The sequence below is a fragment of the Limnoglobus sp. genome (assembly GCF_059499385.1).
The window spans coordinates 115,343-161,234 of sequence record NZ_JCABYM010000157.1; the positions used below are offsets into that span (position 1 = coordinate 115,343).

General features: G+C 67.0%; 34 protein-coding genes and 1 tRNA gene (1 of these 35 only partly in view). 23 read left to right on the forward strand and 12 right to left on the reverse strand.

Annotated elements, in window-relative coordinates; all coding sequences use genetic code 11:
- The 3 genes from AC5JJ2_RS27570 to AC5JJ2_RS27580 form a co-directional block, all read left to right on the forward strand.
- Window positions 1-179: the final stretch of a hypothetical protein gene (locus AC5JJ2_RS27570; protein WP_495861276.1), read on the forward strand. It extends 478 nt beyond the left edge of the window; 179 of the gene's 657 nt are visible here — the last part of the coding sequence; its start codon lies beyond the left edge, outside the window; the stop codon is at window positions 177-179.
- 50 nt (window positions 180-229) lie between these two features.
- Window positions 230-1,510: a dihydroorotase gene (locus AC5JJ2_RS27575; protein ID WP_495861277.1), complete on the forward strand. Its 1,281-nt coding sequence runs from the start codon at window positions 230-232 to the stop codon at window positions 1,508-1,510.
- Between the two features lie 283 nt (window positions 1,511-1,793).
- On the forward strand, window positions 1,794-4,088 hold the full coding sequence (locus AC5JJ2_RS27580) for a peptidylprolyl isomerase (protein ID WP_495861278.1): 2,295 nt from the start codon (window positions 1,794-1,796) through the stop codon (window positions 4,086-4,088).
- A 59-nt stretch (window positions 4,089-4,147) separates the two neighbouring features.
- Here the strand turns inward: AC5JJ2_RS27580 and AC5JJ2_RS27585 are convergent.
- Window positions 4,148-4,230, reverse strand: a tRNA-Leu gene (locus AC5JJ2_RS27585).
- A gap of 113 nt (window positions 4,231-4,343) precedes the next feature.
- Between AC5JJ2_RS27585 and AC5JJ2_RS27590 the strand changes: the two genes are divergently transcribed.
- The 8 genes from AC5JJ2_RS27590 to AC5JJ2_RS27625 all read left to right on the forward strand — a co-directional run bounded on the left by AC5JJ2_RS27590 (window position 4,344) and on the right by AC5JJ2_RS27625 (window position 12,956).
- Window positions 4,344-6,461 carry an alpha/beta hydrolase gene (locus AC5JJ2_RS27590; protein ID WP_495861279.1) on the forward strand — a complete coding sequence of 706 codons (2,118 nt, stop codon included), beginning with the start codon at window positions 4,344-4,346 and terminating at the stop codon, window positions 6,459-6,461.
- Window positions 6,462-6,700: 239 nt separating this feature from the next.
- Complete coding sequence (locus AC5JJ2_RS27595) at window positions 6,701-8,122, forward strand: DUF1501 domain-containing protein (RefSeq protein ID WP_495861280.1); 1,422 nt, start codon at window positions 6,701-6,703, stop codon at window positions 8,120-8,122.
- A 162-nt stretch (window positions 8,123-8,284) separates the two neighbouring features.
- The gene (locus AC5JJ2_RS27600; RefSeq protein ID WP_495861281.1) at window positions 8,285-9,313 is read left to right on the forward strand and encodes a malate dehydrogenase; all 1,029 of its coding nucleotides are present in this window, start codon (window positions 8,285-8,287) and stop codon (window positions 9,311-9,313) included.
- Between the two features lie 33 nt (window positions 9,314-9,346).
- Window positions 9,347-9,721: a DUF2237 family protein gene (locus tag AC5JJ2_RS27605; RefSeq protein WP_495861282.1), complete on the forward strand. Its 375-nt coding sequence runs from the start codon at window positions 9,347-9,349 to the stop codon at window positions 9,719-9,721.
- A 21-nt stretch (window positions 9,722-9,742) separates the two neighbouring features.
- The gene (ypfJ, locus tag AC5JJ2_RS27610; RefSeq protein WP_495861283.1) at window positions 9,743-10,618 is read left to right on the forward strand and encodes a KPN_02809 family neutral zinc metallopeptidase; all 876 of its coding nucleotides are present in this window, start codon (window positions 9,743-9,745) and stop codon (window positions 10,616-10,618) included.
- 151 nt (window positions 10,619-10,769) lie between these two features.
- Window positions 10,770-12,008: a serpin family protein gene (locus AC5JJ2_RS27615; RefSeq protein ID WP_495861284.1), complete on the forward strand. Its 1,239-nt coding sequence runs from the start codon at window positions 10,770-10,772 to the stop codon at window positions 12,006-12,008.
- 9 nt (window positions 12,009-12,017) lie between these two features.
- Window positions 12,018-12,215, forward strand: coding sequence for a hypothetical protein (locus AC5JJ2_RS27620; RefSeq protein WP_495861285.1), 198 nt, complete (start codon window positions 12,018-12,020; stop codon window positions 12,213-12,215).
- Window positions 12,216-12,287: 72 nt separating this feature from the next.
- On the forward strand, window positions 12,288-12,956 hold the full coding sequence (locus AC5JJ2_RS27625) for a hypothetical protein (protein WP_495861286.1): 669 nt from the start codon (window positions 12,288-12,290) through the stop codon (window positions 12,954-12,956).
- A 53-nt stretch (window positions 12,957-13,009) separates the two neighbouring features.
- On the opposite strand, the gene AC5JJ2_RS27630 is transcribed toward AC5JJ2_RS27625, so the two are convergent.
- On the reverse strand, window positions 13,010-13,252 hold the full coding sequence (locus AC5JJ2_RS27630; protein ID WP_495861287.1) for a hypothetical protein: 243 nt from the start codon (window positions 13,250-13,252) through the stop codon (window positions 13,010-13,012).
- A 74-nt stretch (window positions 13,253-13,326) separates the two neighbouring features.
- The gene (locus AC5JJ2_RS27635) at window positions 13,327-14,406 is read right to left on the reverse strand and encodes a sulfate/molybdate ABC transporter ATP-binding protein (RefSeq protein ID WP_495861288.1); all 1,080 of its coding nucleotides are present in this window, start codon (window positions 14,404-14,406) and stop codon (window positions 13,327-13,329) included.
- A gap of 120 nt (window positions 14,407-14,526) precedes the next feature.
- Between AC5JJ2_RS27635 and AC5JJ2_RS27640 the strand changes: the two genes are divergently transcribed.
- A complete protein-coding gene (locus AC5JJ2_RS27640; RefSeq protein ID WP_495861289.1) occupies window positions 14,527-15,918 on the forward strand; it encodes an ATP-binding cassette domain-containing protein in 1,392 nt (463 codons plus the stop codon).
- On the opposite strand, the gene AC5JJ2_RS27645 is transcribed toward AC5JJ2_RS27640, so the two are convergent.
- Window positions 15,863-16,480: an RsmD family RNA methyltransferase gene (locus AC5JJ2_RS27645; protein ID WP_495861290.1), complete on the reverse strand. Its 618-nt coding sequence runs from the start codon at window positions 16,478-16,480 to the stop codon at window positions 15,863-15,865. The two genes, AC5JJ2_RS27640 and AC5JJ2_RS27645, sit on opposite strands and share 56 nt — an antisense overlap.
- A gap of 277 nt (window positions 16,481-16,757) precedes the next feature.
- On the opposite strand from AC5JJ2_RS27645, the gene AC5JJ2_RS27650 reads away from it, so the two are divergent.
- From AC5JJ2_RS27650 to AC5JJ2_RS27665, 4 genes are all read left to right on the forward strand, one after another.
- Window positions 16,758-18,086, forward strand: coding sequence for a c-type cytochrome (locus tag AC5JJ2_RS27650; RefSeq protein WP_495861291.1), 1,329 nt, complete (start codon window positions 16,758-16,760; stop codon window positions 18,084-18,086).
- Between the two features lie 29 nt (window positions 18,087-18,115).
- Window positions 18,116-19,186 (forward strand): formylglycine-generating enzyme family protein, encoded by a 1,071-nt coding sequence (locus AC5JJ2_RS27655; protein ID WP_495861292.1) that lies wholly within the window; start codon window positions 18,116-18,118, stop codon window positions 19,184-19,186.
- A 75-nt stretch (window positions 19,187-19,261) separates the two neighbouring features.
- A complete protein-coding gene (locus AC5JJ2_RS27660; RefSeq protein WP_495861293.1) occupies window positions 19,262-22,537 on the forward strand; it encodes a glycosyltransferase in 3,276 nt (1,091 codons plus the stop codon).
- A gap of 11 nt (window positions 22,538-22,548) precedes the next feature.
- Entirely contained in the window at window positions 22,549-24,549 is a 2,001-nt protein-coding gene (locus AC5JJ2_RS27665) for a glycosyltransferase family 4 protein (protein WP_495861294.1), read from the forward strand.
- On the opposite strand, the gene AC5JJ2_RS27670 is transcribed toward AC5JJ2_RS27665, so the two are convergent.
- The 3 genes from AC5JJ2_RS27670 to AC5JJ2_RS27680 all read right to left on the reverse strand — a co-directional run bounded on the left by AC5JJ2_RS27670 (window position 24,535) and on the right by AC5JJ2_RS27680 (window position 27,981).
- The gene (locus AC5JJ2_RS27670; RefSeq protein WP_495861295.1) at window positions 24,535-26,319 is read right to left on the reverse strand and encodes a sensor histidine kinase; all 1,785 of its coding nucleotides are present in this window, start codon (window positions 26,317-26,319) and stop codon (window positions 24,535-24,537) included. The two genes, AC5JJ2_RS27665 and AC5JJ2_RS27670, sit on opposite strands and share 15 nt — an antisense overlap.
- Before the next feature lie 130 nt (window positions 26,320-26,449).
- A complete protein-coding gene (locus AC5JJ2_RS27675) occupies window positions 26,450-27,175 on the reverse strand; it encodes a response regulator transcription factor (protein ID WP_495861296.1) in 726 nt (241 codons plus the stop codon).
- Window positions 27,176-27,222: 47 nt separating this feature from the next.
- Window positions 27,223-27,981 carry an RluA family pseudouridine synthase gene (locus tag AC5JJ2_RS27680; RefSeq protein ID WP_495861297.1) on the reverse strand — a complete coding sequence of 253 codons (759 nt, stop codon included), beginning with the start codon at window positions 27,979-27,981 and terminating at the stop codon, window positions 27,223-27,225.
- 112 nt (window positions 27,982-28,093) lie between these two features.
- On the opposite strand from AC5JJ2_RS27680, the gene AC5JJ2_RS27685 reads away from it, so the two are divergent.
- Window positions 28,094-29,104: a WD40 repeat domain-containing protein gene (locus AC5JJ2_RS27685; RefSeq protein WP_495861298.1), complete on the forward strand. Its 1,011-nt coding sequence runs from the start codon at window positions 28,094-28,096 to the stop codon at window positions 29,102-29,104.
- A 104-nt stretch (window positions 29,105-29,208) separates the two neighbouring features.
- Here the strand turns inward: AC5JJ2_RS27685 and AC5JJ2_RS27690 are convergent, their stop codons facing one another.
- Window positions 29,209-30,480 (reverse strand): Gfo/Idh/MocA family protein, encoded by a 1,272-nt coding sequence (locus AC5JJ2_RS27690; protein WP_495861299.1) that lies wholly within the window; start codon window positions 30,478-30,480, stop codon window positions 29,209-29,211.
- A 622-nt stretch (window positions 30,481-31,102) separates the two neighbouring features.
- On the opposite strand from AC5JJ2_RS27690, the gene AC5JJ2_RS27695 reads away from it, so the two are divergent.
- The 5 genes from AC5JJ2_RS27695 to AC5JJ2_RS27715 all read left to right on the forward strand — a co-directional run bounded on the left by AC5JJ2_RS27695 (window position 31,103) and on the right by AC5JJ2_RS27715 (window position 39,896).
- Window positions 31,103-31,942 carry a sugar phosphate isomerase/epimerase family protein gene (locus AC5JJ2_RS27695; protein ID WP_495861300.1) on the forward strand — a complete coding sequence of 280 codons (840 nt, stop codon included), beginning with the start codon at window positions 31,103-31,105 and terminating at the stop codon, window positions 31,940-31,942.
- A 143-nt stretch (window positions 31,943-32,085) separates the two neighbouring features.
- The gene (locus AC5JJ2_RS27700) at window positions 32,086-33,087 is read left to right on the forward strand and encodes a glycosyltransferase family 2 protein (protein WP_495861301.1); all 1,002 of its coding nucleotides are present in this window, start codon (window positions 32,086-32,088) and stop codon (window positions 33,085-33,087) included.
- A gap of 304 nt (window positions 33,088-33,391) precedes the next feature.
- Window positions 33,392-35,962, forward strand: a complete 2,571-nt coding sequence (locus AC5JJ2_RS27705) for an ATP-dependent Clp protease ATP-binding subunit (RefSeq protein WP_495861302.1) — start codon at window positions 33,392-33,394, stop codon at window positions 35,960-35,962.
- A 211-nt stretch (window positions 35,963-36,173) separates the two neighbouring features.
- Window positions 36,174-38,342: a DUF1553 domain-containing protein gene (locus AC5JJ2_RS27710; RefSeq protein ID WP_495861303.1), complete on the forward strand. Its 2,169-nt coding sequence runs from the start codon at window positions 36,174-36,176 to the stop codon at window positions 38,340-38,342.
- A 141-nt stretch (window positions 38,343-38,483) separates the two neighbouring features.
- Window positions 38,484-39,896 carry a DUF1501 domain-containing protein gene (locus AC5JJ2_RS27715; protein ID WP_495861304.1) on the forward strand — a complete coding sequence of 471 codons (1,413 nt, stop codon included), beginning with the start codon at window positions 38,484-38,486 and terminating at the stop codon, window positions 39,894-39,896.
- A 20-nt stretch (window positions 39,897-39,916) separates the two neighbouring features.
- On the opposite strand, the gene AC5JJ2_RS27720 is transcribed toward AC5JJ2_RS27715, so the two are convergent.
- From AC5JJ2_RS27720 to AC5JJ2_RS27730, 3 genes are all read right to left on the reverse strand, one after another.
- Window positions 39,917-40,183 carry a hypothetical protein gene (locus AC5JJ2_RS27720; protein ID WP_495861305.1) on the reverse strand — a complete coding sequence of 89 codons (267 nt, stop codon included), beginning with the start codon at window positions 40,181-40,183 and terminating at the stop codon, window positions 39,917-39,919.
- A 144-nt stretch (window positions 40,184-40,327) separates the two neighbouring features.
- Window positions 40,328-42,181, reverse strand: a complete 1,854-nt coding sequence (locus tag AC5JJ2_RS27725) for a hypothetical protein (RefSeq protein WP_495861306.1) — start codon at window positions 42,179-42,181, stop codon at window positions 40,328-40,330.
- Window positions 42,182-42,602: 421 nt separating this feature from the next.
- Entirely contained in the window at window positions 42,603-43,697 is a 1,095-nt protein-coding gene (locus tag AC5JJ2_RS27730; protein ID WP_495861307.1) for a dienelactone hydrolase family protein, read from the reverse strand.
- A gap of 93 nt (window positions 43,698-43,790) precedes the next feature.
- Here AC5JJ2_RS27730 and AC5JJ2_RS27735 point away from each other — a divergent pair, with 93 nt between their 5' ends.
- The gene (locus AC5JJ2_RS27735; protein WP_495861308.1) at window positions 43,791-45,029 is read left to right on the forward strand and encodes a PQQ-binding-like beta-propeller repeat protein; all 1,239 of its coding nucleotides are present in this window, start codon (window positions 43,791-43,793) and stop codon (window positions 45,027-45,029) included.
- On the opposite strand, the gene AC5JJ2_RS27740 is transcribed toward AC5JJ2_RS27735, so the two are convergent.
- Window positions 45,030-45,722 (reverse strand): thioredoxin family protein, encoded by a 693-nt coding sequence (locus AC5JJ2_RS27740; RefSeq protein ID WP_495861309.1) that lies wholly within the window; start codon window positions 45,720-45,722, stop codon window positions 45,030-45,032.
- Window positions 45,723-45,892 lie beyond the last annotated feature (170 nt).

Below are 45,892 nucleotides of genomic sequence, written 5' to 3' on the forward strand. Positions count from 1 at the left end.
TTCGCAAGATTCGGGCGATGCTGATCCAGGAGAAGCACCTCCGCGAGTTCCCGTACCCGGACGCGCTGCCGCAACTCGAAAACCCCTGGCACGCCGACCGCATCAAGACGCTCCGGCAGGCGGCCGCCCTGTACGCCAAGGAGCCGGACAACTTCCTCACCATCGAAGTGTGCGTTTAGCGTGCGACCCGACGGGTCGCACGCTAAACGTCAATTCCTACAACATCGCCATGCCTACGCTCCACCTCCGCAACGGGCGGGTCATCGACCCGTCGCAGTCCCTCGACCGCGTCACCGACCTCTGGATCGACGACATCCACGTCGGCGGCCTCGGTTCGCCGCCGAAGCCCGCGGACAAGGTCCTCGACTGCTCCGGGATGATCGTGTCGCCCGGCCTCATCGACATGCACGTCCACCTCCGCGAGCCGGGCCGCGAGGAAGACGAGACCATCGAGACCGGCACGCGGGCGGCCATCGCCGGCGGCGTCACGTCGGTCGCGTGCATGCCGAACACGGAGCCGCCGCTCGACACCCGCGACGCGGCCGAGTTCGTCATCCTCCAGGCGAAGCGGGCCGGGAACTGCAACGTCTTCCCCATCGGGGCCGTCACAAAGGGCCGGGAGGGGAAGGAACTCGCGGAGATCGGCAAGCTCGTGGACGGCGGGGCCGTCGCGTTCACCGACGACGGGTCGCCGGTGTTCAACGCCGAGATCATGCGGCGGGCGCTCGAGTACACGAAGATGTGGGACAAGGCGATCCTCGTCCATGCCGAGATTCTCGAACTCACGCAGGGCGGCGTGATGAGCGAGGGCGAGGTGTCGCTGCGGCTCGGCCTGCGGGGGATGCCGGCCGTCGCCGAGGACATCATGATCGCCCGCGACGTGATGCTCGCGGAGCTGACCGGCGGCAAGGTCCACATCCTGCACGTCTCGACGGCCGGTGGCGTCGATCTCATCCGCCAGGGGATCAAGAAGGGCATCCGGTGCAGCGGCGAGGCGTGCCCGCACCACTTCATCCTGACCGACAAGGAACTCGAGCGGTTCGACAGTAACTACAAGATGTCCCCGCCGCTGCGGACGCAACGTGACGTGGACGCGATCCTGGATGGGCTGCGGGACGGCACGCTCTCGGTGCTGGCGACCGACCACGCCCCGCACGCGCCGGAGAAGAAGGCGAAGGAACTCGACCAGACGCCGAACGGCATCATCGGGCTGGAGACGTTCCTGCCGCTGTGCGCGACGTTCCTCGTCCACGCCGGCGTGCTGACGTGGCCGCAGATGATCGAGAAGATGACCGTCAACCCGGCGAAGGTCCTCGGCATCGACCGCGGCACGCTGCAGGTGGGCAAGAAGGCGGACGTGACGGTCATCGACCCGAACGTCGAGTGGACGATCGACGAGAAGGAGTTCAAGTCGAAGAGCCGCAACAGCCCGTTCCACGGGTGGAAGGTGAAGGGCCGTGCGGTCGCCACCGTCGTCCGCGGGGCGGTGAAGATGAGCCGCCTCGGGTGACCCTAAACGGGCACGGTCGCCTCGCGAACCGGGTCGTTGATTCTGTGAGAATCGCGGTTGATTCGCGAATCTGTTCCGAACATCGGGTTTGTTCCCGTTGTAACGACAATTCGTGCCTATCTGTGTGTAGGATTCACGCGAGTCGGTTCTTGTCGGGGGCGGGAGTGGTCGGCTACCCTGACGGGAACCGGCCATTTTCGCCGATGCCGCACAACCGGTCCGGCCGAACAATCGTCGTACTCGTAGCAGAAACTCCGTTACGTACAGCACCGAGGTCCCCGCGATGCCGTTCCGAGCCATCTCCCGATGGTTGGCCCCGAAGACCAACCGCCCCGCGAAGAAGTCGCCCGCGGCCCGCCTGTCGGCCGAGCAGTTGGAAACCCGCGAAGTCCCGGCGGTGTCGCTGGCGTCCATCGGCAACCAGGACTTCTCGAACAACAAGCCGCTGTTCATTCCGGTCACGAACACCGCGACGGTCAACGGCACGACGAACTTCACCGCCGCGAGCAGCAACTCGAACGTCTCGGTCAGCGTGCTGCCGGCCGGCCAGACGCTGCAACTAAACGTGAGTGGGACGGACAAGACCGGGGCGGCGTTCACAGGCACGCTGACGTTCCGGCTGTTCAACGAGGCCGCGCCGCTCGCGGTGCAGCGGACGGTCGATCTGGTCAACTCCGGGTTCTACAACAACCGAACTTTCTTCCGCGTCCTGGACGACTTCGTCATTCAGGGTGGGTCGTCGAACAACACGGCGTCGGACCCCGGCACGCAACCGGACCTGGTGGACGAGTACAACGCCGACTTCACGTTCAACAGCCCCGGCATCCTGGCCTACGCGAACGCCAAGGACGACGCGAACGGGACGCAGTTCTTCATCACCGACATCGACGTGCCGCTGACCTCCCCGACCGGCGGGCGGCCGCAGAACCTGAACTTCAACCACACGATCTTCGGGGTCCTGACGAGCGGGTTCGACACGTTCACGCGGATCATCGAGGACAACGTCGGGACCAACCCGACGACCGGCGAGATCTCGCTCCCGGACAGCCCGACGACCATCACGAGCGCGACCATCATCCAGGACAAGGCGAACGGCGTCCTCCGCGTCCAGGCGGCGAACGGGTTCACGGGGTCGGCGAACATCACGGTGAACGGCGTGGACGGGGACAACTCGTCGAAGTCCACGAGCTTCGCCGTTAACGCGGTAACCGACCCGACAGACGACCGCCCGTTCCTGAACCCGGTCTCGACGGTGACCGTCACGTCCGGCAGCTCGAAGACGGTCGCGCTCCCGGTCGTGAACCTGGACGGCGACAACGCGAGCCTGACGTACCGCGTCGGCGTCCCCGGCAACCTGTTCGGGACGCCGGCGAACGTGACCACGAGCGTCAACCCCGCCACCGGCGAGCTGACCGTCACGGCCGCCAGCGGGTTCACCGGGTCGGTGCAGCTGCTCGTCGGCGTCCGTGACAACACGAACCGCGCGTCGTCGCTGAACGACCCGCAGAACTTCGACACCACGACCGTGACGGTCAACGTCACGGCCCCCGGCCCGGCGACCGTGGTGCTGTCGTCGTCCCGGACGAGCGCGACCGCGAACCGCACAGTGCTGCTCACGGCGAACGTGTCCGGCGACAACACGGCCAACGGGACGGTCCGGTTCCTCGACGGAACGACCGTCCTCGGCTCGACGCGGGTACTCGACGGCCGGGCGCTGCTCTCGACGACGTTCGCCTCGACCGGCACGCGGAGCCTCAAGGCCGAGTTCACGCCGGCGGCCGGCGGGACGACGACGGCGACCTCGAACACGGTCAGCGTGGCCGTGGCGGCCGGGACCGCCCCGGCCCTGTTCACCGCCGACCGGATTCTGCCGGGGAACCTGCCGATCGTGATCGCAAAGAACGCGGACGGCACGCAGCGGTTCACCGCCCAGCCGTTCGAGGTCAGCTTCACCGGCGGCGTCCGGACGGCCGTGGCCGACGTGACCGGCGACGGGCAGGCGGACCTCATCACGACCGCCGGGTTCGGCGGCGGGCCGGTCATCAAGGTGTTCGACGGCGTGGACGGCAAGGAACTCCGCAGCATCATGATCTTCGAGAGCACGTTCCGCGGCGGTCTGTACCTGGACGCGAAGGACGCCAGCGGACGCGGGTACGCGCAAATCCTCGTCGGCGCGGGGCAGAGCGGCGGGCCGCGGGTCAGCCTGTACGACTTCGTGCAGGACAAGACGGTGCTGAACTACTTCGCCTACGACTCGACGCTCCGCGGCGGCGTGGCCGTGTCCCTGGCCGACCTCCGCGGCGGCGAGCAGTTCCAAATCCTGACCGCGTCCGGCCCGCGGGGCGGGCCGGTCATCAGCGTGTTCAACCCCCGCCGGGACGACGGGTTCCCCGTCCCGACGACGATCGGGTCGTTCTTCGCCGGGGCACAGACGGACCGGGCCGGCCGGCGGGTCGGGGCCGGGGCGATTGGGGCGGACGGCGTCCGGCAGATTCAGGTGTTCGCGTTCGACGAGCAATCGACGGCCGCGCCGAGCGAGTTCGACCCGGTGGACGTGGGCATCTTCCCCGCGGGCTGACGGGCGGCGGACGAAACGAGAAGGCCGGGGCGAAACGCCCCGGCCTTTTGTCGTTCAGGTGGGCGAGGTGGGACTCGAACCCACACGACCTTGCGGTCAGGGGATTTTAAGTCCCCGGCGTCTGCCGTTCCGCCACTCGCCCGCGCGTAGATCGTATCATCTCAGCCGCCCGACCGCCCGGCAAGGGGAGCCGACGGTTGACTCCGGCCCGCCGGCCGCGTACCCTCGTGTCACATCCCACCCCAGGACCACCTCATGCTGACCCGCCGCCAGATGCTCGCCACGTCCGCCGCCGCCCCGTTCTACCTTTGCCCGCCGGCGTCGGCCGACGACCCGACGAAGCTGTTCTCTGCCACCGACAAGCCGACCGACTACCGGCTCGGCAAGCTCAAGACGCTCGACGACTACTTCCCGTTCAAGGTCCCGAAGACGCTCGCCGAGTGGGAGGCCCGGCGGACGCAGCTCCGCGAGCAACTGCTCGTCGCGAACGGGCTGTGGCCGCTCCCGGAGAAGACGCCGCTAAACCCCGTCGTCCACGGCAAAGTCGAGCGGGACGGGTACACCGTCGAGAAGGTCCACTTCGAGAGCCAGCCGGGGCACTCAGTTTCCGGCAACCTGTACCGGCCCGCGGGCACGGGTCAGACACCTCGGCCGGCAGTGTTGTTCGCGCACGGGCACTGGGCCGGCGGCCGGTTCGAGGTCGCGAAGGACGCCGAGGCGGAAACGTCGGTCAAGACGAAGGCCGAGGCGTCGAAGGAGCGGGCGAAGTTCTTCATGCAGGCGATCCCGATCACGCTCGCGAGGCTCGGGTTCGTCGTGTTCCAGTACGACATGATCGGGTACGCGGACAGCAAGGCGCTCGACCACCGCCGCGGGCTGGACGACGCGGAAGCGGAGTTGCGGAGCCAGAGCATCATGGGGCTGCAAACGTGGAACAGCGTCCGCGCCCTCGACTTCGTTTCAGGGCTGCCTGGCGTGGACCCGAAGCGGATCGGCATGACCGGCGCGTCCGGCGGCGGCACGCAGACGTTCGTCCTCGCGGGCATCGACGACCGGCTCGCGGCCGCGTTCCCGGCCGTGATGGTGTCCGCCCAGATGCAGGGCGGGTGCGTTTGCGAGAACTGTTCGCTCCTCCGCGTGAACACCGGGAACGTCGAGATCGCCGCGCTGTTCGCGCCGAAGCCGCTGGCGATGTCGTGCGCGAAGGACTGGACGCAGAACTTCCTGAAGGACGGCTACGGCCTGCCGGAGTTGAAGAAACTGTACGGCCTGTACGGTAAGCAGGAAAACGTCGAGGCGAAGGCGTGGCTAGAGTACGGGCACAACTACAACCAGCCGGCCCGCGAGTTCATGTACGCGTGGTTCCGCAAGCACCTGTTGGGGCAGGACGGGCCGGTCGAGGAGCCGCCGTTCGCGCCGCTGCCGGTGAAGGAGCTGAGCGTCTACGACGACCAGCACCCGCGGCCGAAGGGCGAGAAGGATGTCGTCGCCTTACGGAAGGTGATGACGGCGCGGGACGAGGCGTGGCTGAAGTCGATCCGCGCCGTGACGGACGCGGCCTCGCTCGGCAAGTTCCGCGACGCGGTCGGCCCGGCGTTGCGGGCGATGGTGAACAGCGAGCTGCCGAAGGAGGTCGCCGTCCGCAAGGGGCCGCTTCAGTCCAAGCACGACGGTTTCGTCATGCACCGGGCGGTCCTCGGCCGGCAGACGGAACAGGACGCGATGCCGTGCGTGGGCGTGTTCGGCCCGAAGTATTCCGGGGAGAAGGCGGTCATCTGGGTGAGTCCGAAGGGCAAGGCGTCGGTGATGGCCGACGGCAATCTCGACCCGGCGCTGAAGACCCTGGTAGACGCCGGGTACGCGGTCGTGGCCGGCGACGTGCTCGGCGTCGGCGAGCAGGCCGGCGGCGACTCACGGGCCGTGAACGCGACGTTCGCCGGGTACACGTACGGCTACAACCGCTCCTTGCTGGCGAACCGCGTCCACGACGTGTTGACGCTGATCGCGTTCGGGAAGTCCATGCTGAAGGCGAAGACGCTGCATCTCGTGGGTTGGGGCGAGGCCGGGCCGTGGGCGGTCCTGGCGAAGGCGATGGCGGGCGACGCGGTGACGAAGCTGGCTGCGGACGGCAATCAGTTCTCTTTCGACAAAGTCACGACGACCGGCGACGCGATGCTGCTGCCGGGGGCGCGGAAGTTCGGCGGGATGGCGTCGTTCATTGGGCTGTGCGCGCCGGGCGAAGTGTTGGTTCACAACGCCCCGGCCGATGCGTTCGTGAAAGCCGCGTACACGGCCGCGGGCGCGGCGGGCAAGCTGACGCACGCAACGGAGGCGCTGAAGGACGAGAGGGTCGTCGAGTGGTTGTTGAAGTAGAGCGGGCTGACTTCCGAAGTCCGGCTTCGACTTCGGAAGTCGAGTGGGGCCGAGGCGTTCGTCGTGTCCGCACGAGCCGCCGCGCGGGATCGACTTCCGAAGTCGAAGCCGGACTTCGGAAGTCGGGCTCTGTGTTCGCCGGCGTCGGGGCCGACATTAAACTTGAAACCTACACCGTCATCGCACATACTCACACCACCTACCTTCCTCCTCGCTTCATCCCACCGCGAGGCTCGTCCATGACGCCGCGCCATCCCACGTTCACCCGCCGCACCGCGATTCAGGCGGGAACCGTCGGTCTGCTCGGCCTCGGCCTCGAACACCTGCCACAGCTGCGTGCCGCCGAGTTCAAGGCGAAGTCGGTCATCTACGTCTTCCTCTCCGGCGGCCTCGCCCAGCACGACAGCTTCGATCTCAAACCAGACGCGGCGGCCGACATCCGCGGCGAGTTCAAGCCGACGGCCACGAAGACGCCGGGCGTCCGGATTTGCGAACACCTGCCGCAGCTGGCCGCGCGGTCCGACAGGTGGGCGCTGGTCCGGTCGCTGACGCACCCGTCGAACGATCACTCGCTCGGCCACCACATCATGCTGACCGGCCAGTCGAAGGCCCCGGTCGGGTTCGACGCGACGAAGCCGAAGCCGACCGACTACCCGTCGCTGGCGGCGGTCGTCGGGGCGGTCACCCGGCCGCGGAACAACCTGCCGCCGGCCGTCGTGCTGCCGGACAAGATCGTCCACAACAGCGGCCGCACGCTGCCGGGGCAGTTCGCCGGCGTCATGGGCCGCCACCGCGATCCGTGGTTCCTCGAAGCGTCGGCGTTCGAGCCGAAGGCGTACGGCGCGTTCCCGCAGTACGAGTTCGACCACCAGCAGCGGCCGTTCGCGGCGAAGCGCCAGTCGTTCCTACTACCGAACCTGAGCCTGCCGGAAGGCGTGGACGGAACGCGGTTCGACGCCCGGCTGGACATCCTTAAGCACATCGACGCGCAGCGGCGGCAACTCGACTCGGAATCGTCCGTGGAAAGCGCCATCACCCGCGCCCGCGGGGACGCCGTGTCGCTACTCACGGACCGCCGCGTCCGCGCCGCGTTCGACTTGAAGCGGGCCGCGCCGAAGGACATCGAGCGGTACGGGGCGAACGCCTTCGGCTGGAGCCTGCTCATGGCCGCGCGGCTCGTCGAGGCGGGCGTGAACCTCGTGCAAGTGAACCTCGGCAACAATGAGACGTGGGACACCCACGGCAACGCCTTCCCGCACCTGAAGGACAGGCTCTTCCCGCCGACCGACCGAGCGCTATCCGCGTTGCTGGATGACTTGTCCGCAAGGGGCTTGTTGGATTCAACGCTGATCGTGATGGCCGGGGAGTTCGGCCGCACGCCGAAGATCACGACGCTCCCGCAGCACTACAAGCTGCCCGGCCGCGACCACTGGGGCGCGGTGCAATCACTGTGGTTGGCGGGCGGCGGCGTGAAGGGTGGTCGCGTCGTCGGCTCGTCCGACGCGAAGGGGGCGTACCCGGCGACCGACCCGCAGACGCCGGAGAACATGGCGGCCACGATCTACCAGGCGCTCGGCATCCCGAAAACCGCGGCGTGGCACGACACCGAGAACCGCCCGCACTTTCTTTACCACGCCGACCCGATCCGCGGGTTGAGCTGAGAATCGCTCCCTATATAGCCGCCGGCTTGCCGGCGGGGTTTTGAAGTCCCAAAACCCCGCCGGCAAGCCGGCGGCTATATAGTTGGGCCTTGAGTCACCGCGTCCGGCTCATAGCTTGACGGCAGCGATTTCTCGCCGACTCACCCCACGGGAAAAATCACCATGTCCAAGACGATCAAGGTCGCCGTTACCGGCGCGGGCGGGCAGGTGTCCTACGCCATGCTCGCCCGGCTCGCGTCCGGCGAGGTGTTCGGGGCCGACACGAAGGTCGTGCTGCATCTGCTCGAAATTCCCAAAAAGGACGGCTGGACGCCGCCGAACCCGACCGCCCGGCAGCCGCTGGAGATCGCGGAAGGCAACGCGATGGAGTTGCTCGACTGCGGCTTCCCGACGCTGCTCGACGTGGTCGTGACGGACGACGCGAACAAGGCGTTCGCCGGCGTGAACTGGGCGCTGCTCGTCGGCGCGGCCCCGCGCGGGCCGGGGATGGAGCGCAAGGACCTGCTCGGCCTCAACGGCAAGATTTTCGTCGGCCAGGGGAAGGCGCTCGCGAAGAACGCCGCGGCCGACGTGCGCATCCTGATCGTCGGCAACCCGTGCAACACGAACTGCCTCGTCGCGTACTCGAACGGCCGGGAGATTCCCGCCGACCGGTGGCACGCCATGACCCGGCTCGACCACAACCGGGCCGTGTCCGCGCTCGCGGTAAAGGCCGGCGTCAAGAACGAGGACGTGACGAACGTGACGATCTGGGGCAACCACTCGAACACCCAGTACCCGGACTTCACGAACGCGAAGATCAAGGGGAAGCCGGCCACCGAGGTCATCACCGACCGCGCGTGGCTGGAAGGAACATATGTGCCGCAGTGCCAGAACCGTGGGGCGGCGATCATCAAAGCCCGCGGCCTGTCGAGCGCCATGTCCGCGGCGAACGGGGCGATCGACCACGTCAAGAGCTTCGTCACCGGCACGCCGAAGAACGACTGGACGAGCGCCGCCGTCGTTTCCAACGGCGAGTACGGCGTGCCTAAGGGCCTCGTGTTCGGCTACCCGGTCACGACCGACGGCAAGGGCGGGTACAAGGTCGTCGAGGGGGTGAAGCTCGACGGCTTCGGCCAAGCCGCGTTCCAGAAGACGCTCAACGAGTTGCTCGAAGAGAAAGACGCCGTGAAGGACTTGCTGCCGACCTAAAATACCTTCGCCTGCAATCATCGGGGGATCATCATGCCTGCGGCGAAGAACGTCCTCGGCGGACAACTCCAACCGTGTTCCATGAAGCCGCTCACCGGGTTCTACCGGAACGGCTGCTGCGACACCGGCTACGACGACATCGGCCTGCACCTCGTCTGCACGCAGGTGACGGCCGAGTTCCTCGCGCACCAGAAGGCCATCGGCAACGACCTGAGCACGCCGAACCCGCACTACGGGTTCCCCGGCCTGCGGCCCGGCGACCGGTGGTGCGTCTGCGTCACTCGCTGGAAAGAATCGCTGGAATCCGGCGTGGCGGCACCGGTCGTGCTGGAAGCGACTCACATCTCCGCGCTGGAGTACGTCGATCTCGAAGACCTGCAGAAGAACGCGGTGACGCAGGCCGTCTAAACTCTCTCACGGAGTCGCAACATGGACTGGCAGGGGCAACGGGAAAGCTCGAACGTCGAAGACCGCCGCGCCGCAGGGCCGGCAGTCGCGGCCGGTGGCGGCGTCCTCACGCTCGTCGCTGTGGCGATCGCGTACTTCCTCGGCGTCGATCCGCGGGCGGTGAAGCCCGTCATCGACAAGATCGGCGGCCGGCTCGGCGACCAGCAACAAAAGGACCGCCCGCCCCCGACCGAGGACGAGCACTATCGCTTCTCGCGGAAGGTTCTCGGTTCGACGGAAGAAGTGTGGGACCGGCTGTTCCGGCAGAACTTCCGCGAGGAGTACGAGCAGCCGCGGATGGTGCTGTTCGCGAAGTCCGTGGACAGCGGCGGGTGCGGCGTCGCGCCGTCCGAGGTCGGGCCGTTCTACTGTCCGGCGAGCAAGAAGGTGTTCCTCGACCCGACGTTCTTCGACGAATTGGAACAAAAGCTCGGTGGCGACAAGGGCGACGCGTCCCGCGCCTACGTCGTCGCCCACGAGGTAGGTCACCACATCCAGAACTTGATCGGGTACAACGCGATGCTGGAGAAGTACCGCGCCCGGGAGGGGGAAAACGGCGGCATCCGGCTCGAGCTGCAAGCCGACTACTTGGCGGGCGTGTGGGCGCATCATGCGGCGAAAGAGAACCCCCGGCTGTTCAACCGCGCCGACATGGACTCCATTATCAAGACGGCCCAATCCATCGGCGACGACCGGATTCAGAAGAAGATGCGCGGCAAGGCATGGCCGGAGTCGTTCAACCACGGCCGCGCCGACCAGCGGCAGAAATACTTCATGAAGGGCTTCGAGACCGGCGACGCGAGCAAGCAAGCGCTCGACCACTTCTTCAACTCGAACATCGCCCCGCTCGACCTTTGATTCCCGCAGCACGCGCGAAAGCCCCGGCACGAACGTGCCGGGGCTTTTCGTTTCCACTGCAACGCCTTTGTAACGCCCCGCGCACGGTCGCTTCCCGGCGTCGTCGTTACGGGTGTACGATGTCCCAAGTGCCCGTCAGGAATCCCACGTCATGATGATCGACCGTCGCAAGTTCCTTTCCGCCGCCGGTCTGCTGACCGCCGGCGCGATGCTGCCGCGAGTGCAAGCCATGAAGCCGGCCGAAAACCTCGGCGTCGCCACCGGCGTCAACCCGTTCGCGTTCGACCTGTACAAGCAGCTTCGGTCGCACAAGGGAAACGTCTTCGTCTCGCCGTTCAGCATCAGTTGCGCACTGTCGATGACGGCGGCCGGTGCGAAGGGCGAAACACTCGCTCAAATGGCGAAGGTGCTGCACCTGCAGGACAACGGCGGAAAGGTCGGTCAGGAGAAGTTCCGCGACCTGATCGGGCAAACCCACGCCCCGCAGCGGCGGGTGCGGCCGTTCCAACTCGACGTGGCGAACGCCATCTGGGCGCAGAAGGGCTACCCGTGGCGGGACGAGTTCAAGGTGGCGGTCCAGAGCGCGTTCCAGTCGGACGTTAACGAGGCCGACTTCAAGACGCAAGCCGAAGAAACGCGGCTGGCCATCAACAAGTGGGTCGAGGAGCGGACCCGGGACAAGATCAAGGACCTGTTCGCGAAGGGCGTCATCAACAGCCTCACGCGAATGGTCCTGGCGAACGCGGTCTACTACAAGGGGACGTGGGAGACGCCGTTCCAGAAGGCGGCCACGACGGACGCCCCGTTCCTCCTCGCCGACGGCACGAAGCAGGCCGTGCCGATGATGGTCCAGAAGTCGCCCGCCGCCCTGCACGAGACGGACGAGTTCCAACTCCTCCACCTGCCGTACAGTGGGAAACAAACGTCGATGCTCGTACTGCTGCCCCGGAAGGCGGACGGGCTGGCCGACCTGGAATCGAAGCTCACCCACGACTCGTGGGCGAAGGCCGTCGGCAGCGTCCGCGGGGTCGGCGACGTGCAGATTCACCTGCCGAAGTTCAAGGTCGAGACGCAGTACGGCCTCAACGACACGCTCGCGAAGATGGGCATGGCCGATGCGTTCGACCTCGACAAGGCCGACTTCTCCGGGATGGTGACGGAGATGCCCGAAGGCAAGCTCGCGATCACCGCCGTCGTTCACAAGGCGTACTGCGACGTGAACGAGGAGGGGACCGAGGCGGCCGCCGCCACCGGCGTCGTCGTCGGCGTCCGGTCCGCGCCGGCCAAGCCGAAGGTCTTCAAGGCCGATCACCCGTTCCTGTTCGCCATCCGCCACGACCCGACCAACACGATCCTGTTCCTCGGCCGGGTCAGCAACCCGAAAGGGTAGGGGGTTCTCATGCGTCGCACGCTGTTGGCCGTCGTCGCGGCCGCGGTCCTCGCCGGGCCGTCGGCCGCGGACGAGGAGGCTTGCTACGGGACGAAGATCAACTTCAAGGACACGCCGAAGCTGGCCGCCGCGGCCGCGAAGGACCGGGAGAAGCTCGTCTTCATCCTGCACGTGTCCGGGCACTTTGAAGACCCGCGGTTCACCTGAAACAACGCCGAGGCGCTCCGTGCGAACGCCCTCAACAACCCCGAGGTCGGGAAGTACATCAACGCGAACTTCGTGTCCGCGTTCCAGAAGGTCGCGACGTTCCAGATCGTGAACGGACAGAAGCAGGGCGGCAACGTGGCCGCGTATTTCTGCGCCCAGGACGGCCGGGTGCTGCACGTCGTCGCCGGGCCGGTGGACGCGAAGACGATGCTGCGGGAGTCGAAGTGGGTGGTCGAAACCGTCCGCGCCGCGCTCAAGGAGGGCAAAGGCGACGGGGTGAAGTTCAAGCAACTCTTTCGCACGGCCCACGCGGAGAAGCTGAAGGCCGACACCGGGCTGGCGGTCGAGCCGGTGACGTTCGACCCGCCGGAGGTGATGGCCGACGGAGACGCGCTGACGTACCGCGACCCGTCCGGCCAGCCGCTGGCTCCGAAGCTGCCGCCGCCGCCGATCGACGGCCCGGACGTGCGGCTTCAGGAGAAGGAATTCAACGCCCGCCAGGACGCGGCGAACGCCGGGTTCGGCGCGCGGGCGGCCCTCGCGAAGGGGGGTAAGCGGGTCGTGGTGAACAACCAGGCCGTCGTCCACCAACTGCTCGCCGCCCACGCGATGACGAAGATCGAGAAGGTCTACGGCACGATCTTCGAGAACGTGCTCGGCGAGAAGGTCTCGACGAAGCCGGTGGTGGTCACGTCGCCGTTCTCGTGGGTGGACCGCGAAGGGAATCGACTGACGAAGTAACGCGAACGGCCCGCGGCGATGCCGCGGGCCGTTTCATTCGAGTCGATTCGTCGTTACGAGACGACCTTCTTCACGTCCTCGGCCGTGATCTGCGACGCCGGCTTGTTCAGCTTCACGCTCAGCCAGCTCATCACCGACGGGATGTAGGGCAGGCTGCCCTTCTTCACCAGTTCCGCCATCCGCTTGTCGCGGCTGGCCCGTTCCTTCCGCTTCAGCGCGCCGTTGACGGCCCGCGAAATCGCCGCGTTGTCGCGGGCGCGGTCCATGCGGCTCGCGGTGGACATACGATCTGCCATACCGACCTCGAAGGTAGAGTCTCGATCAAAATGGAAGTATAGGAACGCCGAGCCGGACGGCAAACACCGACGATCTAAATCGCGTAGTCCACGTCCGGCGTCGGCGCGCCGAAGAACTTGGCCGACTTCGGCGTCACGTAGACCTGGTCGCCGACCCGCAGGCTCAGCATCTTGTGTCGGTCCGGCGTCACGTCGATGTTGAGCATCAGCCCGAAGTCCGCGACCACGACCCGTACCTTCACCACCGACCCGGCCGGGTTGATGTGGACGACCTTCGATTGCAACGACTTCCCCGCCTCGGCCGCCTTCGACAGGTCCAACTCATGCGGGCGGACGAACACCGTCGCGTGCCCGGACGCCCCGTTCCCGACGCGGCCGTTGCCGATCGGCATTTCGAGGTGGCCGAGCAACACCCGGCCGCCCTCCATCCGGGCCGTGATGACGTTCACGTTGCCGAGGAAGTCCATCACGAACTCGTTCGCCGGGTGCTCGAACACCTCGGCCGGCGTCCCGATCTGCTCGACCCGGCCCTTGCTCATGATGACGACCTTGTCCGCGACCTCGAACGCCTCCGTCTGGTCGTGCGTGACGAAGATGCTCGTGACGTGGTACTCGTCGTGAAACTTCCGCAGCCACGCCCGGAGTTCCTCCCGCACCTTCGCGTCGAGCGCGCCGAACGGCTCGTCGAGGAGGATGACCTTCGGGTCCGGGGCGAGGGCGCGGACGAGCGCGATCCGCTGCTTCTGCCCGCCGGAGAGTTGCGACGGGTACCGCGGCCCCATCTCTTCGAGCCGCACCAGTTGCAGCAGCTCGTTCACGCGGTTGCGAATCCGCTCCTCCGGCCAGTGGCGGACGCGGAGGCTGAACGCGACGTTCTCGAACACCGTCATGTGCTTGAACAGGGCGTAGTGCTGGAACACGAACCCGACGTTCCGGTCGCGGGCCGACTGATCGGTGATGTCGTCGTCGTGGAACTGGACGACGCCGGCGTCGGCCGTCTCCAGCCCGGCAATGATCCGGAGCAGCGTCGTCTTGCCGGACCCGGACGGCCCGAGCAGCGCCACCAGCGACCCGGCCGGGGCTTCGACCGTCACGTCGTCGAGAACCTTCGTGGTATCGAAGCTCTTCGAGATGTTCTTCGCCAGGATGCTCATGTCGGCTCGTCGCACGCCCGTGCGGGGGAGGAAGCTATTGTTTTAGATATAAAGGGGCCGGTCGGGTTACCGCCGTTCTAACTTCCTGGGCCGCCTGTTGTGAATACCAGCTCCGGGCCGTTGATCGTTCTGGAAAACGCGACCATCGCCCGCGCCGGCGGGGAACCGATCCTCCGGGAGCTAAGTTGGACCGTCCGCGACGGCGAGACGTGGGCCGTCATCGGGCCGACGGCCGCGGGCAAGACGACGCTCGCCGAGACGCTGACAGGCCGCAATCGTGTAGTAGCGGGAAGCATCGAGTGGCCGATCGTGCAACTGGCCGGGGCGAAGTACCCGCACGAGGTCGTTCATCTCGTTTCTTTCCGGGAAGAGTCACGGCTGTTCAACTACGCCGGCAGCTACTACCAGCAGCGGTTCGAGTTCGCGGACGCGGAGCACCCGCTGTCGCTGGGCGACTACCTCCGCTCGCGGGTGACGGTGTCGGACGACGCGGTCCGGCGGATGGCCGAGCGGTTCGGCATCGCGGAGCAACTGTCACTAGCGATGATGAAACTGTCGAACGGCCAGACGCGGCGGGCGCGGATCGCGCGGGAGTTGTTACTACACCCACCGCTCCTGATCCTCGACGATCCGTTCGTAGGCATCGACGCGGAGGGCCGTGAGTCGCTGGTCAACTTGCTCGGCGAGTTCGTCTCAGCGGGCCAGCGTATGATCCTCGTCGTTCGCCCGGAGCAGGTTCCGGCGTGGGTGACACACCGATTGGAACTCGGCGAATCAACGACCGATGCGGAACCACGGCTGATAGCCGAACCGAGCGAGCAACCGCCGGGGCCGCCGATCGTAGAGTTAAACAACGTGACCGTCCGGCACGGCGGGAAGCCGATCCTGCAAGACGTGTCATGGACGGTCCGCGGCGGGGAGCGGTGGGCGCTCGTCGGGCCGAACGGCGCGGGCAAGACGACCTTGTTGGCGCTCGCGTGCGGCGACCACCCGCAGGCGTTCAGCAACGACGTGAAGTTGTTCGGCAAGCCGAGGGGCAGCGGCGAAACGATCTGGGACGTGAAGCGGCGGGTCGGGTTCGTGTCGCCGGAGTTCCACCTGTACTTCAGCGAACCGCTCTCCGCATTCGAGGCCGCGGCGACGGGGTTCCACGACGCACTGCTCTACCGCGAGGCGAGCGCCGCGGAGGCGGAACACGTGAAGGAGCTGTTCGAGACGTTCGGTGCGACGGCGATCCTTCTCCGCCAGTTCCGCCAGCTCTCGACGGGGCAGCAACGGCTCGTGTTGCTCATCCGTGCGCTCGTCAAGCGGCCGCCGCTGTTGATCCTCGACGAACCGTTTCAGGGATTGGACGCGCGAACGGCGAACCGCATCCGCGCCTGGCTCGACGAACACCTGACGCCGGAGCAGACGCTGATCTTCGTGACGCACCTGACGGACGAGATTCCGCGGACGGTCACGCGGACGCTTCAGCTGAAGGCGGGGCGGCGGGCGGGGCCTCCTTCACCTTGAACAGCAGCATGTTGCGGCCGTAGGTCCGCACGTCCCAGGTTTCCGGCTCGGGCAGCTCATCCGGCGGGAAGCCGTCCTCGGCCTGGATTGTCAGCACCGACTCGACGGGGGCCTTGTCCAACAGCGTCCGCACGAGTTGCAGGAAGGCGGGCAACTTCGCCGGGTCGAGGTCGGGGAAGGGGGGGCTGAGGAACAGGTTGACCGGCCCGGACTTCGCGGGCGGAACCCACCGCTCGGCCCACCGGTATCCGTCGGCCCGCAGCACCTGGACGCGGTCGGCCACGCCGAACCGGTCGGCGTACTTCTGAATCTCCGCCGCCTGCTTCGCGTTCCCCTCGATCAGCCGGGCCTCGGACGCGCCGCGGCTGACGGCCTCCAGCCCGATCACCCCGGTCCCCGCGAAGATGTCGTAGAACGGCCGGCCGGGGACGGCGTTGCCGAGGATGCTGAACAGCGCCTCGCGGACCATCTGCGGCGTCGGCCGCATCCCCTCGTGGACGATGGCGGTCACCTTCCGGCCGCGGAGCGTGCCGGCCACGATTCGGATTTCTGTCTTTTCCACGACGACCCCAGTGTCAAGAACCACCCACGACGACACGGAACCGTCGCCTGGGGTTCACTGTCACTATCGGACGGCCGACCGATCCTTACAAGGGATGCGCCCGACTTCCGAAGTCCGGCTTCGACTTCGGAAGTCGAACGTCGCGGCGGCCGTCGCGCGTGAGATCGGCCCCATATCCGCTCGACTTCCGAAGGCGAAGCCGGACTTCGGAAGTCGGGGTGTTGCCCTGCCCCTCTCCGTGCGGCTTATACTGGTATGGGTCCATGAGGAACGGCCGATGCACCGGACGGCGCTGATTGTCATGTTCGTCGGAATCGCGGCCCTGGTCGGCGGGACCGCGCCACCGCCGTCCGCGGAGCGCGGCAAGAAGTCGCTCGAAGGGACGGCGTTCATCCCGGCGTTCTGGCCGCGGGCGGCCTACGATCTCGCGTGGAAGGAGTGGGGCGTCGCCGAGAAGCCGAAGGACTACGCCGCCGCCTTCAACGACCGGTACGGGCTGCACCCGGCCCCGTACCCGAACGACGGGCTGCCGATGGGCCTCCGCGTCGCCCCGTATTTGCCGCTCGTGAAGGGCATCGGCCTCGACTGTATGATGTGCCACGGCGGAAGCATCATGGGCAAGAGCTACGTCGGCCTCGGCAACAGCTCGCTCGACATCCACGCGCTGTTCGAGGACCTGTACGTCGCCGGGAACATCCCGGCGAAGCTGCCGTTCACGTTCTGCCAGACCCGCGGGACGAACGAGGCCGGAGCGTTCAGCGTCTACCTGCTCGGCTACCGCAACGACGACCTGAGCCTGCGGGAGACGTTCCGCGACCTCGGCCTGAAGGACGACAGTTGCGAGGACGTGCCGGCGTGGTGGCTGCTCAAGAAGAAGAAGACGATGTACCACGTCGGGGCGACGGACGCCACGTCCGTGCGGTCGATCATGCAGTTCATGATGCACCCCCTCACGCTGGCGAAGGACTTCGAGAAGGCCGAGGGGCCGTTCCGCGACGTGCAGCAGTACATCAAGAGTATCGAGCCGCCGAAGTACCCGTTCGCGATCGACGACAAACTCGCGGAGCGTGGGCGGGAAGTGTTCGCCGAGAACTGCGCGAAGTGCCACGGAACCTACGGCGAGAAATGGACGTACCCGAACAAGGTCGTTTCTCTCGCGGAGGTCGGCACGGACCGCACGCGGTTCGACAACATCGGCACGAAGTTCGGCGAAGCCTACGCGGCCAGCTGGTTCGCGAAGGAAACGCCGCCGAAGCCGATCCGCGCGACCGAGGGTTACCAGGCCCCGCCGCTCGACGGCGTCTGGGCGACGGCCCCGTACTTCCACAACGGCAGCGTGCCGACGCTCGACGGCGTGCTGAACTCGAAGGCGCGGCCGAAGGTGTTCACCCGCTCGTTCCGTACCGGCGAGGACGACTACGACAAGGTCCGCGTCGGGTGGAAGGTCCGCGAGATCAAGCCGCCCGACCCGGCGGCCCCGGCGTTCGAGCGGCGGAAGGTTTACGACACGACGCAACCCGGCCGCGGCAACGGCGGCCACACCTACGGCGACGATTTGTCCGAAACCGACCGCCGGGCCGTCATCGAATACCTAAAAAAACTCTAGGTTCACAGCACTCCTTAGGTCCCGCACCGATGGCCGCCTCTCCCCCCGTCGCACCGGCGAACCGGTCTAGCCTCGTCCTGTTCTTGGCCCTCGGCATCCTCGCGGCCGCGGCGGTCGCCATCGCGGCCGTCGTCCTCAAGGACGACCGCCCGCCCCGGCCGGACGGCATGGTCTGGATTCCGGGCGGCGAGTTCGTGATGGGCTGCGCCGAGAGCCAGGACCAGGACGCGCCGCCCCACAAGGTTTCCGTGGGCGGCTTCTGGATGGACGAGACGGAAGTAACGAACGACGAGTTCACGAAGTTCGTCGCGGCGACGAACTATGTGACCGTCGCCGAGCGGAAGCCGTACCCGAACGAACTTCCCGCGAACGTGCCCGCGGCGAACAACGTCCCGTTCTCGGCCGTCTTCCGCTGCGCCGATTGCGACGCCAAGTCGTGCGACGAGGAAAACTCCCGGCTGGCGATGGCGAACAAACCGCAGCTCCCGCCGCCGTGGTGGGAGATGAGCGTGGGGGCGAGCTGGCGACACCCCGACGGGGCCAAGAGTACCATCGAGGGAAAGGGGAACTACCCGGCCGTTCACCTGTCGTGGGAGGACGCCGCCTCCTACGCGAAGTGGGCGGGGAAGCGGCTGCCGTCGGAGGCCGAGTGGGAGTTCGCCGCCCGCGGCGGGCTGAACGAGGCCACCTACGCCTGGGGCAACGACCCGCAGGGCAAGGACGGCAAGTACCACGCGAACACGTACCAGGGGCGGTTCCCGGCGACCGTCGAAGGTAAGGACGGATTCGCCGGCCTCGCCCCGGTCCGCTCCTTCTCGCCGAACGGGTACGGCCTCTTCGACATGAGCGGCAACGCCTGGGAGTGGGTCCAAGACTGGTACGCCGCGGACTACTACCAGATTAGCCCGAAGAAGAACCCGACCGGCCCGGCCGAGGGGTCGGCAGGGCCGGACGGCAAGCCGCAAAAGGTCCGCCGCGGCGGGTCGTTCCTGTGCGCCGACGAGTACTGCCGCCGCTACCTGCCGGGGACGCGGGACAAGGGAGCTACGGACGACTGCGCCTCCCACACCGGGTTCCGGTGCGTCAAGGACGCGAAGTAAGAGGGGTTGCGATCCCTGGGCCGGCGCGGTATATCGGGGCCATATCTCTACTTGCATCATCCCCAGGAAGTCGGCATGGACGCCGTGGACGCTTCCGATTTCACGCTCCACGTCGAGTGGATCGTCGAGCCGTACACCGGGCTGCCGCTGCTCGTCGTCGGCGGGCACGCGCCGTCCGCCGAGTGGAAGATTGATGTCCGATACGATGCCGAAACCGCCGTCACGATCGCGCCCAAGCTCCAACAGCAGCGGTTCCAGTTCGCTTCCCAACTCTTGATCGAGCCGACCGCGCGGGTGCGGGTCGTGGCCGTCGGGCCGAGTGAGATACCGCTGTTCGACGAGGCACTGGTCTACATCAACCGGCGGCCGTCGCACCCGCCGCGGGCCGAACGGGGACTCGTCTCGAAGCTCTTGCGCATGGCCCTCCGCGGCCCGCTGAGCCTGCTCACGGGCAAGGTGTTGACGAAGGCGTGGTGGTCGTTCCAAGCGAACCGCGTCGGCGAATTCCTGCGGAAGGTCCGGCAGAAGCTCCGCTACCGCGCGTTGAGCCGCCGCTACCACCCGCGGCCGATGCACGACTCGTTCGTCGAGCGGAGCGCCCTCACGCCACCGCTCCGGACGCAACTCGAACAGGACGGCCGACAGTTCGCTTACCGGCCGAAGGTCAGCATCCTGATGCCGGTCTACAACGTCCGGCCGGATTGGTTCCGCGCGGCCGTGGCGAGCGTGCAGGGCCAGATTTACGACAACTGGGAACTCTGCATCGCCGACGACGCGAGCACGAAGCCGGAACTGATCGCGGAGTTCGACCGGCTCCGCGACAAGCGGATCAAGCTGACGCGGCTGGCCCAGAACGGCCACATCTGCACGGCCACGAACACGGCCGCCGCCACCGCGACCGGGGAGTTCGTCGCCCTGTTGGACCACGACGACCTGCTCGCGCCGGACACGCTGCTGGAAGTCGTGCGGGCGCTCCAGACGACGCCGGACGCGGACCTGATCTACAGCGACGAGGACAAGATCGACGCGGCCGGCCGCCGGTACGACCCGCAGTTCAAGCCGGATTGGTCGCCGGAGTTAATCCTCAGTTACAACTACGTCAACCATTTTACGGTCATCCGGCGGAAGGCGTTCGAGGCGGCCGGCCGGTTCCGGGTCGGGTACGAGGGGTCGCAGGACCACGACCTGCTGCTTCGCGTCACCGAGCGGACCGACCGCGTCGTCCACGTCCCGAAGATTCTGTACCACTGGCGGGCGCACGCGGAATCGACGGCCCAGCGGGCGACGCAGAAGTCGATCGTCCACACGTCCGGCCGCCGGGCGGTCGAGGAGGCGCTGCAACGCCGCGGGATCGCCGCCGGGCTGTACGTGCCGGCGTTCGCGGAGCGACTCGGGCTGCCGGTCCTCGCACTGGACGGCGACGACAACGGGCCGAGCGTGGCCGTCATCGTCCACGGGGCCGACGCCGCGGCGACGGCACGGGCCGTGAAAGAGAACACGAGCTACCGGAACTTCACCGTCTACCTCGTCCTCGACGACGAGAACCCCGGCGACGCCTTGAACCGGATGGCCGCGGCCCGGACGGAGGACGTGCTGCTGTTCCTCGCCGCGGGCGTCGAGCCGGCGCACCCGAAGTGGCTGTCGCGGTTGGTGGCACACCTGCCGCTCACGGATGTCGGCGCGGTCGGCGGGTTGATCCGCACGCCCGCCGGCACGGTCGTTTCGGCCGGAACGGTGCTGGGCTTGCACGACGGGACCGGGCCGGGGAACGCCTGCCGCGGCGTGACGAAGGACGAGATCAGCTACTACTTCTACGCGGAAGTGACGCGGAACGTGGCGGCCGTCGGCCGCGGCTGCTTGCTCACGCCGCGGGCGACCTTCGAGGCGCTCGGCGGGTTCGACGCCGACCGGTTCGGGCTGACGCTGTTCGATGTCGATTACTGCACCCGGCTCCGCGGCCTGGGACTGCGGTGCGTCCACGTCGCCGGGGCGGAGTTGGCGGCGGCCGACGACGGCGACCGGACCGACGACCCGCTCGAACTGCTCGCGTTCAAGCGCGGCCACGGCCGGCCGGCGGACCCGTACTCGAACCCGCACTTCTCGGAAGCGGAAGCGTTCCGGCCGTCCGGTGACACCGCGGTGTCATTGCCGCGGGCGACCCGGCCGCTGCTGAAGGTCGTCGTGGCCGCGCACAACATGAACAACCCGGAGGGCGCGCCGCGCTACCTGTCCGAGATCGTGCTCGGGCTGCGGGACCGGCTGTCCGTCGAGCCGAGCCTCTGGTCGCCGCAGGGCGGGGCGGGGGAGGGCGTGTACGCAGCCGTCGGCGTGCCGGTGACGATCGCGGCCGGGCCGTGGGGCCAGCGGTTCGTGGACGGGCATTGGACCCGGAAGGAGTACGAGGCGGCGCAGAAGGAACTGATCGCGCACCTGAAGGCCCAGCGGCCGGACGCGGTGATCGCGAACACGCTGCTCACGTTCCCGATGGTCGAGGCGGCCGCTCGGCTCGGCATCCCGAGCGTCTGGATCATTCACGAGAGTTATTCGCCGAACGTGCTGGGGCGGCTGTTCAGCCCGTTCGGCCGGTGGCGGGCGGAGGCAGCGTTCGGGCTGGCGAGCCGCGTCGTCCCGGCGTCGCACGACACGGCGAAGCTGTTCCAGCACCTGAACACGCGGGGGAACTTCCGCGTCATCCACAACGGCATCCCGCCGCTGCCTCTCGCCCCGCGGGCGTGCGACCCGACGGCGAAGAAGCGCATCCTGTCCGTCGGCACGGTCTGCGCCCGCAAGGGGCAGCACACGCTGATCGAGGCGGCCGCGATCCTCGCGAAGACCCGCTCGGACTTCGTCGTCGATGTCGTCGGGATGCGGAATGTCGTGCCCTATGCCGCGTACATCCGGCAGCTGACCGCCCGGCGGAAGCTCGACGGCGTCGTGAACCTCGTCGGCGAGACGAACCAGGTGGCCGACTACTTCCACCGGGCCGACGTGTTCGTTTGCACGTCGTACATGGAAACCTTCAGCCGCTCGATTCTCGAGGCGGAAGCCTACGGCCTGCCGATCGTGACGACCAACTGTCAGGGGATCGACGAGCAGGTGAAGTGGGGGTTCAACGCGCTGCGGTTCGACCACGGCGACGCCCCGGCGCTCGCGGCGCAGCTGGCCCGCGTGCTGGACGACGACCGCCTCCGCGAGGGCATGGCCCGGCGGTCGCTCGCCCTGTTCGAGAACCACCTCAGCTACGACGAGATGCTCGACCGGTACGACCTGGTCGTCCGGTCGGCGGTCGGCGCGGCCGCGCTAACCCGCCTGCCCCCGAAGCCGGCCGCGGCCGCCCGCCGGGCCGCGTGATGAGGATGCCGATGCCGCTTGTCCGTCCCCGCTTGAACATCCGCCGCCGGCTCCGCGCGTACCTCGACGCCGCCCGCCGGGACTTTCACGATTGGTACCGGGGCGAAACCGAGGACACGTACTTCGACCTCCACGACCTCGGCATGCTGAACGGCGTGCTCGCAAGTTGCGGGTGCGCGCCGCTCACCGCCGACCCGCGGGAAGCGGACCGGGGCACGGCCGGGGCGATGCGGTACGTCCTGGGCTTGTTGGCGTCCGAGCGACGACTACGGCGCGGGTATTTGTCGGCGGACGACGACGGGGCTTTCGCCGGATGGGTCGCCACCTCGACCGGGTTGTCGCAAGCCGGGGCGGAGAACGTCCGCGCGGCTTCCGCGGCGGACCCGTCGGCCCGCGTGAAGCGCATCTTCGAGTTGCGGATGGACCTCCGAGAGGTGTGGCCGCTCGCCCTGACGCCGAAGCAGCGCGGGCAGTACCTACGGTGGCTGGTCACCTTCGGCCTCAAAGACTTCCAACTCACCCCCGAGCAAGCCGTCTGGTTCCACTTCGAGCAAGACGAAGACCCCAGCCGCGGGCTGGCCGCGAGCTACCGGCTGCACCCGGAGTGGCAGGCGGCCGTGCCGCACGGGCTGACGCGATTCGGGTGGGAACAACTCAAAGCATGGGTGAAGACGCGGTACGACTTCGACTGCCGATGGATCAACGCCGCGACGCTGCCGCCGCAGTTCCGGCCGTGGGACGAGTTACAATTCCTCCTGCTAGCCGAGCCGCGGTTGAGGGACACGTTCCCGGCGGACGCGGGCGAGCTAGTGGCGTGGGCCGCGCGGACGCCGCGGGTCGCGAAACACGCGGACCGGGCGTGGCTCGCCGCGCTCGCGGAGGACGTTCGCGACCGGTTGCCGACGCGCCAATCGGTCAACGTCCTCGGCCTGTTCCGCTACACGTCCGGGTTGCAGAACGCCGTCAAGAGCATGGTCGAGTCGCTCGCCAGCGTCGGCGTCCGCACTCACCTCCGGGACTACCCGGTGCTGTTCCTGCGCGAACCGCGGAACAAGCAGGACTTCAACGCCCTCGAACCGGCCGACGTGACGATCATCAACACCGGGATCGACGTGGCCGTCCGCGACGCGTACACGGCGACCGGCCTCCACCGGCGGGACGGCGTGCACCGCGTCGGCATGTGGTGGTGGGAACTCGAAGACGTGCCGGCCGCGTGGCTCGACCGCGGCGACGCGGTGGACGAGATTTGGGCCCCGACGCGGTTCATCGCCGGGGCGATGCGGAAGGCGTTCCGCAAGCCGGTCCACGCGATGCTGCCCGGCCTCGAACTGTCCGCGTTCGAGCCGCTGCCGAAGGAATACTTCGGCATGGACCGGACGCGGTTCACGTTCAGCTTCGTCTTCGACATGAACAGCCGGATGCAGCGGAAGAACCCGCTCGGCCTCATCGCGGCGTTCCGCCGGGCGTTCGCCCCGACGGACGCGGTGGAGCTGGTGGTCAAGGTGTCGCCGCCGGAGTCGTACTACCAGGACCAGTGGCAGCTGCTGCACGACGCGATCTCGGCGACGCCGAACGTGAAACTGCTCGACCGCGTGCTCACCCGCCCGGAACTCCTCGGCTTGCTCGACGCGTCGGACGCCTACGTCTCGCTGCACCGGTCGGAAGGGTTCGGCCTCACGTGCGCGGAGGCGATGCTGTTGGCGAAGCCGGTCGTCGCGACGAACTACTCCGGCAACCTCGACTTCATGACGAACGACAACAGCTACCTTGTCGATTACAAGCTCGTGCGGATCGAAGAGGGGATCGACCCCTACCCGAAGGGTGGGGTCTGGGCCGACCCGGACGTGGACCACGCGGCTAAGTTGATGCGCGACGTGTTCGACAACCGCGAGGTCGCCGCGGCGAAGGGGCGGCGGGCGAAGCAAGAGCTGTCGGCGAACCTCTCGGTTGTCGCGGCCGGGGAGCGGATGCGGGTGCGGTTGGAAGAGATTCGGCGGTCACGCGGCCGGTAGCAGCACCCGGAACGTGCTGCCCACGTCCGGCTCGCTCGCCACGTCGATCGACCCGCCGAGCCGCTCGACGTACTCCTTGACGATGGCCAGCCCCAGCCCGGCGTGAACGCCGGTCGCCGTCCGGGACGGGTCGGCCCGGTAGAACCGCTCGAAGATTTTCTCCCGCACGTCGGCCGTCATGCCGATGCCGGTGTCCTTCACCAGGAACTGGACGCCGTCCGGGTCGGCGGTCACGTCCAACTCGACCCGCCCGCCGGCCCGGTTGTACTCGACGGCGTTGTGCAGCAGGTTCGTCAGCACCTCGCGGAGCTTGTCCGGGTCGGTCGTCACCTCGATGGGACCGTCCGCGTGCAAGACGAACTTCAGGCCGTGGGCCTCGGCCAGCGGGCGGATCACGGCGGCGCAGCTCTCGGCGATGCCCGTCACGTCCGCGGGCACGGCCGACATTTTCGTCTGCCCGGCGTCCAGGTACGCCAGCGTCATCACCTTCTCGACCAGTTGGCCGAGTTGCTTCGTGATGCCCCGGCAGTCCTTGAGCGTCTGAAGGTACTGGTCGGCCGTGCGGGGCTTCCGGAGGGCCACGTCGAGCGTCGCGAGCAGCGACGCCACCGGCGTCCGCAGCTCGTGCGAGATGTCCGCGACCGCCTGCTTCTCCCGCTCGAACGCGGCCTTTAGTTGCTCGAGCGTTTCCGTGATCCGTTCGTGGATCGGCTGCAACTCCGTGCTCAGCTCCTCGCGGTTCACGGCGAGGTGGAAGTCCCGCTCCGAGACCATGCTCACGGCGTCCGACAGCCGGTTGAGCGGCGTCAGCCCGCGGCGGATGAGCCACGACGACCCGACGAGGCAGGCGAGGAACGTGCCGATGACCGTGACGCCGGTGATGAACCGAATCCAGCTGATCGTCCGCCGAATGTTCTCGCGGACGGTCTGCTTGTCGCGGTCGGCCTCGGCCCGGAACGTCGCGACCTTCTGCTCGAACTCCGTCGTCGGCCGGGCGACGTGGACGTAGACGAGCTGCAGGTCCGGGGACGGGGGCGGCGGGGGCGGCCCGGCCCGGTCCCGCGGCGGCGGCGGCCCGAACCGGCCGAACGCCAGGACCGGGATCGGCGTCTTGAACACGACCCGCCGGCCGTGCTGGCCCCTCGGCAGCGTCACGTCGTCGAACTGCCAGTCCTCCAGGACCTTGTCGAACCCCCGCCGGTGGAACGGCAGCGTGTACCCGGCCGCCATGAGGTTCTCCGACCGCCGGGTGCTGCTGAACGGGCCGCTGATCTGGACGTAATCCGTCATCCGTTCGTCGCTGTCCAGCGGCTTGAGGAACAGTTCGTCGAGCCGCAGGTTCGAGAGGTAGGACCGCAGGAGCGACCAGAACAGCGACGGCTGGTTCGGCCCCGACGACCGCCGCGGTTGCGGGGCGATGCCGCTGTGCCACGTCGCCGCCCACAGCCCGTGCGTCGGGCCGAACCCGGCCATGTACGTGTGGAGGATGACGTTGTTGAACTTCCGCGTGTCCACGTCCGACTGCGGCAGGTACTCCGTCCGGGCGATCCGGCCGATCATCCGGGCGTGCGTCAGCAGCTCCTGCTCGAACTTGTCCCGCTCGCCCTTGATCCGCTCCTCCGTTCGCAAGTCGGCCGCCTCGAACGAGGACTTCTCCCGCTCGGACAGGGCGTGGACGACGACGCGGTCGGCGAGGAACGTGACGAGGCCCAACCCGATGGCGAGCAAGGTGAGGAAGTACACGATCAATAACGAGCGGGTCGATCGCATGACGCGGACCTGCGATGAATTCAGCCGGTCAAATAAATGTAGCCGACGGCGGCCGGCGGGGTTCTGCGAGTCTGAACCCCGCCGCCGGTTACGTGATCGACCCGCGAACTGCGGACGGCTCCGACTCCGTTCAGCCCTTCCGCTTCGCTTCCTTCTCCTTGCCTTCCTTCACCGGCGGCGGGTCGTCGTCCCCGCGGAGCATGTACCCCTCGCCCCACCGGGTCAGGATCAGGGCCGGCTCGAACCCCTTGTCGATCTTGTTCCGCAGGTAGCGGATGTACACGTCCACGACGTTCGACGTGTTCTCGTCGTACTCGTCGTACAGGTGCTCCCAAATCATCGTCCGCGTGACGACCTTCCCCCGGTGGAACGCGAGGAACTCCAATAGGGCGTACTCGCGGGGAGTCAAGTGGATCGACTGCCCGGCCCGCGTCACCCGGCGGGCGGCGGTGTCCAGGTTCAGGTCGTAAATCTTGATGATCGGGTCTTTGACCTGATGGCTGCGGCGGACGAGCGCCCGCAGTCGGGCGAGCAGCTCGTCCAGCTCGAACGGTTTCGTCAGGTAGTCGTCCGCCCCGGAGTCCAACCCGACGACCTTGTCGCCGAGCGTCGTCTTGGCCGTGAGCATCAGGACGTGGGTCGTGATGCCGGCCTGCCGCCACCGCTTCAGGAGCGTCAGCCCGTCCACCTTCGGCAGCATCACGTCGAGGACGATCACGTCGTACTGGGTCGTCCGTGCCTTGGAATCCGCCTCCTCGCCGTCGAGGGCGGCGTCCACGGCGAACCCTTCCTCCTCCAGCCCTTGCCGGAGGGCCTTCGAGAGGGCGACCTGGTCTTCGACAAGCAGTACCCGCACGCGTGGACCCTCGGGCGCGTCATCGGATGGATTCATTAAATCCTTTATCATCCGCCCGATGAAGGGGTTATGAGAGTGTCCGAGCGATTTTCTGAAGAAAGGCTGAGAGGCTTCCAGTCGTCCGACAGGGGGGCTTCGATCACGAGCCGTTGCTTCGTGAACGGGTGATCGAGTTCGAGCCGGCGGGCGTGCAAGGCGATGACGCGGTCCCACGATTGCTCCGAATGCGGGCCGAACGGCGGGGCGTCGGCATAGGTCGAGTCGCCGAAGACGGGGTGGCCGCGCCACGCGGACTGGACCCGCAGCTGGTGCATCCGCCCGGTGAGCGGCCGCAGTTCGAGGAGCGTGCCGCCGGGGATCGGTTGCAGCACGCGGTAGTCGAGCGTGGCGAGCTTCGCCCCCGGTTCGTTCGGTTCCGCGCGGACGGTGCGGGACTCGTCCTGGACCTTGCGAATCCAGTCCTCCCACCGGCCGGCCTCCGGGCTGACCGTCCCGGCGACGGCGGCCCAGTAGACCTTGTTGACGGTGCGGTGCTCGAACTGGGCGTGGACCCGTTGGGCCGCCTTCGAGTTGCGGGCGAAACAGACGACGCCGGACACCGGGCGGTCGAGCCGGTGCGGCACGCCGAGGTAGACGCCGGCGGGCTTGGCGTACTTCTCCTTGATGTATCCCTTCACCATCGCTTCGAGGCTCGGCAGGTGCGGCGGGGCCTGCGTCAAGAGCGGGGCCGGCTTGTTGACGATGACGAGGTGATGGTCCTCGAACAGGATGCGGGCGGGGTCGATTGAGGGAAACAAGATTTCCATCGAGTTCGTCTAACGGATCGGCGGTTGGAAAGCGAGGGCAGCGTTTTTGTTTGCATCGAGTCTGGCATCAAGTTAAGTTGCCGTTCTACGTTTTGCGAACCGAGGGAAGCTAATGACTCGCCCCATCTGTCTACTTGCGGTTGTCGTAGGGTTGACCTCCTTGTCCATCGCCGCCGACCCGCCGAAGTCTGTTACCGCTTCAGAGTTCTACAAGGTGAGGACCGGCCAGTTGGCCGTTTTCAGCGGGCACGAGGGCCCCGTCCGTGGTGTGAGTTTCTCGGCCGACGGCAAATCCCTCTACACCGGAGGGCACGACAAAACGCTCCGGGTTTGGGACCTCGTCTCGGGCAAGGAAACGAATTCGATCGAACTGAAGAAGGGTCGCGTGGCGGGCATGGCAACCTTGCCTGTCAAGCAGGGGAAGACGGTCCGAAAAACGCTGGTGGCCGTAGCTTCGACGATCGACCAAGAAGGCACGTTCCTCTGGGACCCGGCCGCCAAGTCGTACAGTCGGAGCCTGCCTGGCATCGGCCACGATAGCGGGCCCGTCGCGGCCGCGGCCGGGGGTCAGTATCTCGCCGGCACGCACGGGAACGGCACAATAGAGGTCTGGGACACCAAGACCGGCCAACGAATCCGGAGTATCGATCCGAACGCACGGGCGAAGGCCGTCGCGCTTTCAGCGGACGGTAAGGTGCTCCTCTGTGCGACCGAAAAAGTTGTGCGTTGCTACGACGTGGTCAAGGGAAAACTACTCACCAAGCACATGCTCGACTCAGTCGTTTCGTCCTTGACCTTCAGCCCAGATGACAAGCAGTTCGCGGCCGCGGCGATAGACGGGACCGTGGGCGTCTTCGACTACTCGACCGGCAAGGTACTACAAACGTTGAAAGGCCACCGCGGTTCCGTTTCCGCGGTGACTTTCACGCCGGACGGCAAGCGATTGGTTTCGGGCGGCGCGGACAAGAGTGTGAGGGTCTGGGATCCTTCGACCGGGGACGCACTTCCGGTCATCGGGGAACATCGTGGCCCTGTCACGTCGATAGCGGTTTCCTTCGACGGAATGTTCGTGGCGACCGGCAGCGAGGATGAAACGGCCATCCTCTGGAAAGTTCCGCAATAGAGCAGGCGTCGCTCGCTTAGTTGATTGAATCCGCAGATGGACCATGGCCCGAACCCGATCGCCCGATGACGAATCGCGACTGATTCCACCGCGGCCGACGACCGCTACACCGCCCACCCCTTGCGGTACTCGCGGCCGAGGAACGGTTTCGCCTTCGCCGTGTTCGTCACGGTCGCGGCCGCGGCGTCCCAGGTGATCGCCTCGCCGGTGCGGTACGCCACGTTGCCGAGCAGCACGGCTTCTGTCAGCCGGCCGCTGTACTCGAAGTTGCACGTCGTCGGGCCGCCGTTGCGGATCGCGTTCAGCCACTCCGCGTGGTGGCCGATCGACTTCGTGATCGACGGCTCCGGCTTCGTCACCGCCTTCGCGAACTCGTCCGGCAGCAGCATGTGCTTCGAGTAGTCGGCGACCAGCTTCCCCTTGTCCCCCTCGAACAGCACGCCCGAGCCGTACTTCTCGAACCGCACCGAGCCGTCGAGCGACGGGCCGGCCGTGCCGTGGTACCACGTCAGATGCACGCCGGGGAACTGGTAATCGACCTGCATCACGTCCGGCGTCGTGTTGTCGCCGGTGTACGTTTTCTTGCCGGTCGCGGTCACGCTCGTCGGGGCGGTCAGGTCGAGCGCCCAGAACGGGAGGTCCATGTAGTGGCAGCCGAGGTCCGCGAGCGTGCCACCGCCGAACTCCCACCACCACCGCCAGTGGAAGTGCGGCCACTCGAAGTTCCAACTCGACTTGTTCATCTTCGCCTCGAAGAACTCGACCGGGGCCGGGCCGACCCAGAGATCGAGGTCGAACTTCGCGGACGGCTTCGTGCCGGTTTTCGCGCCACCGACCGGCCGGCTGCTGTTCCAGACGTGGACGCGGTTCACCTTCCCGAGCAGGCCGGACTTCACGACCTCGACGACCCGGCGGTAGTTGTCCTCGGCGTGGATTTGCGTGCCCATCTGCGTGACGAGCTTCGTCCCCTTCAGCGTCTCTCGCACGGCCCGCACCTCGGCGACCGAGTGGCACAGCGGCTTCTCGCAATAGACGTGCTTGCCGAGTTTCAGCGCCGTCAGCGTGGCGTGCGCGTGGACGTGGTCCGGCGTGCTAATCACGACCGCGTCGATCTTGTTCGCGAGCTTGTCGAAGAGCTGCCGATAGTCGGTGAAGAACTCGGCCTTCGGGAACTGGCCGCGAGCCTTCGCGGCGTTGGCCGGGTCCACGTCGCAGACCGCGACGATCTCCTCCTTCTCGACCCCCTTGAGGTTCGCGGCACCGCGGTTCGCCGGGCCGATGACGGCGAGGCGGACGGCGTTCGTGGCGGCCCAAGTCCGGGGGGCGAACGTGGCGGTGGCGGCGGTGGCGGCGAGGAAACGACGACGATTCAACATGAGGAAGTGCTCCCGAAGGCGTGAATGGGAGCAAGTATACCGGGGTGCGGAACGAAGTGCGAGAAAACTCAACCAGGGGCCGGATACGGCGTGTGGGCGATCACGCCGATCCGGTCCCCTGGGAATCACTCCGGGGCGAACGGAGCTTTTATCCAATCGCGAAACGCGAGGTGTGCGAGTCGGGCGGGATGCGTCCCATCAACGCACCCCGCCCTGGCTGGGCGAGCCTGGGCGACTCTTCCGGGCGAACCAACTGGGCGAATCCAAGCGAGTCATCGGGCGAGGGCGAGTGAGCTGGGCGACTCACACGGGGCGAGATATATGCACTGGCGATGCCAGAATTGATATTGTACCGTCATATTTTCCATAAATTGATTTCAAATAATGATTTAAATTCTTTATGAGTGGTTCGTCATTTATTCCACAACCTGTGAATAACGTCGGGAATCCCGACGAAAAGTGTCGGACACCGACAAGATACCCGATTTCCAGACACGGGATTTCGGACGCCCGCCACCCTTAGGCGAGCCCGGTGATCGCGCCGAAACTTCGGCCGGTTGTTGCCACATTCGTCCCCGCTCGTTTATGATGGCCCGCACGTCACCCCCACCGAGAACCCGCCATGTCCATCGAACCCCTCGCCGTCGGCGTGTGCAGTTGGTCGCTCCAGGTGAAGTCCATCCCCGAACTCAAGGGCTTCCTCGACCGGCTTGGCATTGACGTGGTGCAGATCGCCTGCGGCGACCCTCACCACGCCTCCTGGGACGAGGGAGACGACATGCCGAAGGCGGCGAAGGCAGCCGGGTTCCGCATGAGCGGGACGATGCTCGGCTTCCCCGGCGAGGACTACACGACGCCGCAGACCATCGAGAGGACCGGCGGGTTCGGCGACCCGGCGACCCGGCCCGGGCGGTTGGAGACGTTCAAGTGGGGCCTCCAGCGAACGCTCGACCTCGGCCTCGCGGACATGATGCTGCACGCCGGGTTCATTCCGGAGGTCGGCGACCCCGGCCGGAAGGCGTTCCTGGACACGCTCGCGTACGTCGCGGACCTGGCCCAGGCCCAGGGCGTGACCGTCGCGTTCGAGACGGGGCAGGAGTCCAGCAAGCTCCTCCGCCGGACGCTGGACGACTTGAAGTGCCCGAACCTGAAGGTGAACTTCGACCCGGCGAACATGCTGCTCTACGACAAGGACGACCCCCTCGCGGCCGTCGAGTTGCTCGCCCCCGACATCCGCAGCGTCCACGTCAAGGACGCGAACCGGCCGACGATGAAGGGGGCGTGGGGCGAGGAAGTCCCGCTCGGCACGGGGCAGACGAACACGCGGAAGTTCGTGGAGACGCTGAAGACGGTCGGCTACCGCGGGCCGCTGTGCATCGAGCGCGAGGTCGGGACGCAGGCCGACCGGTTCCGCGACATCGAGCACGGGGTGAGGTTCTTGCGGGCGAGCGTCGGGGCGTAAGCCCGACGTGGCTTCCCCACGGGCATCGAGCATTACTTCATCGACAATCGCCACCGCGGGCGTGTTGCCACGTCGGGCTTACGCCCCGACGCTCGCCCGGTTCGGCTTGACTACCTTGCCCATTTCCCGGTACACCTCGCATCATGCGGACGTTGCCGGAGCCTGTCGTTGATCTCGCCGCCGACGTGCGGCCGGTCGTGTCCGTTTGCATCGCGAACTGGAACTGCCGCCAGATGCTGCACGGCTGCCTCGCGTCCCTGCTCGACCAGGACCAGGGCGTGCCGTTCGAGGTGATCGTCGTCGATAACGCTTCCACCGACGGCGCGAGCGAGATGGTCGCCCGCGACTTCCCGCAGGTTCGACTCATCCAGAACGACACGAACGCCGGGTTCAGCAAGGCGAACAACCAGGCCGCGCGGGTCGCCCGCGGCAAGTACCTCTTCTTCCTGAACAACGACACGCTCGTGCCGGAGAACACGCTCGGCGACTTCGTCGCGTTCGCCCGCGCCAACCCGACCGTCGGCATGGCCGGCCCGCGGCTGCGCGGCGGCGACGGCGAATTGCAAATTTCTTACCGGGCCAAGCCGACGCTCGGGGCGCTCTTGCACCGCGTCAGCCTACTCCGGTGGACCGGCCTCTTCCGCCGCTCCTACTACGAGTACCGGCGGGACTCGTTCAACCCGGACGGCGTTCACTCCGTTGACGTGCTGATGGGGGCGGCCGTGTTCCTGCCGCGGGAGGCGTTCGACACGTCCGGCCACTGGGACGAGACATATCGGTTCGGCGGCGAAGACCTCGACCTGTCCACGAAGGTCGGCCGGACGCACGCGGTCGTGTACGTCGGCAGCGTGGAGGTCGTCCACTTCGGCCGCGTCGCGAGCCGGGCGAACGTCGGGTTCGCGTCCCCGAACGTGGCCATCGGGTACGTCCACTACTTCCGCAAGAACGGCGTCAGCCGCGGCGGGCTGCGGCTGTACAAGTTGTTGGTCACGTTGGACGCGCCGGTGCAGGCCGCGGTGAAGGTGGTGCAGGGGAGCTTCCGGTGGCTGCGGCGGGACTGCGAGAAGGCCGAGAAGAGCTTCCTCGCCGCCCGCGGCCTGTGGCACTTCTTGACGCGGGAACTCGTCCGGTTCTGGCGGGCCTGACTCCCGCGTCCGCCCTCGTCCCAATTCGATCTTGAACCCGTTGTTTTGGACCGGGGCCTCTCGTCACGGAGGGGTGTGCTTGATTCCCCCTTCCGGCCGCTCTAGAATTCCGCAGTTTCACGCGGCCGGCGGGCGCAGTTGGTGGTGGCACGGCAGGCGCATATGATGGCGTTACCACGATTCGCACGAGCCTCGACACCGCGCGATAACTTGACTTCCGAAATCCGGGCGACGGGACGGTCGGCACCGCGCTAAGAATAGGCCCGGGGGTTTCGGACTGGCCTCCGAAGGGAGACGGCACACGATGTTTGAACGCTTTACCGACCGCGCTCGGAAGGTGATGCAGCTCGCCAACCAGGAAGCGCAGCGGTTCAACCACGAGTACATCGGCACCGAGCACGTCCTGCTCGGGCTGGTGAAAGAAGGCTCCGGGGTGGCCGCCAACGTCCTCAAGAACCTCGACATCGACCTCCGCAAGATTCGGCTGGAAGTCGAGCGGATCGTGCAGCACGGCCCCGGCGGGGACTCGGCCACCCTCGGCCGTCTGCCGCACACGCCGCGGGCCAAGAAGGTCATCGAGTATTCCATCGAGGAAGCCCGCAACCTGAACCACAACTACGTCGGCACGGAGCACCTGCTGCTCGGCCTGCTCCGCGAGCAAGAGGGCGTCGCGGCGCAGGTGCTGATGAATCTCGGCCTCAAACTGGAAGACGTTCGCGAAGAGGTTCTCAACTTACTGGGGCACAACATGCCGAACGAAAACGAACCGGGTGGCGGCGGCGGCGGCCGCGAGGGCGGGTCCGAGCGGGGCAGCGGCGAGCGGCAGTCCGGCGGCAAGTCGAAGTCGAAGACGCCGGCCCTGGACAGCTTCGGCCGCGACCTGACCGAACTCGCCCGGACCAGCAAGCTCGACCCGGTCATCGGCCGGTCGAACGAGATCGAGCGGGTGATTCAGGTCCTCAGCCGCCGTACGAAGAACAACCCCGTGTTGCTCGGGGAGGCCGGCGTCGGCAAGACGGCCATCGTCGAGGGCTTGGCCCAGATGATCGTGGACGGCAACATTCCGGACCTGCTCCGGGACCGCCGGCTCGTCGTGCTGGACCTCGCCATGATGGTCGCCGGGACGAAGTACCGCGGCCAGTTCGAGGAGCGGATCAAGGCCGTCATGAACGAGGTCCGCCGGGCGAAGAACACGATCCTGTTCATCGACGAGTTGCACACCCTCGTCGGGGCGGGCGGCGCGGAGGGCGCGATAGACGCCAGCAACGTGCTGAAGCCGGCGCTGGCGCGGGGCGAGATTCAGTGCATCGGCGCGACGACGCTGGACGAGTACCGCAAGTACATCGAGAAGGACGCGGCCCTCGCCCGCCGGTTCCAGGAGATCATCGTCAACCCGCCGTCGAACGTGGAGGCGGTCGAGATTCTCAAGGGCCTGCGGGATCGCTACGAGGCGCACCACCGCGTCCAGATCACGGACAGCGCGCTGAAGGCGGCCGTCGATTTCTCCGAGCGGTACATCTCCGGCCGCTGCCTGCCGGACAAGGCCATCGACGTGATCGACGAGGCCGGGGCGCGGATTCGGCTGAAGTCGATGACGCGGCCACCGGACCTCAAGGACATCGACGAGCAGATCGAGAAGCTGAACCAGGAGAAGGAGTCGGCCGTCGCCGAGCAGGACTTCGAGAAGGCGGCCAGCCTCCGCGACCAGGCGGACAAGCTGAAGAAGAAGAAGGAGAACGCCACGAAGGAGTGGCGGGACAAGGCGAAGGAGGCCGACGGCGTGGTGGACGAGGAGGTCGTCGCCGAGGTCGTGTCGAAGATGACCGGCGTGCCGCTGCGGAAGGTCGGCGAGGACGAGACGAAGCGGCTGCTGAAGATGGAAGCCGAGATGCACGGGGCGGTCGTCAGCCAGGACGAGGCGATCAAGGCCATCGCCCGGGCGATCCGCAAGAGCCGCGTCGGGCTGAAGGACCCGAAGCGGCCGATCGGCACGTTCATCTTCGCCGGGCCGACCGGCGTGGGGAAGACGCTGCTCGCGAAGTCGCTGGCGAAGTTCATGTTCGGGGACGAGACGGCCCTCGTGGCGCTCGACATGAGCGAGTACCAGGAGAAGCACAACGTCAGCCGGCTGTGGGGCGCGCCGCCCGGCTACGTCGGGTTCGAGGAAGGCGGCCAACTGACGGAGAAGATCCGCCGGAAGCCGTACAGCGTGGTACTGCTCGACGAAATTGAGAAGGCCCACCCGGACGTGTGGAACGCCCTGCTCCAGATCATGGAAGAAGGCCGCCTGACCGACAGCGTCGGCCGGGTGATCGACTTCAAGAACACGATCCTGATCATGACCACGAACGTCGGGGCGGAAACCATCGTCGCGGCCGAGGACATGACGGCCCCGCTGTTGCGGCACCGCAAGCAGGACGACAACGTCAACTACGCGGAGATGAAGAAGAAGCTCCAGGCCCGGATGGAGAAGGAGTTCCGGCCGGAGTTCCTGAACCGGCTGGATGACATCATCGTGTTCCGCAAGCTGACGACGCCGGACCTGAAGCAGATCGTGGACATGGAGCTGGCGAAGGTCGCGAAGCGGCTCAAGGAGAAGGGGTTCACGCTGCAGGTGAACGAGGAGGCAAAGGACTTCCTCATCGAGAAGGGGAGCAGCACCGAGTTCGGCGCGCGGCCGCTCCGCCGGGCCGTCGAGCAGTACCTGGAAGACGCTATGGCCGACTCGCTGCTGCGGGGCGAGTTTAACGGGAAGGACTCGATCCACGTCAAGCTCGGCGAGGTCGAGGGCGAGAAGAAGCTCATCATCGACTCGTCGGCGACGCCGGCGAGCGAACCCGCCGCGGTCGTGGCCGCCGCGGGCGAGGCGAAGTAACTGACCGCGAGGTCGTGACGACGGGCCGGGGGGAAACCCCGGCCCGTTTTCGTTTAGAACCCTGAGCGGAAGCGACGGGGTGGTGGGACTGATCCGACACCCCGTCGCTTCCGCTCAGGGTTCTACCTCGGGCAGTCAATTTTGTCTTGTATGCCGTCGCGCACCTGCGATGATGGCGAGTGCCGAACCCTCCCGCAACCCCGCCTCCGTCATGCCCCTCCGACTCGTCGCGTTCGCCCTTCTGGTGGCCGTACCGCAACTCCGGGCGGACGTTGATTTCAACAAGGCCGTCGCCCCGATCCTCCTGACCCACTGCGTCGAGTGCCACGGCGGGTCAGCCCCGGCCGGCAACCTCGACCTCACTACCGAGAAGGGGCTCCGCGCCGGCGGCAAGCACGGCCCGGACGCGAACTACCTGTTGGAGCGCGTCTCGGCCGGCGAGATGCCGCCCGCGAAGCAGGGCAGGCCGCAACCGCTCGCAAAGGAGCAACAGGCGGCGCTGAAGGCGTGGGTCGCGTCCGGCGCGGCGTGGCCGAAGGGCCGCGTCCTCGATTGGTTCGAGGCGACGAGCGCGACGCGGGCCGGGAGGGACTGGTGGTCGTTGCAGCCAGTTCAGAAGTCAGAAGTCCGGGGTCAGAAGTCCGAGGGCTTGGTCGATCACTTCATCGGCGTGAAGTTAACGGAACGCGGCTGGGAACCCGCCCCGGAAGCCGACCGACGGACACTGATCCGTCGGCTCTCATTCGACCTCCTCGGCCTGCCGCCGACGTTCGAGCAGGTCGAGGCGTTCGCAAAAGACACGTCCCCGGACGCCTACGAGAAGCTGGTCGAACAGTTGCTAGCGTCACCGCACTACGGGGAGCGGTGGGGCCGTCACTGGCTCGACGTGGCCCGGTACGCCGAGACGTGCGGGTACGAGCGGGACCAGGTCAAGCCCGACATCTGGAAGTACCGCGACTGGGTCGTGAAGGCGTTCAACGACGACCTGCCGTTCGACCGGTTCGTGACGGAGCAACTCGCCGGCGACGAGCTGCCGGACCGCACCGAGCGGTCCCTGATCGCCACCGGGTTCATCCGCCTCGGGACGTGGAACGACGAGCCGAACGACCCGAACGAGTACAAGTACGACCGGCTCGAAGACATGGTTGGGGCGACCAGCACAGCGTTCCTCGGGCTGACGGTGAAGTGCGCCCGCTGCCACGACCACAAGTTCGACGCGATTCGGCAGGCCGACTACTACCGGATGGCCGCCGCGTTCTGGGCCGGGTTCATCGAGCCGGGGCCGCGGGAGCACCTCGGCGGGCCGGACCCGAAGGCGACGCCCGGCGCCCACGCCTGGATCGACCGCGGCCGCACCGTGCCGCCGATTCGGTTATTGAAGAAGGGCGACCCGAACCGGCCCGGCGAGATCGTCGAGCCGGGCCACCTCTCGACGATTCCGTCACTTGAGAAATCGTTACCCGCACCGTCTACTGACGCGAAGACGACGGGCCGGCGGTTGGCGCTCGCCAAGTGGATCGTCGATCCGAAGAACCCGCTGACCGCCCGCGTCTGGGTGAACCGCGTCTGGCAGTACCACTTCGGGCAGGGCCTCGTCCGCTCGCCGGACAACTTCGGCTTCACCGGCGAGAAGCCGACGCACCCGGAACTGCTCGACTGGCTCGCGGCCGAGCTGATCGCGAAGAAGTGGTCCACGAAGCACGTCCACCGACTGATTCTGTTGTCGAAGACGTACCGGCAGTCGTCGCTGCACCCGAGGCAGGATGAGTACGCGAAGACCGACGCCGGGAACAAGTTGTGGTGGCGGGCCGAGCGGCGGCGCGTGGAAGCCGAGGTGCTCCGCGACACTCTGTTGTTTGCGGGCGGCAATCTCAAGCTCGACCGTGCCGGCGGGCCGAGCTTCTCGCCGGAGATTTCGCCGGAAGCACTGGAAGGGCTGTCCACGAAGTCGGCCGCGTGGAAGGCGTCGCCGCCGGCGGAGCAGGGCCGTCGTAGCCTGTACGTCTTCAGCAAGCGCGGCTTGCTCGCGCCGCAACTGACGGCCTTTGACCTGCCGGACGCGACGCTACCGTGCGGCCAGCGGGACACCACGACCGTCGCGCCGCAGGCGTTGGTGCTGATGAACAACCGGTTCTCACACCAACAGAGCGAATCGCTCGCGAAGCGAGTCGCAAAGGCGGGGACGGACGAGAAGGGACGGATCGTCGCGGCGTGGCGATTCGCGCTGAGTCGCGAGCCGCGGGCGAATGAAATGACGGCCGCGGCCGAGCATCTCGCGAAGCAACGAGAGACGTTCGCCGGGAGGGACGCGGACCGGCTCGCGCTGGAGTCGCTGTGCCACGTGTTGCTCAACACGAATGAGTTCCTGTACGTGGATTGATTCTTGTAGGGCGGGTCAAGGCTTTGCGCCGACCCGCCGTCGCGGTCCCAGCCGGTTCGGCCGCTCTTCAACTGGTTGCGGTCCGCCGGCGGGTCGGCGCAAAGCCTTGACCCGCCCTACAAGACAAACGAGGTTTCTGGTATGCCCTCCCCCTTCCCCTGCGGCCTGACCCGCCGCGAGTGCGTCTGGCAGATGGGGGCCGGGTTCGCCGGCGTCGCCCTCGCCGGCCTCGGCCTCGTTCCCAGCACGCACGCCGCTGAGAAGAAGCAACAGTTCCCCGCGAAGGCGAAGGCCGTCATCTTCCTCATGATGAACGGCGGACCCAGCCAGGTGGACACGTTCGACCACAAGCCGCTGCTGGAGAAGTACGCCAACCAGCCGCTGCCCGCAGACAAGAAGTTCATCAACTCCGGCGGCCGCAAGGTCGGGTTCCTCACGCCGGCGTTCCGCAAGTTCCGGCCCGGCGGCAAGTCGGGCCTGATGATCTCGGACTACTTCCCGAAGGTCCGCGAGCACGCCGACGAGCTGGCCGTGATCCGGTCGTGCCACACCGACAGCCACGCCCACGGCTCGGCGCTCGTGCAAATGAACACCGGCAAGACGTTCATCGGCCGGCCGTCTCTGGGCAGTTGGGCGGTCTACGGCCTCGGCTCGGGGAACAAGGATCTGCCCGGCTACGTCGTCCTCATGGACAAGCGGGGTGGCCCGATCAGCGGGCAGCCGAACTGGGGCAACGGGTTCATGTCGGCCGCATACTCCGGCACGCTGTTCCGGCCGACCGGCGACCCGATCCTCGACCTCCGCGGCCCGGCCCACGTCTCGGCGAAGGCGCAGCGCGAACAGCTGGACCTTCTCGCGAAGCTAAACCAGGAGCACCTCGACGCCCGGCCCGGCGGCCGCGAGCTGGCGGCCCGGATCGAGAGCTACGAACTGGCCTACAAGATGCAGGCGGCCGCGCCGGAGGCGGTCGATCTCACGAAGGAGTCGAAGAAGACGCTCGACCTGTACGGCGTCGGACGGCAGCCGACCGACGAGTTCGGCCGCAACTGCGTGATCGCCAGGCGGCTGATCGAGCGGGGCGTGCGGTTCGTGCAGCTCTACAGTGGCGGCGGCCACCTCGAAGACACCTGGGACGCGCACCAGAGTGTCGAGAAGAACCACGGCCAGCACGCCGCGGAGGTCGATCAGCCCATCGCCGCGCTGCTGACCGACCTGAAGGCCCGCGGCCTGTTGGACAGCACGCTGGTGATCTGGGGCGGCGAGTTCGGCCGGATGCCGTTCAGCGAGGGGAAGGGCGAGCCGGGCCGGAACCACAACCCCTACGGGTTCTCGATGTGGCTAGCCGGCGGCGGTGTGAAGGGCGGCACGGCCTACGGCGCGACGGACGACCTCGGCTTCGAGGCCGTCGAGGACAAGGTCCACCTCCACGACCTCCACGCGACGATCCTTGCCCTTATGGGGTTGGACCACGAGAAGCTGACGTACTTCCACCAGGGCCGCCACGAGCGGCTGACAGACGTGTACGGCCGGGTGGTGAAGGAGGTCATGACTTGACCCGGCCGTCGTAGCACCGGTCACTCCATGAACCCGCCCGTCTTTTCGCGGCCCAGGATGACCCAACACAGGACGAAGTACAGGAAGAACCCTGCGGCCAACCCGAACGAATAGGCCGCGAACAAGTCCGTGTTGTTGAAGACGGTCGTGACGGCCCCGCCGCCGACCGCCCCGATTACCGCGGCAATGTCCCCCAGGGTGGACTGATCAGTTCGGTGACGTAGTGTTCTGTACGTGATCCATCCCACAACTAGGCCGAAGAAAAACGCCCCGTAACTAGTCGGCACGGTGAAGCCCTCCGGAACCGCTCGTGAAGGTTTGTCCGGATGGCGATCATACCGTCGGCGACTTCAACTTCAAAACGGATTTCTTTGTCTCAGAATGTGTCGAACCGTGACTTCAAGGCGGACGGTCGGACGTTGACCACGCGGTCAGGACTGAATCGTCAGCCGGAGGTCGGACGAGCAGAAGGGGGTGTAGGCGAGGCCGAGCAAGTTGCCCTTCCGAAGCAGGTGCGTGCGGACTCGACGCATCGCCTCGCCGGCCGACCGCTCCGATTGGAAGTGGAACAGGAACTCCTCCGCGACCTCGCCGGCGACCTGTTGGTGGACGGAAATCTCAGTACCGATCACGCCCGCCGCGTTGACGCTTGCGAAGGCGTCTACGAAGTTCAGCAACGCCTCGGGCGTGATGTCCGTGGTGTGGCAGCCGTTGATGAAAACCAAGGGCGGAGTCTGCCGCCAATGGCTCTTGGGCCAGGCCCCTTGCTCCCAAGCGATGATGTGCTCCGGGCGAATTTTTTCCCCGTCCCCGACGCTGAGGTAAGGGCTGAGGGCGTCGGACCCGGGAACCTTCTCCCGGCGGCCGTGACAATAGAAGTAAACCAGCTCCTGGGCCGGACGTGCCAATCCCTCGGTGATGTCCTTGCGGCTCTTGCACACCCGCACGGCGAACTGCGATAACCGCGACTGAACCCGTTGGAAGTGGGCCTTGAGCAGGGCGTCGTCCAGCTCCAGGCTGACGCCGGCCAAGAGTTCAAGCGGCTTGTTGCCGGCTTCGATGGCGAGCGGCAACCCCTTCCCGCCCGCCATCGGGGGTGGTTGCTCGATCGTGTGCTTGAACCCCCAGAACCCGAACGGGCACAGGGTGTTCATCCTGTGGTCCGCTGCGTACGGGCAGCCACGGCCGGGTTCGGCCTCCGCCCGCCAGGCGTCCCAGGTGTCGAGCAGCCGGCAGCGGCTCGGGGCCGCCTCGTCGAACGGGATGTCGTAGACCAGCGCCCACGGAAAGATGAACCCGCTCCCGCGGGTCCGCGCGATCTGAATGGTGGTCGGCTCGGCCAGGCGGCCGTTCCGCAACTCGTCCCGCCTCTCGGGGTGGTTCGTGAGCAACGTGGCCCAGAGCTTCCACCCGACCCTGGCCAGCGCGGTCAGGTCGTCCACGAACGCCGCGAACGGCTTGCCGTTCTGGTCGTCGTACCGGTTCCGCATCGTCTTCCCGAAGAAGCCCCCGCCTTCGACGATGTGAATGTCCCGGAGGGCGAACCGGGCCTGATCGACCGCGCCGCGCATCTGACCCTCGGTCAGGTTGAAGGCCAGCAGCTTGTCGTCGCCGTCGTTGAACACGATGCGGTGCGACGCGTCCGCGTTCGCGTTCGTCAAGATGTTCAGCCCGCGGGCCGGCAGGCGGCCCACGTCGGTCAGGTCCGCGGTCAGTGAGTAATCGACCCAGGAGGTGTACCCGTCCCCCTCGCCTGCGTGCGCGGCGACGTCGGCCGTCATCGCCTGGGACTGCACGAGGTTGTTCCGAAAGTACACCATGATCCGGACGTGGGCCGGCCCGGCCTCGAGTGGTGCCCGGAGGGGAATGAGTACGGCGGGCCGCCGGTCCTCCGGCCGGCAGGTGTGCCGCTGGCCGTTGCACCCGCACACCCAACTGGGTCCGACATGGGGTAGGAAAAAGGGGTGGCGGTCGGGTTGGACCTGGAAGTCGTTGCTCACGGCCACGGCGTCGAGCCAGTGGCCGCCCGGCCGCGGCGGCAGTCGGGCGTCCGGGAAGGCATGGTCGCGGTAGTTCTGAACGACGCTCTCGGTGTCGTGCCCGGCAACGTGAATGCGCAAGTCGTACCAGCGTTCCGTGAGCGGGGACGACGAGCCGGGCAGCGCGCGGCCGCCCACCTTGTCCACCAGGCAGACGTTCACGTACCTCGGCTCGCTCGGAGGTTCGGACGGCCGGGGGTCGGCAGTCGGCTCATTCGCCCCGCCGACGCGGACGGGGGGCGTCATGCCCTGCGTGAATTCCAGGGCCGAGAGGTCGGGTCCGCCAACCCCGAAGGGCTTATGCCCTTTCCACTCCGGCAAAGCCGCCCCGATCGAGGGCGCGGCCTTTTCTTCCGCGGGGCGCACCGGGGGGGTACCGAATTCCAGCGACCCCCCGGCGTGGAGACGCTTAGCGGGCCGCTTACGGCGTGCCACTTTGTGGAGATGGCTGATTCTGGCCAGTAACTCTTCCAGCAACCGGCTCGACGCGTGGGAGCGGTTACGTGCGACGGCCTCGTCCTGAATCCTTTGAACGACTGCTGGCGGGGCGTAGATGATCATTGCGGCCGTACCTGTACCGGGTGCCGAAGTTCCGACGTGACGCTATTGCGGTATGGCCTCCATCTTACCACCGAAAAATGTCCTCGTGTTGTCCGAGGCCTCCCAGTTACCGCCCGAGCGCCCACTTGAAGAACTCGTAAAGCCGTGCGTTCGACTCCTCGGTCGGGTCGTGCGTCTTGCGGTTCGTCATGCCGACGCGGTTCTCGAAGCCCAGCAACTTGTTCACCACGACGGCGTGGTTCAGCGCCCGCCACCGCTCCGGCGGGTCCTCCGAGCCGCCGGACACGAGGAACGGCCGCGGGGCCATGAGCGCGTGCAGTTCGTGTAGGTCGCGGCCGGATTCCACCAGCGTCTTGTACGGCCCCTGACGCGGGAACTCCTTCGTCAGCACGCCGCGCTTCCGGTCCTTGCCTCGTTCGAAGCCGAGGTACCACGGCTCCCAGTAGTTCACGTTCGGCCGCGACTCGTCGAACACGACCCCGCCGTCCGACCACGCGGCGGCCGCGAAGTCGTCGTTGAGGCAGCTCGCGAACATCGCCCACTTCCCCCCGTAGGAGTGGCCGACGATGCCGATCCGCTTCCGGTCCACGCTCGGGTGCTGCGCGAGCAGCGTGCGGCACGTCGCGGCCTCGTAGGCGTGGTACGACAGCGGCTGGAGCTTGCACGTTTCCTTGTTCGGCCAGTACGTCTCGTAGTGGCTGCCGAGCGAGAGCGCGACGAACCCCCGCTTCGCGAGCTGGTACGCGAAGTCACGAAGCGACTTCGTCCCCTCGCCGATGCCGGTCTTCGAGTCGTAGAAGACGACGAGCACGGCGGGGAAGGGGCCTTTCCCTTCCGGAATGAGTAATCGCGCGTCGTCGGTCGTGCGGTCCGGCGCGACCTGGACGCGGACGTGTTGCTGCGTGAAGTTCTCGCGCTTGCTCGAGGACAGAACTTCGAGCGTCGGCTTCTCGATCGGCGGCGGCCACGGGCCGAGTAGGTCGTGCCAGGACTGGCGAATCTCCTCGCGGCGCTTCTTCCAGTCGTCGGCCGTGCGGACCGGCGTGCCGTCGGTGAACGTCAGCGGCGACTTGTACTTCCCGAAATCGTTCGCGTACTCCTTCGGCGGCGCAAAGTACGGCGCGAGCGACTTCGGAAGTGGGTCGGCCGACGCGACTGCGGAAACCGCCAGTACGACGACGAGAAGGATGGCGAGGCGCATCGTCGTTTCTCCGAAAGGGATGTAGAGGGTATACCCCAACGCCGCCCGCGGGTAAACTTCCGGGTGCGAAACCTCTCTCCCCGAGAACCCGCCATGAACCGCCTCTCCCTAGTACTGCTCGTCCTCCTCACGTCCTCCGTTCGGGCCGAGAACTGGCCCGGCTGGCGCGGGCCACGCGGCGACGGTACGAGCGCGGAGAAGAACCTGCCGACGGAGTGGTCCACGACCAAGAACGTGAAGTGGAAGGCGAAGCTGCCGTCGCCGGGGAACTCCAGTCCGGTCGTGTGGGGTGACCGTGTGTTCGTCACGCAGTCGATCGACAAGGAGGGGACCGAACGCGCCGTCATCTGCTTCGACCGCAAGGACGGTGCGGTCGTGTGGCAGAAGGCGGTCCCGTTCAAGGGCAAGGAGCCGACGCACGCGACGAACCCGTTCTGCGCCGCTACGCCGGTGACGGACGGCGAGCGGGTGATCGCGTCGCACGGCTCGGCCGGGCTGGTTTGTTACGACATGGCCGGGAAGCAGCTCTGGCACCGGGACCTCGGCAACTTCATCCACATCTGGGGCAACGCCGCGTCGCCGATCCTGCACGGCGACCTCGTCATCTTGAACTGCGGCCCCGGCGAGCGCACGTCGCTCCGCGCCTTCAACAAGAAGACCGGCGAGGACGCGTGGGAAGTGCAAGAACAGGGCGGCAAGGAAGGGAAGACGCAGGCCGACTGGATCGGTTCGTGGAGCACGCCGCGGGTCGTGACGGTTCAGGGGAAGGACCAACTGCTGATGTCGTGGCCGAACGTGCTGAAGGCCCACGACCCGAAGACCGGCGAAGTCCTCTGGTCCTGCAAGGGGCTGTCGAAGCTCGTCTACACGTCGCCGGTCGTCGGCGGGGATGTCGTGGTCGCGATGTCCGGGTACGGCGGCGCGGCACTCGCGACGAAGCTCGGCGGCACGGGCGACATGACCGCGAACCGCCTCTGGCATCACACGCAGTCGAACCCGCAGCGGATCGGGTCGGGCGTCGTCATCGGCGACCACCTCTACATGGCGAACGCCGGGCCGGGCACGATCCAGTGCATCGACCTGAAGACCGGCCGCGACGCGTGGGAGAAACAAACCCTCGGCGTCGCGTGCTGGGGCAGCCTCGTTCACGCGGACGGCAAGCTCTACACGACCGACCAGAACGGCGACACGTTCGTTCTGGCGGCGAAGCCGACGTTCGAGCTGCTCGCGCGGAACAAGCTCGGCGAGAAGTGCAACGCCTCGCCGGCCGTGTCGGAGGGCGACATCTTTATCCGCACGTTCAACCACCTCTGGTGCATCGGGAAGAAGTAACTACTTCTGCCGCACGGCCGGGGTGATGGGCACGAGGGCACGCAGCTTAGCGAGCAGCCCGTGCGCCTTCTCGGCCCGCGGGGTGTCCGGGGCGAGGCGGATCGCCAGTTCGCAGCACTTCGCGGCCTCGGCGGGGTCGCCCTTCTCGCGGTACGCCTCGGCCAGCGTCAGTTGCAGTTCGGCCGCCGCCTCGTTCGCCTTCTTCGCCGCGGCCGCGAGCTTCACCAACTCGGCATCGGGTTTCTGAGACGGCTTCCGGTCGGCCGCGACCAGATCGGTCGTCCGCTTCAACTGCTCCTTGAACGGATCGACGCCGACGTGCCCCTGGACGAAGGCGTGAATCGTCCCGTCCGCCGCCGCGAGAACCGTCGTCGGATAGACCTGAATCTTCAGCGCCTTCGTCAGTGCGGCCTCCTTGTTGCCGTCGATCTTCACCGGGATGAACCCGCCGGCCATCGCGATCACCTTCGCGTCCTTGAACGTCGTCGCGTCCATCTTCTTGCAGTAGAAGCACTCCTCCGTGCCGATCTGGAGCAACAGCGGCAGACCCGTCTCGGCCGACTCCTTGCGGGCCGCGTTGTAGTCGGTCCGCCACTCGATCCGTGGGTCGGCGGCGCGGGTGAACGACGGCCGCGGCGCGATCAGCACGAAGATCGCCGCGAGCGCGGCGGCGGGAAGGCGCAAGTCTGTCATTCTCGATCCTCGAAGGTGCGAGTCACGGCGGGCCGACGGATCAATTCCCAACAGGCGGCGATATCCGCGAGTTCTTACCCTCTCCCCCGGCTTTGCGGGGGAGAGGGCAGGGTGAGGGGGAAGGCGCTCAGCGGTCCGAGAGACGCTTCTCCCATTTCAGGGAGGTGTTC

Coding starts and splice junctions, on each gene's coding strand:
- AC5JJ2_RS27575 (WP_495861277.1), top strand. CDS start 230: ATGCCTACGCTCCACCTCCGCAACGGGCGGGTCATCGACCCGTCGCAG.
- AC5JJ2_RS27580 (WP_495861278.1), top strand. CDS start 1,794: ATGCCGTTCCGAGCCATCTCCCGATGGTTGGCCCCGAAGACCAACCGC.
- AC5JJ2_RS27590 (WP_495861279.1), top strand. CDS start 4,344: ATGCTGACCCGCCGCCAGATGCTCGCCACGTCCGCCGCCGCCCCGTTC.
- AC5JJ2_RS27595 (WP_495861280.1), top strand. CDS start 6,701: ATGACGCCGCGCCATCCCACGTTCACCCGCCGCACCGCGATTCAGGCG.
- AC5JJ2_RS27600 (WP_495861281.1), top strand. CDS start 8,285: ATGTCCAAGACGATCAAGGTCGCCGTTACCGGCGCGGGCGGGCAGGTG.
- AC5JJ2_RS27605 (WP_495861282.1), top strand. CDS start 9,347: ATGCCTGCGGCGAAGAACGTCCTCGGCGGACAACTCCAACCGTGTTCC.
- ypfJ (WP_495861283.1), top strand. CDS start 9,743: ATGGACTGGCAGGGGCAACGGGAAAGCTCGAACGTCGAAGACCGCCGC.
- AC5JJ2_RS27615 (WP_495861284.1), top strand. CDS start 10,770: ATGATGATCGACCGTCGCAAGTTCCTTTCCGCCGCCGGTCTGCTGACC.
- AC5JJ2_RS27620 (WP_495861285.1), top strand. CDS start 12,018: ATGCGTCGCACGCTGTTGGCCGTCGTCGCGGCCGCGGTCCTCGCCGGG.
- AC5JJ2_RS27630 (WP_495861287.1), bottom strand. CDS start 13,252: ATGGCAGATCGTATGTCCACCGCGAGCCGCATGGACCGCGCCCGCGAC.
- AC5JJ2_RS27635 (WP_495861288.1), bottom strand. CDS start 14,406: ATGAGCATCCTGGCGAAGAACATCTCGAAGAGCTTCGATACCACGAAG.
- AC5JJ2_RS27650 (WP_495861291.1), top strand. CDS start 16,758: ATGCACCGGACGGCGCTGATTGTCATGTTCGTCGGAATCGCGGCCCTG.
- AC5JJ2_RS27655 (WP_495861292.1), top strand. CDS start 18,116: ATGGCCGCCTCTCCCCCCGTCGCACCGGCGAACCGGTCTAGCCTCGTC.
- AC5JJ2_RS27660 (WP_495861293.1), top strand. CDS start 19,262: ATGGACGCCGTGGACGCTTCCGATTTCACGCTCCACGTCGAGTGGATC.
- AC5JJ2_RS27665 (WP_495861294.1), top strand. CDS start 22,549: ATGCCGCTTGTCCGTCCCCGCTTGAACATCCGCCGCCGGCTCCGCGCG.
- AC5JJ2_RS27670 (WP_495861295.1), bottom strand. CDS start 26,319: ATGCGATCGACCCGCTCGTTATTGATCGTGTACTTCCTCACCTTGCTC.
- AC5JJ2_RS27680 (WP_495861297.1), bottom strand. CDS start 27,981: ATGGAAATCTTGTTTCCCTCAATCGACCCCGCCCGCATCCTGTTCGAG.
- AC5JJ2_RS27685 (WP_495861298.1), top strand. CDS start 28,094: ATGACTCGCCCCATCTGTCTACTTGCGGTTGTCGTAGGGTTGACCTCC.
- AC5JJ2_RS27690 (WP_495861299.1), bottom strand. CDS start 30,480: ATGTTGAATCGTCGTCGTTTCCTCGCCGCCACCGCCGCCACCGCCACG.
- AC5JJ2_RS27695 (WP_495861300.1), top strand. CDS start 31,103: ATGTCCATCGAACCCCTCGCCGTCGGCGTGTGCAGTTGGTCGCTCCAG.
- AC5JJ2_RS27700 (WP_495861301.1), top strand. CDS start 32,086: ATGCGGACGTTGCCGGAGCCTGTCGTTGATCTCGCCGCCGACGTGCGG.
- AC5JJ2_RS27705 (WP_495861302.1), top strand. CDS start 33,392: ATGTTTGAACGCTTTACCGACCGCGCTCGGAAGGTGATGCAGCTCGCC.
- AC5JJ2_RS27710 (WP_495861303.1), top strand. CDS start 36,174: ATGCCCCTCCGACTCGTCGCGTTCGCCCTTCTGGTGGCCGTACCGCAA.
- AC5JJ2_RS27715 (WP_495861304.1), top strand. CDS start 38,484: ATGCCCTCCCCCTTCCCCTGCGGCCTGACCCGCCGCGAGTGCGTCTGG.
- AC5JJ2_RS27725 (WP_495861306.1), bottom strand. CDS start 42,181: ATGACGCCCCCCGTCCGCGTCGGCGGGGCGAATGAGCCGACTGCCGAC.
- AC5JJ2_RS27730 (WP_495861307.1), bottom strand. CDS start 43,697: ATGCGCCTCGCCATCCTTCTCGTCGTCGTACTGGCGGTTTCCGCAGTC.
- AC5JJ2_RS27735 (WP_495861308.1), top strand. CDS start 43,791: ATGAACCGCCTCTCCCTAGTACTGCTCGTCCTCCTCACGTCCTCCGTT.
- AC5JJ2_RS27740 (WP_495861309.1), bottom strand. CDS start 45,722: ATGACAGACTTGCGCCTTCCCGCCGCCGCGCTCGCGGCGATCTTCGTG.